This window comes from Secundilactobacillus malefermentans DSM 5705 = KCTC 3548 (assembly GCF_001436395.1).
Lineage (GTDB): Bacteria > Bacillota > Bacilli > Lactobacillales > Lactobacillaceae > Secundilactobacillus > Secundilactobacillus malefermentans.
On sequence record NZ_AZGJ01000007.1, the window covers coordinates 1 to 56,650 of the forward strand.

At 44.0% G+C, this 56,650-nt stretch carries 55 protein-coding genes; 29 read left to right on the plus strand and 26 right to left on the minus strand.

Annotated features, from left to right (window positions below):
* Positions 1 to 67 precede the first annotated feature (67 nt).
* The 3 genes from FD44_RS02245 (at position 68) to FD44_RS02255 (ending at position 2,450) form a co-directional block, all read left to right on the plus strand.
* A complete protein-coding gene (locus FD44_RS02245) occupies positions 68 to 1,537 on the plus strand; it encodes an MDR family MFS transporter (protein ID WP_010620365.1) in 1,470 nt (489 codons plus the stop codon).
* A 1-nt stretch (position 1,538) separates the two neighbouring features.
* On the plus strand, positions 1,539 to 2,036 hold the full coding sequence (locus FD44_RS02250) for a DUF4811 domain-containing protein (RefSeq protein WP_010620364.1): 498 nt from the start codon (positions 1,539 to 1,541) through the stop codon (positions 2,034 to 2,036).
* A gap of 138 nt (positions 2,037 to 2,174) precedes the next feature.
* The gene (locus FD44_RS02255; protein ID WP_162097567.1) at positions 2,175 to 2,450 is read left to right on the plus strand and encodes a helix-turn-helix domain-containing protein; all 276 of its coding nucleotides are present in this window, start codon (positions 2,175 to 2,177) and stop codon (positions 2,448 to 2,450) included.
* 66 nt (positions 2,451 to 2,516) lie between these two features.
* Here FD44_RS02255 and FD44_RS02260 read toward each other — a convergent pair whose 3' ends face one another.
* The 3 genes from FD44_RS02260 to FD44_RS02270 form a co-directional block, all read right to left on the minus strand.
* Positions 2,517 to 4,121 carry an APC family permease gene (locus FD44_RS02260; protein ID WP_033445263.1) on the minus strand — a complete coding sequence of 535 codons (1,605 nt, stop codon included), beginning with the start codon at positions 4,119 to 4,121 and terminating at the stop codon, positions 2,517 to 2,519.
* Positions 4,122 to 4,523: 402 nt separating this feature from the next.
* Positions 4,524 to 5,003, minus strand: coding sequence for a universal stress protein (locus FD44_RS02265; protein WP_010620361.1), 480 nt, complete (start codon positions 5,001 to 5,003; stop codon positions 4,524 to 4,526).
* 24 nt (positions 5,004 to 5,027) lie between these two features.
* Complete coding sequence (locus FD44_RS02270) at positions 5,028 to 5,537, minus strand: YbhB/YbcL family Raf kinase inhibitor-like protein (protein WP_010620360.1); 510 nt, start codon at positions 5,535 to 5,537, stop codon at positions 5,028 to 5,030.
* Between the two features lie 160 nt (positions 5,538 to 5,697).
* On the opposite strand from FD44_RS02270, the gene FD44_RS02275 reads away from it, so the two are divergent.
* From FD44_RS02275 to FD44_RS02285, 3 genes are all read left to right on the plus strand, one after another.
* Positions 5,698 to 6,852, plus strand: a complete 1,155-nt coding sequence (locus FD44_RS02275; RefSeq protein ID WP_010620359.1) for an ArgE/DapE family deacylase — start codon at positions 5,698 to 5,700, stop codon at positions 6,850 to 6,852.
* The gene (locus FD44_RS02280; RefSeq protein ID WP_010620358.1) at positions 6,852 to 7,997 is read left to right on the plus strand and encodes an ArgE/DapE family deacylase; all 1,146 of its coding nucleotides are present in this window, start codon (positions 6,852 to 6,854) and stop codon (positions 7,995 to 7,997) included. The genes FD44_RS02275 and FD44_RS02280 overlap by 1 nt, the downstream gene beginning before the upstream one ends.
* Before the next feature lie 63 nt (positions 7,998 to 8,060).
* On the plus strand, positions 8,061 to 9,557 hold the full coding sequence (locus FD44_RS02285) for a C39 family peptidase (protein WP_010620357.1): 1,497 nt from the start codon (positions 8,061 to 8,063) through the stop codon (positions 9,555 to 9,557).
* Positions 9,558 to 9,598: 41 nt separating this feature from the next.
* Here FD44_RS02285 and FD44_RS02290 read toward each other — a convergent pair whose 3' ends face one another.
* Together FD44_RS02290 and FD44_RS02295 are read right to left on the minus strand one after the other, a co-directional pair.
* On the minus strand, positions 9,599 to 10,003 hold the full coding sequence (locus FD44_RS02290) for an organic hydroperoxide resistance protein (RefSeq protein ID WP_010620356.1): 405 nt from the start codon (positions 10,001 to 10,003) through the stop codon (positions 9,599 to 9,601).
* A 161-nt stretch (positions 10,004 to 10,164) separates the two neighbouring features.
* A complete protein-coding gene (locus FD44_RS02295; protein WP_010620355.1) occupies positions 10,165 to 10,806 on the minus strand; it encodes a hypothetical protein in 642 nt (213 codons plus the stop codon).
* A gap of 234 nt (positions 10,807 to 11,040) precedes the next feature.
* Here FD44_RS02295 and FD44_RS02300 point away from each other — a divergent pair, with 234 nt between their 5' ends.
* A complete protein-coding gene (locus tag FD44_RS02300) occupies positions 11,041 to 11,907 on the plus strand; it encodes an aldo/keto reductase (RefSeq protein ID WP_010620354.1) in 867 nt (288 codons plus the stop codon).
* Between the two features lie 445 nt (positions 11,908 to 12,352).
* Positions 12,353 to 14,029: a peptide ABC transporter substrate-binding protein gene (locus tag FD44_RS02305; protein ID WP_010620353.1), complete on the plus strand. Its 1,677-nt coding sequence runs from the start codon at positions 12,353 to 12,355 to the stop codon at positions 14,027 to 14,029.
* A gap of 269 nt (positions 14,030 to 14,298) precedes the next feature.
* Here FD44_RS02305 and FD44_RS02310 read toward each other — a convergent pair whose 3' ends face one another.
* From FD44_RS02310 to FD44_RS02340, 7 genes are all read right to left on the minus strand, one after another.
* On the minus strand, positions 14,299 to 15,654 hold the full coding sequence (locus tag FD44_RS02310; RefSeq protein WP_029327595.1) for a dihydrolipoyl dehydrogenase family protein: 1,356 nt from the start codon (positions 15,652 to 15,654) through the stop codon (positions 14,299 to 14,301).
* 57 nt (positions 15,655 to 15,711) lie between these two features.
* The gene (locus tag FD44_RS02315) at positions 15,712 to 16,158 is read right to left on the minus strand and encodes a MarR family winged helix-turn-helix transcriptional regulator (RefSeq protein ID WP_010620351.1); all 447 of its coding nucleotides are present in this window, start codon (positions 16,156 to 16,158) and stop codon (positions 15,712 to 15,714) included.
* Positions 16,159 to 16,295: 137 nt separating this feature from the next.
* Positions 16,296 to 16,577, minus strand: a complete 282-nt coding sequence (locus FD44_RS02320; protein WP_010620350.1) for a type II toxin-antitoxin system YafQ family toxin — start codon at positions 16,575 to 16,577, stop codon at positions 16,296 to 16,298.
* Entirely contained in the window at positions 16,570 to 16,812 is a 243-nt protein-coding gene (locus tag FD44_RS02325) for a type II toxin-antitoxin system RelB/DinJ family antitoxin (RefSeq protein ID WP_010620349.1), read from the minus strand. Before FD44_RS02325 ends, FD44_RS02320 begins: the two co-directional genes overlap by 8 nt.
* A 139-nt stretch (positions 16,813 to 16,951) precedes the next feature.
* Positions 16,952 to 18,322 carry an FAD-dependent oxidoreductase gene (locus tag FD44_RS02330; protein WP_010620348.1) on the minus strand — a complete coding sequence of 457 codons (1,371 nt, stop codon included), beginning with the start codon at positions 18,320 to 18,322 and terminating at the stop codon, positions 16,952 to 16,954.
* Between the two features lie 86 nt (positions 18,323 to 18,408).
* The gene (locus tag FD44_RS02335; RefSeq protein WP_010620347.1) at positions 18,409 to 19,023 is read right to left on the minus strand and encodes a CadD family cadmium resistance transporter; all 615 of its coding nucleotides are present in this window, start codon (positions 19,021 to 19,023) and stop codon (positions 18,409 to 18,411) included.
* 2 nt (positions 19,024 to 19,025) lie between these two features.
* On the minus strand, positions 19,026 to 19,415 hold the full coding sequence (locus tag FD44_RS02340; RefSeq protein WP_010620346.1) for a hypothetical protein: 390 nt from the start codon (positions 19,413 to 19,415) through the stop codon (positions 19,026 to 19,028).
* A gap of 130 nt (positions 19,416 to 19,545) precedes the next feature.
* Between FD44_RS02340 and FD44_RS02345 the strand changes: the two genes are divergently transcribed.
* From FD44_RS02345 to FD44_RS02365, 5 genes are all read left to right on the plus strand, one after another.
* Positions 19,546 to 20,079 carry a GNAT family N-acetyltransferase gene (locus FD44_RS02345; protein WP_010620345.1) on the plus strand — a complete coding sequence of 178 codons (534 nt, stop codon included), beginning with the start codon at positions 19,546 to 19,548 and terminating at the stop codon, positions 20,077 to 20,079.
* 501 nt (positions 20,080 to 20,580) lie between these two features.
* On the plus strand, positions 20,581 to 22,005 hold the full coding sequence (nhaC, locus tag FD44_RS02350) for a Na+/H+ antiporter NhaC (RefSeq protein ID WP_010620344.1): 1,425 nt from the start codon (positions 20,581 to 20,583) through the stop codon (positions 22,003 to 22,005).
* Positions 22,006 to 22,133: 128 nt separating this feature from the next.
* Entirely contained in the window at positions 22,134 to 22,874 is a 741-nt protein-coding gene (locus FD44_RS02355) for an ABC transporter ATP-binding protein (protein ID WP_133278293.1), read from the plus strand.
* Positions 22,852 to 24,021: an ABC transporter permease gene (locus tag FD44_RS02360; RefSeq protein WP_010620342.1), complete on the plus strand. Its 1,170-nt coding sequence runs from the start codon at positions 22,852 to 22,854 to the stop codon at positions 24,019 to 24,021. Before FD44_RS02355 ends, FD44_RS02360 begins: the two co-directional genes overlap by 23 nt.
* A gap of 11 nt (positions 24,022 to 24,032) precedes the next feature.
* A complete protein-coding gene (locus tag FD44_RS02365) occupies positions 24,033 to 24,677 on the plus strand; it encodes a TetR/AcrR family transcriptional regulator (protein WP_010620341.1) in 645 nt (214 codons plus the stop codon).
* A 53-nt stretch (positions 24,678 to 24,730) separates the two neighbouring features.
* Here FD44_RS02365 and FD44_RS02370 read toward each other — a convergent pair whose 3' ends face one another.
* Both FD44_RS02370 and FD44_RS02375 read right to left on the minus strand, forming a co-directional pair.
* Complete coding sequence (locus FD44_RS02370) at positions 24,731 to 25,699, minus strand: GMP reductase (protein ID WP_010620340.1); 969 nt, start codon at positions 25,697 to 25,699, stop codon at positions 24,731 to 24,733.
* A 33-nt stretch (positions 25,700 to 25,732) separates the two neighbouring features.
* Positions 25,733 to 27,028, minus strand: a complete 1,296-nt coding sequence (locus FD44_RS02375; protein WP_010620339.1) for an adenylosuccinate synthase — start codon at positions 27,026 to 27,028, stop codon at positions 25,733 to 25,735.
* Positions 27,029 to 27,238: 210 nt separating this feature from the next.
* Between FD44_RS02375 and purB the strand changes: the two genes are divergently transcribed.
* Positions 27,239 to 28,537: an adenylosuccinate lyase gene (gene purB / locus FD44_RS02380; RefSeq protein ID WP_010620338.1), complete on the plus strand. Its 1,299-nt coding sequence runs from the start codon at positions 27,239 to 27,241 to the stop codon at positions 28,535 to 28,537.
* A 448-nt stretch (positions 28,538 to 28,985) separates the two neighbouring features.
* Here the strand turns inward: purB and FD44_RS02385 are convergent, their stop codons facing one another.
* Positions 28,986 to 29,918, minus strand: a complete 933-nt coding sequence (locus tag FD44_RS02385; RefSeq protein WP_010620337.1) for an alpha/beta hydrolase — start codon at positions 29,916 to 29,918, stop codon at positions 28,986 to 28,988.
* A 9-nt stretch (positions 29,919 to 29,927) separates the two neighbouring features.
* Positions 29,928 to 30,719: a tyrosine-protein phosphatase gene (locus tag FD44_RS02390; protein WP_010620336.1), complete on the minus strand. Its 792-nt coding sequence runs from the start codon at positions 30,717 to 30,719 to the stop codon at positions 29,928 to 29,930.
* Positions 30,720 to 30,969: 250 nt separating this feature from the next.
* Between FD44_RS02390 and FD44_RS02395 the strand changes: the two genes are divergently transcribed.
* The gene (locus FD44_RS02395) at positions 30,970 to 31,845 is read left to right on the plus strand and encodes an alpha/beta hydrolase fold domain-containing protein (protein WP_010620335.1); all 876 of its coding nucleotides are present in this window, start codon (positions 30,970 to 30,972) and stop codon (positions 31,843 to 31,845) included.
* On the opposite strand, the gene FD44_RS02400 is transcribed toward FD44_RS02395, so the two are convergent.
* The gene (locus FD44_RS02400) at positions 31,842 to 32,501 is read right to left on the minus strand and encodes a DUF6198 family protein (RefSeq protein WP_010620334.1); all 660 of its coding nucleotides are present in this window, start codon (positions 32,499 to 32,501) and stop codon (positions 31,842 to 31,844) included. The genes FD44_RS02395 and FD44_RS02400 overlap by 4 nt on opposite strands.
* Positions 32,502 to 32,607: 106 nt before the next feature.
* Between FD44_RS02400 and arsC the strand changes: the two genes are divergently transcribed.
* A complete protein-coding gene (arsC, locus tag FD44_RS02405) occupies positions 32,608 to 33,021 on the plus strand; it encodes an arsenate reductase (thioredoxin) (protein WP_010620333.1) in 414 nt (137 codons plus the stop codon).
* A gap of 26 nt (positions 33,022 to 33,047) precedes the next feature.
* Here the strand turns inward: arsC and FD44_RS02410 are convergent, their stop codons facing one another.
* Complete coding sequence (locus tag FD44_RS02410) at positions 33,048 to 33,539, minus strand: GNAT family N-acetyltransferase (RefSeq protein ID WP_010620332.1); 492 nt, start codon at positions 33,537 to 33,539, stop codon at positions 33,048 to 33,050.
* Positions 33,540 to 33,663: 124 nt separating this feature from the next.
* Positions 33,664 to 35,601 carry an alpha/beta hydrolase family protein gene (locus tag FD44_RS02415; RefSeq protein ID WP_010620331.1) on the minus strand — a complete coding sequence of 646 codons (1,938 nt, stop codon included), beginning with the start codon at positions 35,599 to 35,601 and terminating at the stop codon, positions 33,664 to 33,666.
* Between the two features lie 308 nt (positions 35,602 to 35,909).
* On the opposite strand from FD44_RS02415, the gene FD44_RS02420 reads away from it, so the two are divergent.
* Positions 35,910 to 36,515 (plus strand): hypothetical protein, encoded by a 606-nt coding sequence (locus tag FD44_RS02420; RefSeq protein ID WP_010620330.1) that lies wholly within the window; start codon positions 35,910 to 35,912, stop codon positions 36,513 to 36,515.
* A gap of 57 nt (positions 36,516 to 36,572) precedes the next feature.
* Here FD44_RS02420 and FD44_RS02425 read toward each other — a convergent pair whose 3' ends face one another.
* Positions 36,573 to 37,295: a gamma-glutamyl-gamma-aminobutyrate hydrolase family protein gene (locus tag FD44_RS02425; RefSeq protein ID WP_010620329.1), complete on the minus strand. Its 723-nt coding sequence runs from the start codon at positions 37,293 to 37,295 to the stop codon at positions 36,573 to 36,575.
* Between the two features lie 123 nt (positions 37,296 to 37,418).
* Between FD44_RS02425 and FD44_RS02430 the strand changes: the two genes are divergently transcribed.
* From FD44_RS02430 to FD44_RS02455, 6 genes are all read left to right on the plus strand, one after another.
* The gene (locus tag FD44_RS02430; RefSeq protein WP_010620328.1) at positions 37,419 to 37,673 is read left to right on the plus strand and encodes a hypothetical protein; all 255 of its coding nucleotides are present in this window, start codon (positions 37,419 to 37,421) and stop codon (positions 37,671 to 37,673) included.
* Positions 37,674 to 37,856: 183 nt separating this feature from the next.
* Positions 37,857 to 38,798, plus strand: a complete 942-nt coding sequence (locus FD44_RS02435; RefSeq protein WP_010620327.1) for a nucleoside hydrolase — start codon at positions 37,857 to 37,859, stop codon at positions 38,796 to 38,798.
* 2 nt (positions 38,799 to 38,800) lie between these two features.
* Positions 38,801 to 39,454 carry an endonuclease III domain-containing protein gene (locus tag FD44_RS02440; RefSeq protein WP_033445258.1) on the plus strand — a complete coding sequence of 218 codons (654 nt, stop codon included), beginning with the start codon at positions 38,801 to 38,803 and terminating at the stop codon, positions 39,452 to 39,454.
* 140 nt (positions 39,455 to 39,594) lie between these two features.
* Entirely contained in the window at positions 39,595 to 41,103 is a 1,509-nt protein-coding gene (gene glpK, locus FD44_RS02445; RefSeq protein WP_010620325.1) for a glycerol kinase GlpK, read from the plus strand.
* Positions 41,104 to 41,279: 176 nt separating this feature from the next.
* Entirely contained in the window at positions 41,280 to 41,936 is a 657-nt protein-coding gene (locus FD44_RS02450; RefSeq protein ID WP_010620324.1) for a Fic family protein, read from the plus strand.
* A 150-nt stretch (positions 41,937 to 42,086) separates the two neighbouring features.
* Complete coding sequence (locus FD44_RS02455; protein WP_010620323.1) at positions 42,087 to 42,575, plus strand: DUF2798 domain-containing protein; 489 nt, start codon at positions 42,087 to 42,089, stop codon at positions 42,573 to 42,575.
* Between the two features lie 44 nt (positions 42,576 to 42,619).
* On the opposite strand, the gene FD44_RS02460 is transcribed toward FD44_RS02455, so the two are convergent.
* The 3 genes from FD44_RS02460 to rlmD form a co-directional block, all read right to left on the minus strand.
* Complete coding sequence (locus FD44_RS02460) at positions 42,620 to 43,042, minus strand: hypothetical protein (protein WP_010620322.1); 423 nt, start codon at positions 43,040 to 43,042, stop codon at positions 42,620 to 42,622.
* 206 nt (positions 43,043 to 43,248) lie between these two features.
* Positions 43,249 to 43,677, minus strand: coding sequence for a hypothetical protein (locus FD44_RS02465; protein ID WP_010620321.1), 429 nt, complete (start codon positions 43,675 to 43,677; stop codon positions 43,249 to 43,251).
* A gap of 68 nt (positions 43,678 to 43,745) precedes the next feature.
* A complete protein-coding gene (gene rlmD, locus FD44_RS02470; protein ID WP_010620320.1) occupies positions 43,746 to 45,167 on the minus strand; it encodes a 23S rRNA (uracil(1939)-C(5))-methyltransferase RlmD in 1,422 nt (473 codons plus the stop codon).
* Positions 45,168 to 45,489: 322 nt separating this feature from the next.
* Here rlmD and FD44_RS02475 point away from each other — a divergent pair, with 322 nt between their 5' ends.
* The 3 genes from FD44_RS02475 (at position 45,490) to FD44_RS02485 (ending at position 47,656) form a co-directional block, all read left to right on the plus strand.
* Positions 45,490 to 45,798: a hypothetical protein gene (locus FD44_RS02475; RefSeq protein WP_010620319.1), complete on the plus strand. Its 309-nt coding sequence runs from the start codon at positions 45,490 to 45,492 to the stop codon at positions 45,796 to 45,798.
* Between the two features lie 127 nt (positions 45,799 to 45,925).
* On the plus strand, positions 45,926 to 46,774 hold the full coding sequence (locus FD44_RS02480; RefSeq protein ID WP_010620318.1) for an aldo/keto reductase: 849 nt from the start codon (positions 45,926 to 45,928) through the stop codon (positions 46,772 to 46,774).
* A 129-nt stretch (positions 46,775 to 46,903) separates the two neighbouring features.
* Positions 46,904 to 47,656 carry an NADP-dependent (R)-specific alcohol dehydrogenase gene (locus FD44_RS02485; RefSeq protein ID WP_010620317.1) on the plus strand — a complete coding sequence of 251 codons (753 nt, stop codon included), beginning with the start codon at positions 46,904 to 46,906 and terminating at the stop codon, positions 47,654 to 47,656.
* A gap of 116 nt (positions 47,657 to 47,772) precedes the next feature.
* On the opposite strand, the gene FD44_RS02490 is transcribed toward FD44_RS02485, so the two are convergent.
* The 3 genes from FD44_RS02490 to FD44_RS02500 all read right to left on the minus strand — a co-directional run bounded on the left by FD44_RS02490 (position 47,773) and on the right by FD44_RS02500 (position 50,702).
* A complete protein-coding gene (locus FD44_RS02490) occupies positions 47,773 to 48,642 on the minus strand; it encodes a DegV family protein (RefSeq protein WP_010620316.1) in 870 nt (289 codons plus the stop codon).
* 87 nt (positions 48,643 to 48,729) lie between these two features.
* Positions 48,730 to 49,650 (minus strand): L-lactate dehydrogenase, encoded by a 921-nt coding sequence (locus FD44_RS02495; RefSeq protein ID WP_010620315.1) that lies wholly within the window; start codon positions 49,648 to 49,650, stop codon positions 48,730 to 48,732.
* A 125-nt stretch (positions 49,651 to 49,775) separates the two neighbouring features.
* Positions 49,776 to 50,702, minus strand: coding sequence for an L-lactate dehydrogenase (locus FD44_RS02500; RefSeq protein ID WP_010620314.1), 927 nt, complete (start codon positions 50,700 to 50,702; stop codon positions 49,776 to 49,778).
* A gap of 208 nt (positions 50,703 to 50,910) precedes the next feature.
* On the opposite strand from FD44_RS02500, the gene FD44_RS02505 reads away from it, so the two are divergent.
* The 3 genes from FD44_RS02505 (at position 50,911) to FD44_RS02515 (ending at position 56,327) form a co-directional block, all read left to right on the plus strand.
* Entirely contained in the window at positions 50,911 to 52,842 is a 1,932-nt protein-coding gene (locus FD44_RS02505) for an ABC transporter ATP-binding protein/permease (RefSeq protein WP_010620313.1), read from the plus strand.
* Positions 52,843 to 53,131: 289 nt separating this feature from the next.
* Positions 53,132 to 53,614, plus strand: coding sequence for an Rrf2 family transcriptional regulator (locus FD44_RS02510; RefSeq protein WP_010620312.1), 483 nt, complete (start codon positions 53,132 to 53,134; stop codon positions 53,612 to 53,614).
* Positions 53,601 to 56,327 carry a YhgE/Pip domain-containing protein gene (locus FD44_RS02515; protein ID WP_010620311.1) on the plus strand — a complete coding sequence of 909 codons (2,727 nt, stop codon included), beginning with the start codon at positions 53,601 to 53,603 and terminating at the stop codon, positions 56,325 to 56,327. Before FD44_RS02510 ends, FD44_RS02515 begins: the two co-directional genes overlap by 14 nt.
* The last annotated feature ends 323 nt before the right edge of the window (positions 56,328 to 56,650 follow it).

Below are 56,650 nucleotides of genomic sequence, written 5' to 3' on the forward strand. Positions count from 1 at the left end.
TCTAACTTTTTTAGAGCCCATCAGTATGCAGGTTATTACATAAATATAGAATTATGAGGTGGAAATTTTGACGAACAGACCCACAACGGCTGATCAACCCGTCGACCAAAATGGCCGCCCGTATAACCGTCTTGCTTTAGTTTTTACATTATTAGTTGGAACATTCAGCACGTTTATTACGTCAACGATGCTGACAACCGCGTTTCCAACGCTGATGAAATCGTTCAACATATCTGCAACAACCGTTCAATGGTTGACGACTGGATTTATGCTGATGATGGGAATTGTGATTCCAATTACCGGATTTTTCCTGCAGCGATTTGATACCAAAAGGCTTTATCTTTCGGCCATTGTTATCTTTTTCATCGGGAGTATTCTCTGTTACTTTGCGACAAGTTTTTGGGGAATCTTAGTCGGTCGACTGGTTCAGGCCGCCGGAGTGGGGATTACCGCTCCTGTTTACCAGACAATTATGACATCAATTTTTCCACCTTCCAAACGAGGCGCTGCAATGGGAACGGCTGGTTTAGTTGTTGGATTAGCGCCAGCCATTGGCCCAACTTTTGCTGGTTGGATTTTAATGCACTATTCATGGCGAATGCTTTTCTTAGCCATCATGCCCGTTTCATTACTAGTTTTGGTGATGGGTTTCTTCACGCTACGAAAAGTGTTACCAACCAAGAAGGCCCCTGTGGACTGGATGTCCGTAGTCATGTCAGTAATCGGATTCGGTTCAATGCTTTTCGGCTTTTCATCGGTTGGTGACCATTCATGGACGAGTCCAATCGTGTACGTCACGCTGATTGTCGGTGTGATTGTGGTTGCTCTCTTCATTTTACGTTCACTTAAAATTAAAAATCCGCTGCTTCAATTTAAAGTTTTTGAAAGTTCAGACTACACGTTATCTGCCATTTTGGTTTCGGTTTCATTTATGGCGATGAACGAATTTACACTCGTTTTGCCACTGTACCTCCAAACAATTCACGGTGAATCGGCTTTTGCATCTGGACTAACGCTGTTGCCTGGCGCTATCACCATTGGAATTATGAACCCGATTACGGGACGAATTTTTGACCAATTAGGTGCGCGAAACATGGCGATTGCGGGGATGTTCCTTTTGACGCTGACAACTGGATCCTTTATTCCGGTTACGCCGACAACCCCAGTATTCTACTTGGTTTGCCTGTACACGGTTCGGATGTTCAGTATTTCGATGGTCATGATGCCGGTGACGACGACGGGGATGAATGCTTTGCCATTGAACCTAATTGGTGATGGAACCGTTGTAAACAACACTGCGCGTCAAATGTTTGCCTCGATGGGAACTGCTATTTTGGTTTCTATCATGGCCAGTGAAACCACGAAACATCTTCCAAGTCAGGGAGTGGCTCATGCAACGCCAATCTTATTTGGTAAATTATCACTGCATGCAAATGTGGTCGGATTCCGTTGGGCATTTTTCATTGCAACCCTATTTTCTTTGGTTGGATTTGTGCTGACGTTCTTCTTGAAGCGCGACTCAAGGAGGTTAGGTTAAGATGATTGTTATTTTCTTATTTGCTGGTGCGTTGATTTTTGCCTGGAGCGTCATCTTTCTACAACACAGCATTAAAAAGGCGGTTTGGGTGACAGTTGGCTTCATATTGGTGGTTGGTAGCGTTGTGTTGATGACGTTGAATTATAACGGTTACTTTGGGATGAAACAGATCCAAACCACTGAAACTCGGCCGTTGGCTACTATGGGTAAGAACCGCCAAGTTCTAGCATACAAACGGCTAGGTACTCAAACAGAACGAATCTACTTCTACCGGGATAATCCGCTAGATACCAAGGTTAAGAAGACAAGGCCAACTATCAGTACGGTTGTGTTGAAGCGTGGAGCCAAACAAAACGCCGTTAAGATTACGCGGACCTATCGCGTTTACCGCAACGAAGAACTTCGATTACTCTTTGCAAATGGTGTGCCGAACCATCAACTGACGCACAGCCGTTACACGTTTAGTGTAAAAAGTAACTCAAAAGTGATTGAAAAATAGCCAAAATAAATGCGCATTCCTGAAAAATGAGGAATGCGCATTTTTATTGATATAATTGAGATTAATTTGCGTATTTATATTGTTGACGATATAATTTGGGCGAATGAGTTAATTTATTTTAAGACTGGAGGAACCTCAATGAAAAAAACTTATAATGAGCTCCTAGCTGATCTTCAGGCAAAGGATCCTCAACTAACTGATTTGACGATGGTTAATCGAACTAGGGTGGAGATTGCTAAACAAGTTTATCAACTACGAATTGATAAGCAGCTCACGCAAAAGGAATTAGCAAAAATAAGTGGTGTGTCTCAGGCAGCAATTGTGCATATTGAACGGGCTGAGGTTTCTGCAAGTTTTGAAACGATTGGCAAATTAACCAGGGCCATGAGCGGGCACATCACGGTGAAAATTTAAAATGAAAAGAGGTGTGGCCAAACTAATTAGTCTGGTTCACACCTCTTTTATTTGATTTTTTACCAACTAATCATCCAAATCAACTTCGGTTTCATTCAACTTCTGTGCTTCATCGAAGTATTTACTACGATAGTGCGTGACCGTTCCCCAATAGTAGAAAATCAGTGAGAACACAATTACGACCCCGAAATCAAATGGGTAGTGAATCCAATTTTGACCGTTAAATTCAGAACTACCAATATACGACATGACGGAGATGAAAATGAGGTAGCCAATTAACCAGGCGCTTCCGCGAAGCTGATGTTTGAAATCCTTCCAGCCCATTTTCCATTCATAATAGAAGTAGAAGGGAAAGCCCAGCAGGATAACCAAAATCACTTCGATAGTCGTCGGCCACATTGCCCAGTAGGTTGCTAACGATGCCAAAACAAAGGCGAGTGGGGCAAAGAAGTGGATAGCTTTCAGTGTAACGGGACGCTTAAATTTGGGCGCCATTTTTCGCAGTGACACAACGGTAACTGGTCCGGTCAAGTAGGCGATTAAGGTCGATGTCGAAATGACACTCGCCAAGGTGCCCCAAGATCTGAAAACTGAAACCATGACCATGCTGAGAATGGCATTGACTAGAATCGCGACTCGGGGAATTCCGTATTTCAAATTAACGTTACCGATAAATTTGGGAATGTGGTTGTTACTTGCCATGGCGTAAAGTGCTCGGCCGGTTGACGCAACGAAGGAAACCCCTGTCCCAAATGGTGAAACGAAGGCATCCATGTACAGAAGAACCGACAGCCAGTAAATGCCGAGCATGATGGCTAGGTCAGCGAACGGCGAATTAAAGTTAACGCCGTGCCAACCAACTTTGGCAATCAAAGCGGGGCTAATCGAGGTGATGTAGGTGCTTTGAAGAATGATGTAAATAATGCCACTAATTGTGAGGGATAACGTGATTCCGAGCCCAATATTGTGCTTGGGATCGCGGATTTCCCCGCCCATGTTAATCACAGTTTGGAAGGCATCAAATGAGAAAATGATTCCGGAAACGGTTGTTGCGGCAAAAATAGGCGCCGTTCCATATGGCATGAACGTTTGCAGTGAGTGACCATAATTTTCAGGATGAAATCCAGACAGGGTCATCATGATGATGGTCAACAGGGGCACCCCAATTTTGAAAATTGAAATGAAGCTGGTGAAGTGGGTCAGCAGTGAAACCGACCAGTAATTTAATAGCGTAAAAATAATAATGAAAACGAAAACGAGGAATAGGCCCTCGGTCGTGATGGTTCCGTTTGTGATAAACGCGCGCGTCCAGTGGGCCCATTTCCATGGCCAACTGCTCATGTATTGAACGGCGGCAACGGCTTCAATGGGAATCAGTGTGACGAGCGAAACCCAATTTGCCCACGCAGCAATGAATCCCAAGAGCGGTCCGTGCGAGTACTGCGCGTATTTGCTCATGGCTCCTGATTGCGGGAACATGGCCCCTAACTCAACGTAATTGTACGCGATGATGCCGATAACGGCGCCACCAAGAATCCAGGAAATGATGGCAGCGGGACCGGCAATTTTGGAGGCCTCCCAGGAACCGAAAAGCCAGCCGGATCCGATGAGGGAGCCAAGCGCCAGCATGACGGTTTGAAATAAGCTAATTTTTTTTGTGTTCGATTTAATCTGAGGAAGCCTCCTTCGTTGGTTTGCTGACTTATTGTATCACGTTTGCTGGGAAATCAAAAAAGGGTGTGAAAAAGGCGATTTGCTTCCGAGCGTAACCTAGATTAACGGATAATCCCGTACCTGGATTGTTCGTTGATCGTAGTTAGGCTTAGGGAGCAGCCTTTTGGAACCCGACTAGGCAATAATATTTATAAAAATGAAAAATAAAGAGGGTGAGACAAAAGGCGGTTTGCTTTTGAGCATAGCCTAGATTAACGAATAATCCTGCACTTGGGATTGTTTGTTGATCGTAGCTAGGCGGAAAAGCAGCCTTTTGGAACCCGACTAAGCAAGAATATTCGGAAATAGTAAAGGGGTTGGGACAAAACAAATGTTTTGTCCCAACCTCTTTGCTTTTACCTAATTTTTAGTCGACTTCAACAGCTTATTATTGCTGTCCGTCCGCACGATTAGTACGTCCATTTTGGCGTTTCGGTTCACAAACGAGGTCACTGATCCAACCACAATTCGATTGACCGCATTCATCCCGGTTGCCCCCATGACGATGAGGTCGACGGGATGGTCCTTCTCGAAATCAAAACTGATGACGGATTTAGGATTCCCAAATCGGACGTGAATATTGGTATCTGTAAAGTCATATTTGTCCTTTAATTGGTCAGCAAGAGTCTGGAGATACCCCTTGTTATCGTTCACGAGTTTTTCGAGGAGACTGCCCTCGGTGACGTTTCCAAATGACCCATATTGGTTAACGTCGATGACACTTAAGAGCTCGATTGACGCATTGTTACGTTTGGCGATTGCCATTGCTTTGAGCAAGGCGTGTTCTGCTTGATTGGACCCATCAACTGGGACCAAAAGATGTTCGTAGTGTTGTAGCATAAGTTGTTGGAGTCCTTCCTTTTTCTAAGCGCGCCCGATGAGGGTTTGACTCGTTTGAGCTAAAACGTGCCCATCCATGGCGTCCCATAAGTCGTTAAGCCAAAAGCCGTCCTTTAATGGAAGCTTTTCGTCGATTGCATACACGGTGACGGTGTAGCGGTGATCCTTATCTGGTGGGAAAGGTCCCGTATAGTGCTGAAAAATGGCGGGATTTGTTTGCCCGACTAATTTGCCGGCGGTGGAATTTTTTCCAAACGTCATTTGGACTTCGCCACTCTGACTGGCATTTTCGGGAATCTGCGTTAAATTTCCGGGAAGGTTAGCGGCCACCCAATGAATCCAGGTAAAACCACCAACTGGAATGGCGTCGTGATCAATCATGGTGACGGCAAACGTTTTGACGCCGGTAGGAACTTCGGTGATGTCGATTGGAAATGACGTAACCGGTTGCCCATTTAGTAAATCTTCCTCGGTTGCATATTTTGAATATTTATTAGCTAACACACCGTTATCGGTTGGAATACTAATTTTCATGGTGGGAACCTCCTTCAAACTTATTAATAGATTAGTCTAATTATACCGCAAACCCGTAATTCTAGTTTGGTATGTGACGAATCTCATAATTTTCACATTGATTTTTCATGCAGTGAACATGTATGCTATAGGGTAAGTAACGGAAAGCTGAGGTGTCAAAATGGACCAGCAAGAAAAAATTAAATTATTGCAACGAATTGTCCAAATGGAGACGGTTAACGATCATGAAAGTCTCGTGGCGGACTATTTGGCAACCCTATTTCAACCTTATCCAAACGTCGAGATGACGCGTGTCCGCTATAAGTCAGGCAGAGATAACCTAGTCGTGACAATTGGAACGGATCATCATCGACAATTAGGATTTGCTGGTCATATGGATGTGGTCGCGACGGGGGATCCACAAAAGTGGGATCATGCACCGTTTAGCGGCGACATCACTGATGACTTTAAAATGGTTGGTCGGGGCGCCTCAGATATGAAAGCCGGGTTAGCCGCAATGGTTATCGCAGCGTTGGAGCTGTTGGATCAAGGCGAACCACAACACGGCCAAATTAAGCTCATTTGCACGATAGCCGAGGAATCGACAATGGTCGGCAGTGAGCAGCTGACAAAAGAGGGCTACTTAGATGATCTCGATGCGCTCGTAATTTGTGAAGGCAGCGGGCTGGACATTAGCTATACCCACAATGGCGACATTGATTATCGCGTAACGAGTCATGGCAAAGCGGCTCATTCCGCTTCACCAGAAATGGGCGTCAACGCCATTGAAAATCTGATGACGTTCTGGCACACTGCCAAAGCTGAGCTTGCTAAATTTGACGAAACGGATGCCGTCCTAGGAAACTTGCTGCACAACGTGACCGTCATAAAGGGTGGCGAGCAAATTAACAGCATTCCTGCCGAAGCAGACTTGGAAGCGAATATTCGGCTGATTCCGCAAACGCCGGCTAAGGTCGTGAAACAACGGCTGGAGGCGGTTATTGCAACCTTAAATCAGCAACCAGGATTCGAGCTGGACTTGGAATACTTGCTGGTTGGGGATGCGCTGCCTGGTGATCAGAATGGCGATTTCGTCCAATTTGTCAAACGAGAGACGGAAGCGGAAGTTGGCCATGAAGTGACCCTGTCTGGGGACAAGGGAACGACTGATGGCTCTAAATTTATTGACAGCAAGGGTGATTTTCCCATGGTCATTGTGGGTCCCGGTAGTAATACCGCTCACCAAGTTAATGAGTACGTGGACTTAAATCAGTATTTAAAGGCGATTGAACTCTATAAAAATATTTCACTTAAATTTTTGGAGGGTGACAACTAATGGAGAAACAAGAAAAAATTGACATTTTAAAGCATATTATTCAAATCAAGTCAGTTAACGATAATGAAACCGAAGTAGCAGACTACATTGCCTCGCTTTTTGAAAAATATCCGAATGCCAAAGTGGAAAAGGTAAATTATGCGCCCAACCGGGATAATTTGGCGGTCACAATTGGCAATCCTAAGGGTCAGCGTCTCGGTTTTTCGGGCCACATGGACGTTGTCGATCCAGGTGATTTGTCCAAATGGACGCACGACCCGTTTGGCGGCGAAGTGGCGGATGGCAAGATTTTTGGTCGTGGCGCCTCCGACATGAAGACGGGCTTGACCGCCCAAGTCATCGCGATGCTCGAATTCCTGGAAGATGGCGTTGAGCTGCCGGGTGAAATCCGACTACTAGCAACGGTTGGTGAGGAAACGGGCGAGTACGGGGCCGCCACGCTAACTGATGAAGGTTATGCCGATAATTTGGCGGGGTTGGTCATTTCGGAACCCAGCGGCTTAGACCAAATTACGTATACGGCGCGTGGCGTCATTGATTATCGAATTGAGTCCACCGGAAAGGCGGCGCACAGTGCCCGTCCACAAAATGGCATCAATGCGATTGATAATTTAATGGTGTACTACAATGAAATTCAAAAAGTGATGGCACCTTTTGACAAAGTGAATCCAATTTTGGGCGGCGTTTTACACAACGTCGATTTAATTGAAGGCGGCGAGCAAATTAACAGCATTCCCGCCAAAGCATGGTTGATGGCAAACATGCGAACGATTCCAGAATACCCGAACCAAGTCTTTTATGACGCCATTGAAAAGCTGGTCGCCGAGCTAAATGAGAGTCCTGGATTCGATTTGAAACTATCATACAGTTTTCCTGAAGAAGCAATTCCTGGTCAACCGGACGCACCATTGGTAAAATTAGCACAGAAGGTCTCTAAGGAAACATTTGGTAAGGAGGCTCAACCAGTTGGCTCTGGTGGTGCAAATGATGGTGCGGAGTTCTTACGTGCAAAGGGGGACTTTACGAGCATCGTGTACGGTCCTGGATCGGAAACATCCCACATGCCAGATGAGTACGTTGAGCTTGCAGACTTTTTGAAGAGCATTGATTTCTATAAGAAGCTTGCGCTCGAATTTTTAGCGTAACAGAACGCGGTGCGGCGGAGGGTCAATTGTGACTTCCAAAGTCCGAGACGAAGGGATGATTTGATGAAACGCTGGGGTTATATACTTGGCGGTCTCGTTGGTGCTGGAATATTGGCAGGGATTGTCGTTAAGCGTCACACAGAAGTGGATTCGGCCAGCAACTATACAATTGTGCTGGATGATTTTAGTATGGCGAGTTTGCAAGATTCAACGAACGTGAAGGCGACTGATCGGTCGCTTGAACTATCGGATGCGTCGAAGGCTGGGGCAGTTGGCCAGCTGACTTTGCCACAACTTAAATTACCACCGTTTAAACAATTGGTTGCGTCCTGGAACGCGTATACGCCAGGTGAATCAACGGTTGAAGTTGAAGCCCGTATTTTAGTCGATAAGAAATGGTCACTTTGGCACACTTTCGGCAAATGGGGCATCAACGTCATGAAGTCGAGTGCCAAGGCGGATATTGCGGATCCAATTGCCAAATTAGACACGGATACGCTACTGGTTCGTGGAAATCACGTTGCTACCGCTGTTCAGACGCGGGTTCATTTGCGTTCGGCGAATAAGAACGAATCACCGATTTTAAAACTCATCTCAGTGAGTGGCTCACCAAAGGACGGTGCTTTCACCCGGGCAACGGATTCCGAACGGGTTTCTCGAGTCATTGATGCGCCAGCCTATTCGCAAGAAATTAGGGATGGCAAGTTGGCACCAGTTATTTGCAGCCCCACAACGATTTCGATGGCGATGAACGCTCAGGGCAAAGAGGTGCTACCTGAAGAGGCGGCTTACCGGAATTACGATTTAGCTTATCGTGGTTTTGGCAACTGGGCGTTTAGCACGGCGATGGCGGGAGCGTACGGCTTCAAATCCTACGCTTGCTTTACCGACATCAGTAAATTAAAGCGCGAGGTCGACCGCGGTTATCCAGTGGGGGTCAGTGTTCAATACACAAATAATCCCCAGAATCACAAGTTACCCTACGTTGAAAATGCACCCGGAGATACGGCCGGTCATTTGCTGTTGGTCACTGGATTTGTGACGCAGGAGGATGAGGAATTTGTCGTGGTAAACGATTCATACGCCCCTTCAAACGAATCCGCCAATCGCGTTTACAAAATGGACCAGTTTAAGCGGGCCTGGCACTCTAATTTGGCGTACATCGTGGGCTCCCCCTATGATGAACAGCCAGAGATTAAACCGGACACGCGCCGCCTTGCCAAATTGGTCAAGGTTGACGGGACAAGAACCAGTTATGAATTAATGGTTGGCCAAGATAAGGTTGACCTCCCAGTTCTTATGACTGCCCAAACGGATCCACTGACCCTACGAACGGGAACGGTGGCTTATACACTTAACGATGAAATAGACGAAAAATTAACGTTGGCGGAACGTCGATTCTACTATACGGACGTCGATGATCAGGGCAATATTCAATTAGACCTTGATCAAATTCGTCAGGCCAATGATCATGCAACGGGCATCACGGTTTATGTCATGCAAATGGCGCAACAAACTTACGTTGCAAACCTCTCGATTTCAAGGGATGAAGAAGCGTAATCAAAAAAGCACGTCCAAATTTTTTGGACGCGCTTTTTTGATTAGTCAGTCTTTAAGTCAACTTCAATGTTCCCACGGGTTGCTTTCGAGTATGGACAAACTTGATGGGCTGATTCAGCCAATTTTTGCGTTTCTTCGGCTGAAACACCGTCAATATGAACCGTTAACTCAACCCCGATATGAAAATCAGAATCGCCTTCCTTGAAGAGGGAAACCTTGGCAGTAACGGTACTTTCGTTATCGATGCCGGCTTCCTGTTTGACGAGTTCAAGGGCACTGTTGAAGCAGGATGAGTAGCCAGCCGCAAATAGTTGTTCAGGGTTGGTTCCTTCTTTTTTCCCTGGTGCCGGAGCGGTAATTGTTAATGGCATTGAACCATCTGGTGCTTCGACGTGACCTTCACGTCCGCCGGTGTTGATCATTGTGGTCGAGTAGAGTTTTGTCATAAAAGTTGCCACCTTTCGAAAAGTAATTTGTACAGGTTCATTGTATCGAAAGCGGTTACAATTTGATAGAAAAAGGATTGTGAAAGATTTCAGAAAATAATCGGTTAAAAGGCCAACAAAAAAGACGCCCCTTCCAGGACGTCTCTGGTCTATCTGCGGATTTACTTCGTAAACTTCAAGATGTAGTTTCCTTGTGCATCTGTCGTTATCGTGTAATTAGTGTATCCTTCCTTGAGCCACTGCTGTTTGGCAGCTTTGGCCCAGCTCTGGGCACTACTTACGGATGAAAAGGTTCTGGACGATGAAAAATCGATATTATCGTCTTGCGATTCGGTACTCTCAGAGGATTCGGTTTTAGAATTGGCACTCGATGATCCAGAATGTTTTGCTGCACTCGAGCTTTGTTTCTTAGCTGGTGTCTTGTTCAAACTGGATTGTGCCTTACTTTGGGAGTTGGCGCTAGGTTCGGCATCGATGGAACTTTGGATCGATTGACGTTCAGAGTTAGTGATGCCGTTACTAGTCTCTGAATTGCTCGTGCTACTATCGCTTTCGGAAGTACTTGAATGTTCCTCCGAAGAAGTAGAAGCAGATGCACTAGAAGTCTGCTCCGACTGGTTATTTTGAACCTTGTCACCACGGCTTAAAGTCCAAATGCCAAGTCCAATAACAATGATAACTAAAATCGCTAAAATGGTAAAAAACGGTCCACGTTTTCTTCGCTTTTTCCTGGGGCGATTTTGATTAGAGTCGGTATTAAAGTTATAACGTTGCATCCGCGATTTGGGTTCTTGACTATTCAATTAAAAACCTCCATGTCATAAGAACGCTGCGAAACGGTAACCATTAAAATTTGTGCCGCACCACAAGTTACCTAGCCTTAAGAATACATCAATTTGGTAAAGAAATTAAGTTTTTTAGCTCTCTAATAAGAAGTAAGCGGGCTAGAATTCATGGGACACAAGGCTTACCACAAGTTATTAAATTATGGTAAGAATGCTATAATATTAATAGTTTAACACGAAAGGATGAGTTGTATGCACAATGATATTCCCCAAGTTCCATTAGCAAACGGCACGACAATTCCCCAACTTGGATTAGGCGTTTTTCAAGTAACCGATCCTAACGAGGTAAAAGATGCCATCAAATGGGCACTAGCTGCCGGGTACCGCCACATCGATACGGCAACGTACTACCAAAATGAAGAAGCTGTTGGTGAGGCCATCAAGGAAAGTGGCATTTCACGACACGATCTCTTTGTAACTTCTAAGTTATGGAATAATGTTCGGGGCTACGAAGAAACGAAGCAAGCCTTTCAAACATCGCTAGATAAACTAGGGTTGGATTATTTAAATCTTTACCTCATTCATTGGCCAGCTGACGGTTACGTTGAGAGCTGGAAAGCCCTGGAAGACTTGTATAAAGATGGCAAAATTAAAGCCATTGGTGTGTCGAATTTTGAGCAGAATCACCTTGAAAATTTGATGAGCCAAACAGAAATTAAACCAATGGTGGATCAAATTGAAACCCACCCATTCTTCCAGCAAAAGGAGCTTCACGCCTATTTGGAAAAGAATGGCATTCAGCATGAGTCGTGGAGTCCACTTGGTGGTGGACGTAATAACGCGCTTAGTCATCCACTGATTAAACGGTTGGCTGAAAATCATGACGTCACACCGGCTCAGATTATTTTGCGCTGGCACGTTCAACGGGATGAAGTGATTATTCCTAAGTCAGTTCACCAAGAACGAATTGAGCAGAATCGCGATATTTTTGCGTTTGGATTAGACGAAGATGAGATGCAATCCATCGCAGATATTGATGCTGGCAAACGAGTTGGCGCTGATCCGCAAGATAAAGAATGGCTTGCTAAATCAACGACTTACGGTGGTCCGAAAAAATAATTTTTAAAAAGACTTGACGAAGTAGGGCCAAAAGAACTATATTTATCTCAACTTAAAAATGAGAAATGCATTAACGAAGAAGAGTAATTTGCTCAGTAGATTTTAAAGAGAAGCCGGTTGGTGGAAAAGGCTAATTCGAACCGTTTATGAAGATGAGCTTCGAGCATTAAGGATAGTGAAAGCTATCATTACGGTAGGACCCGATAACGTCCGGCTTATGAGTGTGTAAGCGACAGAGACTGACGCCTGTGAAGGGTCAGTGAACTAAGGTGGTAACGCGGAGAAATCTTCGTCCTTTATTTAATATAAGGGGCGGAGATTTTTTTGTTTCCATAATTTCTTCGTTTTTCATTCAAAGGGGGTGGTTGTGATGTTACTTCGCAGCCAGATGTGGTCAGCAGCAAATCAAAATTAGTCAATATCACTATAAAACGGGGGAATCACTTTGAGTACAAAATTAGGAAATAAAAAAGGATTAATTTTTACCGGCGTCGTCATTAGTTTAATTTTAGCAGGCTGTGGAAAAGCATCGAGTAACGCCAGCAGCGAAAGCTCATCCGCAGTATCACATAAGAATCAAGCGACCAGCCAAGTCTTGAACTGGACCGCATCTACGGAACTACCAACCGTCGATTCAGTTAAGGAATACGATGTTGTGAGTCAGGAACAAATTGACTACCTTGGCGAAGGTCTTTACAAAATTGATAGCAACAATAACGCCGTTCCAGCAGTAGCAAGCGGCAATCCAGTTGCTCAAAATAAAGCCAAAACGAAGTACGTGATTAACATTAAAAAGGGACTCAAGTGGTCAAACGGTTCAAAGTTAACCGCTCAAGATTTCGTTTATGCTTGGCAACGACTCTTCAATCCTAAGACGGCTGCCCAAAACGCCAGCGTCTATTACAACATTAAAAATGCTGAACAAATCAATTTAGGTAAGAAGAAAGTTAGTTCACTTGGGGTCAAGGCTTTGTCAGACACCAAATTGGAAATCACATTAGAACGTCGAGATCCCTATTTGAAGGCAACTCTTTCATCAGAGAACTTATTCCCTGAAAATGAGGCTTTCGTCAAGAAAGCTGGCAGCAAGTACGGAACTTCGAGCAAATACGTCCTCAGTAACGGACCATTCGTTATGAAAGACTGGGACGGCTCAGGAACAACCTGGCACTACGTTAAAAACACCAAGTATCACGAAAAGAACCAAATTACTTTGAAACGAATCAATATTCAAGTGACGAAGAATACCGCTACTGGTGTTAACCAATTCCAGGCGGGTAAAGTCGATAACGCCTTACTTTCAGGCTACTACGTCAAACAATTTAAGAATGACAAACGCCTCAAGAAGGTTCTCCAACTTCGTTCAGATAACTTGGAGTTAGGAATTCACTCAAACAAGAAACTGCAAAACTTGAATTTCAGAAAAGCACTTAGCTTATCAATCAACAGAAATCAACTCGTTAACGATGTGTTAACGGACGGTTCTCGTGCAGCAACCAGCATCGTACCAAAGGGTCTGGTTAAGAGTCCTGATGGTAAAACTGATTTATCAGATGCTACCGGTAATTTAGTGAAGTACAATCCGACTGAAGCCAAGAAACTGTGGGCAAAGGCTCAGAAGGAATTAGGTACTAAGAAGATTAGTTTGGATCTTTACGTTGATGATTCATCAGACGGTAAGAACGTCGGTGAGTACGTCCAAGGCAAGGTTCAAAACACATTGAAGGGTGTTACCCTTAACATCAAACAAGTACCAGCTAAGAGCCGATTCCAGAAGCTCATGAGCTACAAGTTTGATACAGCATTGGGTGGCTGGTCAGGGAACTTTGATCCATACACCTTCTTGCAACAATTCCAAACTGGATTTGAACATAATCATGGTAAGTTCAGCAACAAACAGTATGACAACTTATTGGATAAGATTAATGGATCAGATTTGGACAACTTAAATACCCGTTGGCAAGATTTGATCAAGTCTCAAAAGGTCTTGATTGATCAACAAGCCACCATTCCTTTGTATCAACCAGCAAGCACCTACTTGATTAGTTCTAAGTTAAAGGGTGTTGTGACACATAACTTGGGCACACCATTGGATGTAACGAGAGCTTATCTCGTTAAATAACTAGTTTCTTGGTCTTGCTCAGATTTCATAAAGGCTTTAATAGGCCTTGTTCAGCCTTCCTAACGGAACGCCCTGCAGAATCTTTGAGCCAAAAAGCGGTCTCAAAGTATTCTGGTTACAAGGACCAATAAATTGGTCTTGAAACTTTCAGGGCTGGTTAGGAGCTGAACAGCGGCTCGCTTGGCACATCAATCGTCAATATACGAAAAAGCTCGTCATGATTTTACTCATGGCGAGCTTTTTTGATTTACAGAAATAAAATGGTCAACTTAATTGCGGTGTAAGCTCATACTCAATAGATCAATCACACCAACTGATGAGCTTGGGAAGGCGAAAATTTGCTTGCCTAAGTCATTTGCGGACATGTGTTGGTTGATGATCATCACAAGAATATTAATTAAGTCAGGCGCATAATTCCCACTAATTTCGGCACCGACAAGGTAGTTTTCCTTGTCAAAAATTAGTTCCAAATCAGCATCAAGTTCGTTCTTATATTGGAAGGCCAATCGTTTGCCATAAGGAACGGCTTGTACGTGATATTTTTCAGGATTTTCATTAGCTTCAGCAACGGTAACCCCTGCCTGGGCGAGGCGTGGCATCGTGAAGACAACAGAAGGGATGACGGGATAGTCAATTGCTGCGCCATTAATTCCCAAAATTTGACCAGCAATATAGTTTGATTCAAAAGTAGCGGTAGGAGTTAAACGCGCAATGTTTTTATCAATCACGTCACCACTGGCGTAAATTGAGTCAATGGTTGTTTGGAGGTGGTCATTGACGACGATACCACGTTTGTTAAAGTCGATACCAACTGTTTCTAAGCCGAGATTTTCGACGTTAGGAATTCTGCCGGTTGCGCCAAGCACGTAATCCGTCTTGATTTCAGTACCAGCTGTCGTCTTTGCAGTAAAGGTGTCATCGTCATTTTTTGAAACGGAAGCAAGTCCTTCATTGAATAAGAAGTTAACACCAGCTGATTCAAGCTTTTTGACCAACTGCTGAACGTGTTCTTGGTTGAAGGCACCGAGGGCTCGATCGCCAAATTCAACAACGGTAACGGCTGAGCCTAACATGGCTGCCATTGAGGCAAATTCAAGAGAAATAATACCAGCACCGACAAAAGTAAGGTGGTTTGGCATTTCTTCAAGGTCAAGGAATTCACGGCTGTCGTGAATGAAGTCACTGCCGTCAACGGGAAGGCTTGCTGGACGCTGACCAGTACCAAGCACGATGTTAGTGGCCGTATAACGTTGATCGGCGACCTGTACCGTATGACCGTCTAGAAGTGATCCGTGGCCCATTAGGATATCAATGCCCATTTGTTTGAAGAGCATGCCCATTTGGACGGAAAGGGGGTCGATAACTTGGTGCTTGTACGCCATCATCTGCGACCAGTTGATTTTTGTGTTGACCTCGACGCCGAGTTTGTCGTATTGATGAAGCTGATCGACCAATTCAAATGGCCCATCAAGTAAAATTTTGGCGTCACAACCATAATTTGTGCAAGTTCCAGCTAAGGTATCTTCCTCAACGATAGCAACCGATTTTCCAGCTTGTTTCAAGGTGACAGCGGCGTGCCAGTTTGCGTGACCACTACCGATAAAAATAACGTCATAATCCATAATCAAAAACCTCCAGTTTATTTAGTCGTGCACGATTAATTCGTTAAAATGAATGGGACGCTATTCGGCACGTCCCAAATTTTGCTCAAACGCGTCAATAATTTCTTTATTGAGTGAAAGAGCGGTTTTGTATTGTTCCTCCGTCAAATGATAAGCCGCAATGCACTTGGCCAGGGCAGTTTCGACTGGCTTTTCATTGTTTTTTCCCTGTTCAGTGAGGGAGACAATCAATTGGCGACGGTCTGAATCAGGTCGAGTTCGAACTAACCAGCCGTTATTTTCGAGTCGCTTCAAGAGGGGCGTGAGGGTATTGCTGTTGAGCTTAAGCTCCTCACCCAGCGCGTGTAGCGTGAGCTGATCATGTTCCCAGAGTGCTAGTAGAACTAAATACTGGGAATAGGTCAGCCCAAATGGCTCTAAGGCTTGTTGATAGAATTTGTTAAAAAGTCGGTTCATGTTGTAAACCGAAAAACAAAGTAAATTTGTTAATTGAATGCTTTGCTCCATAGTTGGTGCTCCTTTTAATCAGTCGTGTACGATTGAATACATCATAAGCCATTTCGGTTTATTTTACAAGTTAAAGTGACCTTACGTTGAGCATTCAATTCGTTTGCTCAGCGACTTTAAACGCTAATTCAAAAAGATTAATCAAATAAACTTGAATGTGACCCAGTATCAATAAATTTGACGAAATCGGCATCAAACTTATAAATGAGAAGCCAGTCTGGTTTAATATGGCATTCTCGTTCAGGCTTTCTATTTATTAAAGGATGATCGTTATAACGAGCTGGTAAAGGGATGTCTCTGATTAGCAGCTCATAAACAAGATCAAAATCAGCAATGTTGTATTGACCACTTTTGATTATTTTTTTTAGATGTTTTTTGAATTCATGCTGGAAAGCGACTTTAAACTTAATTTCATTCATGCAACCACTTCAGGCCTTCCGCGGCAGAAGTAAATTCTTTGTAGTCGTGGCTATTAATGGCGGCCGTTAATTGATTGCTCGGTTGTGAGACTTCAAACGGAATACCTCCTGCCTCAATGGTCTTTTTTGCAAAGATTTTGAACGCCTGGGCCGGGGTTAAACCTAATTGGTTCAAGATAGTTTCAAACTTATTTTTCTCAGTTTCATCCATACGAAAATGTATTTGTGTACTCATTAGTCATCACCTCGTCCAAATGGTACCATTTGGTACCGGATGAATCAACGATTGAGCACGACTCCTTTCTACCTGATTATTAGTAAATACGAAAAAAAGTTCCGCCGCCAACTTCGCGACAGAACTTTTATTTTGAGAATTAGAACTTTGCATCACCTAATGCGTGTTGCGCAGCTAAATTTAACAAACTCCACTGGCGGTCAAAGCCAGGCTGGAAGAAGAAATCAGCTTCGGCTAGATCTTCAAGTTTCATTTGATTTTGAATTGCTAAGGCGAGAACGTTACCTTGAGCGGAAATGTCGTAGGTTGAGAGAACGGCACCCCCTAAGATAATGTGGGTTTGTGGGTCAAAGACCAACGATACGTAAACGGCAGGGTTGTTCTTATCCTGAGGAACGTAGCTAGGACGCAACGTATCCTGATAGAATGAGGTGGCAACTTTGACATTCGCCTTCGCAGCGGTCGTTGAGTTTAAACCACTTGAAGCAAAATGGTAGTCGAAGACGCTCAGTGCTGATGAGCCGACTAATCCATTAAATGGAACGGCTGGTTTCTTTTCAAATAGGTGCTTTGTGACATAACGGGCTTCACGACGCGCAACCGTCGCAAGGGCGATTGGCATTTTCTGTTGAGCGGGGATGGAGTAGGCGAGGGTTGCATCGCCTACCGCATAGACGTCGGGAAAATTGGTTCGCAGATACTCATCCGTGTTGATGAAGCCACGGCTATCTAGTTCAACAATGCCGTCGAGCCATTTAGTGTTGGGTTTAACGCCAGCCGCTTGAATGACGACATCGCTATCAAAGAATCCTTTATCGGTTTTAACGGCTGACACTGTACCGTTTCCTTCATAAGCGTCAATTTTGGCGCCGAGAACTAATTTTACACCCTTATCTTCCAGGTGTTTTTGCAAGATATCAGTCATATCCGCATCCAAATAAGTGCCAAGTGGGCGATCAATCATATCGATTAAGGTGACATTTTTGCCGGCTTTGACACTTGCTTCAGCTGCCTCAATCCCGATGTAGCCAGCGCCAATCACCGTGATGTTTTTAACGGCAGAATCTTCTAACTTGGCTTTTATTTTGGTTGCCCAATCAAGGCCTCTCATCAAATAGACGTTTTCGAGATTGTTGCCAGGAACCGGAAGATTATTTGGCACAACACCGGAACTTAAAATCAATTTGTCATAGTCATAATCGGACTTGTCACCGGACTTAACGTCCTGAACGGTGACGGTTTTTTTATCTGCATTAATTTTGGTAACTTCGTGATTGTTTAAAACATGAACGCCTTGATCCGTAAATAGCTTGGGTTCAAAGTTGCGCACGTCAGATACGTTCGTGACGCTATTTTCTAAATAGAGTTCCATTCCACAAGACATGAACGAAACAAAGTCGCCGGCCTCGAACATGGTGATATCAAGATTATCGTATCGATTCAATAGTTCCAAAATGGCCTGATGACCACCGTGAGAAGCACCTACTACAACTACTTTTGTCTTTGTCATGAATAAAAACCTCCAATAATAGATTTGAGTCATCAATCAAGTTCTATTTTAGAATTATTCTAAACAACTGTCAAAGAAAAGTGTTATTAATTTAAGAATGACAGCAAATGGCCAATCGTGTCGCTCTCCACAAGGATCATGAGCCCCAGTCCAATGTAGATAATGGCCATCAGCCAGTTGCCAAACCGGTCCAAAAATCGGCAAACGAGTTGATTTTGGGCAAATTTTTCGCCGAGGAAAACCAAGAAGTAGATACAAATGATAAAGACGATGATTGTCGTGACGAGTTGCCAGCCGGTTAGGGAGACAAAATAGGGCACAAATAGACCGATATTATCCGAGCCACAGGATGCCACCGTAATTAAAGCGACGGTCCCAATTAAATTTTTGTTTTGACGGTTCTCAATTTTTTCATTTGCCTCAGCCGTTTCATCATCATCACCAAAGATGGCTTTCAATCCAAAAGCAATGGGAATGAAGCCAAGTAGTCCCAAGAGCCATTTCGCTGGGACGTAGTGAAGGACAAATGCAAAAACGAGACTAATCGAGATCAGCGTTAACGATCCAATGAATTGGCCAATGTAAATTTGGCGTTGGCTGGCTTTTGACTTATATTTTGAAAAGAGCAGCATTAAAATAACCAGGAGATCGATTGCGGTTGAGGCATAGAGCACGATGTCGGTTACAATCAGTTTAAACATGATTAGTCAAACCTCGGAATTTGATGTTCCTTAGCCTGCTTTTCTAACTGTGGTAACAGAGCGTTTAAGACTTTGAACGAGACCTGCACGATGGGACTAAATAAATTGGGCTTGTCGGGATTGGGAACATCATCCGACTTCTTGATGTCCGGAACCATTTCTCGTAAATCTTCTTCGGTTAAATGGAGTTGTTTTGCGTAGTAAACGACCGCGTCATAATTAGTATTTTTATAGTAGAAATAAACCATAAATAAGGCAACTGCTAGGTACCAGAATAGCGTCCAAGCGAGGCCAATATTGCTGGGGGCGACTAAGCCAGAAGCAGTAACAGCAATCGCAAAGATGATGTAAATGATAATTGAGATGGTGAGCCATTTCGTTTTATTTTTCAAAAAAATCATTCCTTAGGTTTTAATATGCTAATTATGCCACAGTTTGAAAGGGAGAAGTGTGCAAAAAAATAAAACTTCTGTATAATAGAGACATTGAAAATTGATGGCCCTAATGAATGAGAGGTTTATTTTGAAGATTAGTGTGGAAACGATTCAACCGGAACATTACGAACCAGCCAAGCAAGTTGTGAAGGATGCTTTCAGCGGGATTAAGTTTACGGATGGTGACGAGCATAACTTAATCGGCAGACTAAGGCAGCTCGATGATTACCAATCTAATTTTGAAGTCGTTGCGTTAAATGAAAACAGTGAAGTAGTTGGCCACGGCATGCTGACGCAAGTTGAAGTGAGAATGAATGGCCACAAGGAAACTATCTTGGCGTTAGCACCATTGGCTGTTCATCCCGACTATCAAGGCCAGCTAATCGGTTCGCAAATTATTGAGGAGCTTGAAGCGAGAGCAACCATTCAACGTTTTCCAGCCATCAGTATCTTAGGCGATCCAACCTTTTACAGTCGGTTCGGTTACGTTGCTGCTGATAATTTCAATATTTTATCAACGTTACCAGTGGAGTTGGTCAATAACATGATTAAACCACTTTGGGACGGTTCATTAGCCAAGGTTTCAGGGAAAATTTATTACCCAAATGCATTTTTTCATTAGAATTCTTATTGACTTCTCATTTTTGAAATGCTAAGCTAGGAAACAATTAAATAAGTGAACGAATAAAACCATTTCAAGTAGCGCATTATCTGGGAGTCAGAAAGTCGGTGGTTGCTGCGAACCGATCAGGATAATGTCGACGAAATACCGTGGTGAGTTTCTTAATTGAACGGATAATAACTAGAGCCGTTACCATCTAGTGAGTGAAGGGCGCAGTGTACACTGTTCTCTTAAGCTGGGTGGTACCACGGTTTCTAATCGTCCCTGTTGCATTAATTTGCGGCGGGGGCGATTTTTTGTATCACAATGCGCGAGTAATTGGCTTAGGCACAGGATATAGAGTTGAGTAGCTCGACAACGAACAGCACAATGCACTACCATACGACACAGGGGAGGCAATATCATGATTCAAACTAGCGGAGGCAAGCCCCGATATTAGGGCTTTATAAATGAAAAATAAGCGTACATAAAAAATGAATTTAAAAAATAGGAGAGATTACAATGGATATTGAAAAATCAAACAAACAGCCACACGTTAGCTTTGGCGAAGCGTTAACAATTTTACTGATTATGTTAGTCATTATGGGAGTTGGGGTCATCAAATTTGGTCTCATGCCACAAACCCCCGTTATGGTCGTTATTGCACTCATTATTTTATGGTCACGGATTCGCGGATTTTCTTGGACTCAAATGCACGAAGGCATCACGGAAGGAATCACCAACGGAATTATTCCAATCTTCATTTTCATTTTAATTGGGGCCTTAATCAGTAGCTGGATTGCAGCCGGCATTATTCCATCAATGATGGTTCTTGGATTCCACATGATCAGTGCCCGCTGGTTTGTCCCATCCGTCTTTCTCGTTTGTGCCATTATCGGAACGTCAATCGGAAGTGCCTTCACCATTATTTCAACAATTGGAATCGCACTATTCGGTATGGGAACAACCATGGGAATCAACCCTGCGCTAGTTGCTGGGGCAATTATCTCTGGTGCAATATTTGGTGATAAAACATCGCCACTTTCAGATTCAACTAACTTGGCTTCAGCCATTGCCGGTTCAGATTTATTTGAACATATTAAAAACTTGATGTGGTCAACAATTCCTTCATTCTTGATTTCATTGATCTTGTACGCCGTTATTGGCACCCCTAAGAATTCGGGCGCTAGTTTAGGCAAAATTGATCAAACGCTTTCCGTTTTAGCCGCTCATTTCACGATTTCATGGTGGGCAGCCCTACCAATCGTCTTGATGTTTGTTTGCGCATTTCTCAAAATTCCAGCTATTGCGACTTTGTTCTTAAACATCGTCGTAGCGGTTGCCATGATTTTCATTGAGAATCCAAACACGCAACTTAAAGCCTTAGCAAGTATTCTAGAAAACGGGTTTGTTTCTAAAACGGGGAACGCTTCAGTTGACGCCTTGCTGAGTCGTGGCGGAATTAGTTCCATGATGGGCACCGTCTCACTTATCATTTTGACCTTGTCACTTGGTGGCCTACTCATGAAGTTTGGTTTAATTCAAACCGCAATGCAGCCACTCGTTGACCGATTACACAGCAACGGGGCACTTGTGACCGCTGGAATCCTTGGTGGAATTGGGGTTAACATCTTCGTTGGTGAGCAGTACCTATCAGCCATCCTACCTGGTAAAGCTTTCAAGAAGGCGTTTAATGATCACGGTTTGGACAATTTAGCCTTAAGTCGGGTTCTTGAAGATGGGGGAACGGTTATTAACTACTTAATCCCTTGGGGTGTTGCTGGGGCCTTTGCCGCAAACGCTTTGGGTGTCCCTGTTCTGGACTTCCTCCCATTTTGTTTCTTCAGTCTCCTATCACCAATTTTCTCAATCATCAGTGGATTCACTGGAATTGGGTTAAAGAAAATTGATAAAAATGCGCCAGCAGTTGCAGAAACTGCCAATTAAATAGCTTCCTTCAAACGCCGTCAACGTTAATGTTGGCGGTTTTTTGTTTGCCAAACGAAAAATGGTTGTCATTTAAAAGAAAGTGGTTATAATATAAGTGAGTGCTCACTCACTTGTTGGAGGCGACAATTTTGAATACAATATTAGTTAAAGACTTACAACAGGGATATGGCAAAACAATTGTATTAAAGGACATCAATTTAACTGTTAGTGCCGGTGAAATTTTAGCATTGATTGGACCAAGTGGTTCAGGTAAGACGACCTTGGTGAACACGATTATGGGGATGTTAAAGCCCCATCAAGGGGAAGTCACTGTGTTGAATCAATCCATGCCGAATCGAAAGCTATTGGCAAAAATTGGGTTCATGGCTCAGACGGATGCGCTTTATGATACGCTGACTGCTAGAGAAAACTTGACATTCTTCGGACAGATGATGGGCGTTAAGCGCGATGATTTGAAGAAACAGATTAAGTACGCAACCGATATCGTTAACTTGGGTCCTCATTTGAACAAGTACGTTGGTAGTTATTCTGGTGGGATGAAGCGGCGACTATCGTTAGCTATTTCACTCATTTCGGATCCTGAACTTTTAATTTTGGATGAACCAACTGTCGGAATTGACCCAGAGCTACGCCAACAAATTTGGACTGAACTTCATAAAACGGCCAAGGCGGGCAAGACAATCTTACTGACGACCCACGTAATGGAGGATGCAGAACAGGCGGATCAGATTATGATGATTCGGCGGGGCGAAGCGATTGCGCAGGGAACCCCGGATTCGCTCATTTCAGAATTTGGCGTTTCATCGGTAGAAGAAGCATTTTTAAAGGCGGGGAGGCAGCAAGATGAGAATCTCAGCAATGATTAGACGGGTGTTAAAGGAAATGATCCGGGATAAGCGAACGCTGGCGCTCATGATGATTGCACCGCTGTTTATCCTCACTCTGGTTTACTTTTTGTTTCAGTCAAATAATAATCAAACCGCGACACTTGGCGTTCGCAACGTTGACTCATCACTGGTCAAAGCGGTGAAAAACGATAATCTCAAAGTTCGTCAGATTACCTCTGATAAATCTGCCAAATCCATTATTCGGGATAAGGATTACGCTGGTGTTTTAACGCAAAAGGATCAGAAGCTAACATTGACCCTACAAAATAGCGATCAAACCAAAAGTGGACTATTAAAGAAAAGCCTACAACAAGCTCAGGTTAAACTGAAAATGCAGGCTGCGGCAAGTGGTCTAAAGGCGCAGAAGGAAGTAATCGCGGCACAAGCGAAAGCACTGAAGGCCATTCAGGAAACGATGGGTGCCGGAGCGCAAAATAGTGGTGTTAAGGCGCCAGCTAGTTTGAAGGCTGCTAAAGCATCCGCGTATAGCGTCAACACCCATTATCTATACGGCAGCAGTGATTCAACCTTTTTTGACACAATTTTGCCGATTATGATTGGTTTTGTGGTGTTCTTCTTCGTTTTCTTAATTTCGGGAATTGCGCTATTAAAAGAACGAACGACAGGAACTTTGAACCGGTTACTGGCAACGCCTATCAAACGGGGCGAAATCATCGCTGGCTACCTATCAGGCTATGGCATCTTTGCGTTTATTCAAACGGTGGTCATCGTCCTTTACACGATGTATGTCTTCAAAATTCAGATTTTGGGCAGCGTTTGGTACGTCATTTTGATTAACATTCTATTGGCGTTCGTGGCGCTTGCGTTGGGGCTGCTCATTTCAACGTTTGCGGCTTCAGAATTTCAAATGGTCCAATTTATTCCAATTGTGGTGATTCCACAGATTTTCTTCTCCGGAATTGTCCCGTTGGATCAAATGGCAAGTTGGTTGCGGCCGATTGCCCACATCATGCCGCTATACTATGGCGCGCAATCGATGAGCGACGTCATTACCAAGGGCGCAGGATTTTTCGATATTTGGGGAGATTTGTTGGTCTTGGTAGGCTTTGCAGCACTATTTTTAATTTTAAATTTATTGACGATGCGCAAGTACCGTCAAGTTTAGAGGGATGACTAATGGCAATTAATAACGTAGAGGCACTCTTTGCCGAAACCTTGAACGAAACGGATTTAACTGGGAAACAAAAGGATGTTTTACGCGCAAGTTTATCCTTATTTTCTGAAAAAGGGTTTTCCCAAACGAGCACACCAGACATCGCGCGATTGGCTGGTGTATCAGAAGGAACGGTTTATAAGCAGTTTAAAACGAAGGAGGGTATTTTGCGGGCCATTTTAGCGCCAGTCGTTCAAAATGTCTTTCCAAAAGCAGCGGATGAATTTGCGACGGACGTTTTGGAAGTGTCTTACCCAAGTTTGGAAACATTTTTAACGTCATTAGTTGAAAACCGGCTTAACTTTATCGTTGATAACCAGAAACAATTACGGGTTCTCCTTCAGGAAGTTTTGTTTAATGAAGGACTTGTTCAGCAGATTCGAACTGCTTTTATGGAACGGGTATACGGCCCAATAGATTCGGCGTTAAGCCACTATCGTGATAACGGCGAAATTGTTAACTGGCAAACGGGACGAATGATTCGCTACGTTGTGAGTACGGTAGTGAGTTACGGCATTCAAATTATTATGATGCCTGAGTTTACGGTTGATACAAAGGCGTCAACGAAGGAAATCGTTGAGTTCTTGATGAGGGGACTGAAGGTATAAAAATAGTCACCACTCTTTTTTGAGTGGTGACTATTTTTTGATTAAATGGAAGACTAATCTTCCATCATCGAATTCTTCAAAATGACATAATCCACCGTTCGGATATCAGAGAGCTTACGGCCACCTGCATACGAAATGGAAGACTGTAAATCTTCTTGCATTTCATTCAAAGTATCGCTAATTTCACCACGATAGGGAACCAGCATTTGCTTACCTTCAACGTTACGGTAGGCACCTTTTTGCGTTTCAGAAGCGGAACCCCAATACTGCTTGTAGGCTTTGCCATCAATTTTGATCAATTGACCAGGTGATTCCTGGTGACCGGCTAACATTGAGCCAATCATGACCATTGAAGCGCCAAATCGGATGGATTTGGCAATGTCGCCGTTGTAACGAAGACCACCGTCAGCAATGATTGGCTTGGTGGCAGCTTTGCTACATAGACGTAGCGCAGCTAGTTGCCAACCGCCAGTTCCAAAGCCAGTTTTCAGCTTCGTGATGCAGGCTTTACCAGGGCCAATCCCGACTTTAGTGGCGTCGGCACCGGCGTTTTCCAAGTCGCGGACGGCTTCAGGAGTTCCAACGTTTCCAGCAATGACGAAACTGTCAGGAAGTTCCTGTTTGATGAGCTGAATCATGTTGATAACGGAAACCGCATGACCATGAGCAATATCAATCGTGATGTATTCCGGCACATCGTTAGCAGCTGCGAGTTCCTTAATGAACTCAACTTCACCAGCCTTAACACCGACACTGATTGAAGCAAATAGGTCTTGTTCGTGCATCTTTTTGACAAACTCGTGACGTAATTCTGGATTGAAGCGGTGCATGACGTAGAAATAGTCGTTTTGAGCTAACCAAACGGCAAGTGGTTCGTTAATCACCGTTTCCATGTTTGCGGGAACGACAGGAATTTTAAAGGTTCTGGGACCAAATTTGATCTCAGTATTGGCGTCGCGCCGGCTTTCCAGCAGTCCCTTGTTAGGGATTAATTGAATATCATCATAATCAAATACGTTCATTGGATTCATTGGCATATTGCCTCCGTTACTTCTTTATAGTTCGCTCTTAGTCCAAACGTCCTTTACGACGTTGGTCTGGTTACGATCGGGTCCGACTGAGAATGTGGCAATCTTAGCGCCAACCAATTCTGACAAACGCATCAGGTAAAGGCGGGCATTGATTGGTAAATCGGCCAACGATTTGGCGCCGGTAATGTCTTCGTCCCAGCCAGGAAGGGTTTCGTAAACAGGTGTTGCATTATTTAAATCAGTTAAGCTTGCGGGATAATTTTCAATAGTTTTGCCATTAAGTTCGTAGCTGGTCGCAACTTTTAGCTCTTTGATGCCGGTTAAAACGTCTAAACAGTTGACTGACAGGTAAGTGAGACCAGAGGCACGAACGGCATGGCGCATCACAACACTGTCAAACCAGCCAATTCGGCGGGGACGATGAGTGACCGTTCCATATTCATGGGCAGTTTCCCGAATAAAGTCCCCAGTTTCATCAAATAGTTCCGTTGGGAAAGGACCGTCACCCACTCGTGATGTGTAGGCCTTGCAGACGCCAACGACTTCGTTAATCTTTGTTGGACCAACGCCGGTTCCAGTAGTCGCACCACCGGCAACGGGATTGGAAGAGGTAACGAATGGATAAGTTCCGTGATCCAAATCAAGCATGATTCCTTGTGCACCTTCGAATAGAACGTGTTGTCCCTTGTCGAGCGCATCATTGATGATGACTGATGTATCAGCAACGTATTGCTTAATTTGCTGGCCATAGGCGTAGGTTTCTTCAAACATTTTGTCGAAATCCATTGGCTCATGGTCGTAAAGCTTCGTAATCATTTTATTTTTAAGTTCGAGATTTTGACGAAGCTTGGTTTCAAAGACGTCCTTTTCAAGAAGGTCCGCCACGCGAATCCCAATTCGTTCGGCCTTATCCATGTAGGCAGGACCGATCCCGTTTTTAGTTGTGCCAATTTTATTTGCTTTTGTTTTTTCCTGTAACTCATCAATTAAAACATGGTAGGGCAATAAAACTTGTGCCCGATCCGAAATTCGGAGGTTATCGGTAGAAACGCCTTTGTCGTGAAGCCCCTTTAGTTCAGTGACTAAAGCTTCCGGATTTAAGACGACTCCGTTACCGATGACGCTGAGTTTATCGGAGAAGAAAATTCCAGATGGAATCAACTGAAGCTTAAAAGTTTCACCATTAAAGACGATGGTGTGACCGGCATTGTTGCCACCCGCATAACGAGCAACCACATCCGCTTTCTGACTGAGAAAATCGGTAATTTTACCTTTTCCCTCGTCACCCCATTGACTACCAACAACTACAACTGAAGACATATAAACACCTCATCGGATAGATTAGTTGATAAACACGAACAATCAACAAGGTATATGTTACCAAGTTCGGAAAAATAAGTCAAGCGCTCGACCGATTCTCTTTAAATAAGAGACAATTTACGTACTACCTCTATGTATAACTGGCTAGATATGATAAACTATTGAAAGTGTGCTTAAACCAATAAAACACGAACGAAGTGGGGGATTTGTATGTTAGAACGTTATACACGACCGGAAATGGGTCATATTTGGTCCAAACAAAACCAATACCAAACCTGGCTCCAAGTTGAAATTGCAATTGACGAAGCTTGGGCAAAATTGGGAGAAATTCCCGAAGCTGATGTTGCTAAGATTCGCGAAAACGCGAAAGTTGATGCCAAACGAGTGGATGAAATTGAAGCCGTGACGCATCATGATGTCGTCGCCTTCACGCGCGCCGTTTCTGAATCATTAGGTGATGAACGAAAGTGGGTCCATTACGGTGTCACAAGTACCGACGTGGTAGATACCGCGCAGGGAGTTCGTTTGAAACAGGCAAACGAAATTCTCCGTGCAGACCTGAATCATTTTATAGAAGTTATTGCCAAACAGGCCCGTCAATATAAAGACACGGTCATGATTGGTCGAACGCATGGTGTCCAGGCCGAACCAACAACCTTTGGCCTCAAACTGGCGCGTTGGTATTCCGAAATGAAGCGTAATATAACGCGCTTCAATTTGGTGGCTGACGAAGTGGAATCTGGTAAAATTAGCGGCGCCGTTGGAACCTTTGCCAACGTGCCACCGTACGTTGAAGAATATACGTGTGAACGATTGGGAATTCGGGCCCAGGAGATTACGAGTCAAGTTCTGCCACGGGATTTAATTGCCAATTACATTGCAACCTTGGCGTTGATCGCCACGAGCATTGAATCATTTGCGACTGAAATAAGAAGTTTACAGCGTTCTGAAATTCACGAAGTTGAGGAACATTTTAGCAAGGGTCAAAAGGGATCATCAGCCATGCCGCATAAACGGAATCCAATTGGTTCCGAAAATATGACGGGTTTGGCACGGGTGATTCGGGGCCACGTTCAAACCGCCTACGAAGACGTGACGCTTTGGCACGAACGAGATATTTCTCATTCATCAGCGGAACGAATTATTTTGCCGGATACGACAATTTTGCTGGATTACATGTTGCACCGATTTAGCAATATTCTAGAAAACCTGACCGTCTTTCCAAAACGAATGCTGAAAAATATGGACCTAACGTATGGCCTGATTTACAGTCAGCGTGTGCTGTTGAAGTTAATTGATACTGGCTTATCACGCGAAACGGCGTACGACTTGGTTCAGCCCTTGACCGCAAAGTCGTGGGATGAGGAGCTACAATTCAAACCGCTAGTCGAGGCAGATCCGGTCATTCAGCAGCATTTGAATCAGGCTGAAATCGATGATGCCTTTGATTACCACTACCATTTGAAACGTATCGATGAAATATTTGAACGAGTAGGTTTAACGAAATAGGACAAAAGAAAAACCGTCAACATCCAGGGGAGTAGATGTTGGCGGTTTTTTCGAGGAGTGCATTATGTTTTGGGGGAAACATAATTATGAAACATAATATCCGCTATAGGGGGATAACGAATATATTTAAGGGGAGGGTAAACATGATTGAAAACAATCGTGCTTACGAAGCATCAATCTAGCAGGGGAACTAAATTGATGTTGTATAAGGGAAGCAAAGGATTATTTCTTTGCTATGATATAAATATAACTGATAAATGTGGCGCAATTGTGATGAAAAATAGTTACTTTTGTGAAGTTGAAGTAAAGCGAAAGTAAAAGCTGGTAATGAAGATGCCAAATTTAAGGTTGGTTTAATCAAACAGTTGTCAAAAAAGGAGCTCAGACAAAAATTTTGCCTGGGCTCTTCCTATTTGTCTATTAATTTTTCTAATCGGGCTCCGAAAACCTACCGCAGATACGTCTTCAAAAATTCAGTCACCCGATGTTGATAGCGTTCTGGCGACTTCCAGAAGCTCTCCGCATGCGACGCACCCTTCACAATCCAAAGTTGCTTGGGAGCCTTCGTTGCCTCATAGTTCTCATACGCCATTTCAACTGGGACATAAATATCTTGGGCACCATGAATGAACAGAATGGGTAGCTTATTCTTTTCAAGCTGCTCTTTTGACGAAACATCGCCCAAATAGTAGCCGAGTCGAGTCCGGTTAATCGTGCTTACCAACGGCTCAAACGGATACTTAGGCAGGTGAAACTGCTCCTTTAACAGGTAAACAAGTTCCTCCTCAATGCTGGAATAGCCACAATCGGCAATAATCGCCTTGACCTGCTTGGGTAAGTTTTCGCCCGATAGCATTTCCATCGTGGCCCCGCCCATGCTGACACCAAATAGGAGCACCTTGGCAGATTCGCCATCCCGTTTGATCACCGAGTTAATCCAGTTGATGTAATCCAACCGATCGAGCCAGCCAAAGCTGATGTATTTACCGGCGCTATCGCCATGGGCCCGGTCATCCGGCAACAGGACGTTGAATCCCATGTCGTAGTACATTTTGGCAAAGTTGGCCATGGTTTCCCGATTCCCTTTGTATCCATGGGAAATGATGACCGTCTTCAAGGACTTTTTGGCAGCGGGGATGTAGGTTGCGACCATCCGGTTACTGGAATCCATTTCGTGCAGGTACCAAGTTTCTGATGGAATCTGATTGTACCATTTGACGTAAGCGTAGTATTGGTCTGCGTATTTTTGCTTGTCGGCAGAAGTTTCGGGAACGTAGTCGACCCGTTTGAATGCGTAGTTAAAGAGTCGGTGGCTAAAAGCGAGCGCACCGATTGATGCTAAAGCAAGTGGTGCAGTTAATTTTAAGAAACGGTGAGTCATTTAATCATCTCAATCTAAGTATAGTTTTTTCAATTCGTTGATTTCGTTGTCGTGTAACTTCAAGACGCTGTGCAAATAGTTCGTCATTCCGCCATAATCCTTGTCGATAATGCCGGTTGCCTTGTTATAGTAGTCATCTGAAACGGTAAAGAGGGCGTGCATGGATTCCATAAAGTTATCGTTCATGCCCATGTTGCGAGATTTTGTCAAAATGGATTCCACCAAATCGGCAGCTGCTTCGTTCGTATAAAGGTAGTCATTTCTAATTTGCGCCTGTTCGACACCAAGGGCATTGAGGAGGAAAACGGCGCCCATCCCAGTTCGATCCTTGCCGGCCGTACAATGGAAAAGCAATGATTTATTCTCATCGCCGTTGTCCAAGAGCATATCAAAAAACTCACGGTATGATTGCTGCGCTTCGTTACTGATGACCATCATTTTGTAGGCCTCAAGCATTTGATTTTTACCGGTATTGGCATCTCCAGAGAGCATTGCTTTCCGTTCTTCAGGTGACTGCGTACTGTCCGTCATATCTTCCGCAAACACTGGTAAACTTGTATAGGTCGCTCCGGTGGGAAGCCGATCCGGTTCGGATTTGATTTCTGCTTTTGATCGAAAATCCACGTCGTAGCGCACGTTGTAGGCATCCAACTGTGATAAATCAGAGGAATCTAATTCTGCGAGCTTACCAGTTCGTAAAATCCGGTGCCACTTGACTGTCTTACCATCGGTCGTCTTGTAACCCCCGAGATCACGGAAGTTATAGCCACCATTCATGTTGAGTAACCGCTGATTCGTCATTAAATTTACCTCACTTTTTTAGATGCTTAGTTATTAGAATTTTAACACAAACCTTTGAATAGGTGGCTGGTCGTTCTCGGGTTATAATGAAGAGTGTGAGCTTCAGCGGTTACTTTTGAGTATTAACGAAACCTATCTGGAGCGGAACTTGTTTCGCGTGATAGGGACGTTAGACGGAAAAAGTAGGTGAAGCAAGCACGTTTAGAAGCGTGTGAAAACAAACGGTTATTTTAAATTTGGAGGTGTCCGCATGAGCATTCGCGGCAATTGGCTACTTTACAAAACGAAACGAGAACCTATGAAACGCGGTGTCGCCAAAAGTTTCCAGAGTCCTAATCGACGGGAAGATGAATTGGCGCCCGCTAAATTTGATGGCGACTTAATCGTTAAGGAAGAACCAGTTGAAACGGGGCGTCTAGTGACCGTTTCAACTAAAACACCGACAACGGCGCACCTCATTTTTCTCCACGGCGGCGCCTTTACCGTTCGGGGAACTGAAAGTCATCGCCAACTGATTGAATTAATTGTCAAACAAACCAATGCTAAGGTGACCTACTTTGATTTTCCACTGGCACCGGAACATACGGCCCAAGAAACGGTCGCGTTCACGTTTGATGCTTATTTGAAATTAATTGTGGAGAATCCGGCCGACCGGTTCGTGTTGTGGGGTGATTCTGCTGGCGCCGGATTGGCACTCGTTTTACTGGCAAAATTACGCGATCAACAGGAGGTATTACCATCTACCACCTTACTCATTTCGCCGTGGGTCGATCTGCAAATGGCTAATCCAGAATTAGATGGATTAGCCCCACACGACCCTGAATTACCGATTGACGCGTTACGAAAGAGTGCCCAGCAATATGCGGGTCATTTAGCATTGACTGATCCAACTGTCAGCCCACTCTATGCGGATTTAACGAACTTAGGACCCATTGATATTTACTATGGCGACACGGAGTTACTAGTTCCGGACACAAAAAAACTGATTGATAAGATGCATCAATCAGCCGGAACAACGGTGCGAAGCTATGAACTTAAGAACATGATGCACGATTACGTTTTATGGACAAAATTGCCCGAAACCAAACGAACCTTGGCCAAATTAAGAAGCTTACTTGTCGATTAACCGAAATTAATGTGGTGTTTCAGCTTTGGAAAGACGTGAACGTCCGACCACTGCATCACCACACCCTGAGTCACCAGCGCCCAAATGGTACCAAAACCAATGGCGTGAAGGTGTCCGGTTGCCAGGTAAGACAATAAAATAATTAACAACGGTGGCGCGTAGCTGATCCATTGGCCCCAAATGGCGGATCCCTTTAAAAATTTAAAGCGCAAAATGTAGGATAAATCATCGTTGGGATGCATTAAAATGTTGCAACGTTGGTAAATTGAAACGGCTGCGGCAACGGATAAAAGCCCAATGATATCAACAATCACCCGCATCGGCAGGCTCAAATCTGGTACGCCGATTAAGTTCCATAAGTAGGTGAAAAATTCGACTAGGTAACTAAACGGAATGATGTACAGCAGGTTTGAGAAGAATCGCCACCGAGCAAAATGACCGATTAAGAATTGGTTCATGACCGTGATTGCGAGTCCGTAAATGAACAGGGTGGTCCCCAGTGGCACGTGTATCCAACTGGAAAGGTTAACCCCCGATCCAGTCCACACGGCACTTCCTAAGTGGGTTGAGATGGTCAGCGCGTTGGCCGCCGAGTTTAGAAAGATTGAAAAAATTAAAAAGTTTCTGCGTTGCTTGAAGTTTTTCATTTTTGCCATTAAATAATTCCCTCTTATTTCAAATTCAAGCAAATGCTAATAAATTAATCATACGATAATAATGGACTGAAAACCAGTCAGACACGCAAATCAAGGAGGAAATAGGATGCAACTTTACTTTCTTTGTACTGGCAATTCCTGCCGTAGTCAAATGGCGGAAGGGTTCGCCAAGCAAATAATGCCGGCGGACTGGAAAATTGCGAGTGCGGGTATCGAAACCCACGGGCTGAATGCTCGAACAGTTGCCGTCATGGCCGAAAAGCAAATTGATATTTCGCGAAATGAATCCAAGTTAATTGATCACAATTATTTGATGAGCAGCGATTATGTAATCACGCTGTGTGGGGATGCACGCGACCGTTGTCCGGTCACACCACCAAGCATTAAACGATTACACTGGCCACTACTAGACCCCGCACAGGCCACCGGAACGGACGAAGAAATCATGCTCGTTTTCCGAGATGTGCGCGATGAAATTGAGAATCGGGTGCGTCAACTGAAGGTTGAATTGACGCAGTAAAAGGATCGTGCGAATGCACGGTCCTTTTATAGTACCTTCACCAAATTATACCAAGTTTCGTCAGCGTGCGTTGAGTCGGATACGCCCTCGTTTACGTAACCGTTTCGCTCGTAAAAGGGAATCAAATTTTCCAAACAAGTGAGGGAAATGCCAGTTCGCTGTTGCTGTTTTGCAACGGCATCGAGTTCACTCAGAAGTTGACTAGCCACGTGCTGTCCCTGAAAATCAGGCAGAACAACCAGACTCAAAACGGCAATATACGAGTCTTTAGGGTCATTTGGAACCGTTTGATCAAATAAATCGTCCGCCAGATAACGATTATGGTAGGCGGGGCCAACCACGTAGCCCATTATTTGACCTTGTTCGTTTTTAGCAATGATGAAGGTATCGTTGATCAATTTGATTCGTTCCGCCATGCTATCGCGAGTGGCCGCCTCGTCAGGGGTGAAGCCAGATTGTTCAATCCGCATGATTTCGGTTAAATCGGATGCGTCAGGGTGAGAAAAAGTAATGGACATGAATTTGCCTCCTAAGAATATTAAAACCTATTATACCAAAAATAGAAGCAACTAATTTTACCGGATTGGCTGCTTCTACTTTACTTTTGGAGTGATTCTTTGAGGGAGGCGAAACCGGAAGGCGTCAATTCCGATCCCACCACGCTCTGGTTTCACGGATTCGTTCAATTCTTAAATTCGGTAATCCGAGTCGGGACATTGCGTGCCACGATTGCGGATGCCGAGACATTTCAGTTTTTGTGCCATTTTCAAGGAGGGCAGTGAAGAATTCCTCGCCTTGGCCAATCGGCGTTCGGACGTCCCATTCACCCTGAATGATGAGGGTGGGCGTTTTCACGTTTTGCGCGTAAGCAACGGGAGAGCAATCCCACAATTTTTGGACGTCGTAGCGACTAAGTTTCAGTTCTTGAGGGATAAACGAGTAACCAATATCACTCGTGCCAGCCAAACTAATCCAGTCGGTGACGGGCTTTTGCGCCACCGCCCCCGCAAAGCGGTCGGTATGGCCAACCGCCCAAGTCGCCATGAACCCTCCGTATGAAGCGCCAATACAGTATTGACGCTGACGGTCAAATTCCGGATGAAGATCTAAAACGAAATCGAGTCCCGTCATTAAGTCGGTGTAATCCTGTTTTCCATACGCACCAACAACTTCCTGACAAAAGGCCTGACCATAAGTCTTACTACCTCTGGGATTTAGCAGTAGCACTCCGTATCCGTTATTCGCGTAGAGCTGAATATCAAAATAAAAGTTTTCCGTCCAGGCTTGGTGCGGTCCACCATGCACGTCCAGCACAATCGGCTCTTTGGCAGAGCTTTCAAGCGGGTTGTACAGCCAGCCCTCAACGGTTAAGCCATCGCTCGCCTTAAAGGATACGGCTTCGGGATTGACGTATGAATGGGCTTTGTCAAAGGAGTCATTTGGATTGAACAAATCGTTTAATTGGCCCGCAAATGAAAGCGTCGCAAGCGCAACCGGCAACGTGGGCGTTGAGTAGGTGACCACGAGTTGGTCACCATCAACTGACCAATTTGTTATGCGAAGGGGCTGCTCAAAGAAACAGTTTGACTCGCCATTTTCATATAGGTAAAGCTTAGAGTGGCCGTGCCAGCTTGTTCTGAAGGCGAATTGCGTGTTCGAAACCCATGCAATATCAGTGGCGTCTAAATTTTGCGTAAAATCGGAGAAGACGGCTTCAAAGGATTCCTCATCGAGGTGGCTGGTATAATCGGTAAATTCTTTGGTGGCAAACGAGTAGCCGTAGACGTAGTTCTGGGTGTTGCCCTCAAATTCCTGTGAGTGGCCGACGAGGAGCAAGCGGCTGCCATCCGGTGAAAATTTGGCGTTGATAAACGTCCAGTCTGGATGTGATTTAGTTACGTTGATTTCAGTGCCGGTTTGCGTATTTACCAATAGAACCTTTTGACCGAAATCGAGGTCATCATCTGGCAGATTCTTTTGGGTCAGGGTGACTTGGGGTCCGTCAGAACTTGCATCGGTTAAATTGAAATCGGTTTGACTCGTAAAAACTTGGTTAGGCGCATCATCACCGACAGCGTATGTATAGAGTAGATAGGTTCCGTCAGTTGGGAAGAAGCCGAAGTTATCCGCTTTATGGTAGAGCCGATACACGTGACGCACACTTGGTATTTTTTCGTAAGGTTTCTTAGGGACTTCCTTAGTTTCCCGCGTTTTGAAGTAAACCGTGTCCGTTCCAGGAGCGACTTTCAGTGACTCAACGGCGTGATCAAAATGAGATACCTGAGTAGCCGTGCCTCCAGCGAAGGGAACTTTGAATACCTGATAGGTGCTGTCTGCGGTTTTCTTGGAGAGGAAAAAGAGAAAATTGGCGCCCACAACTGGGCTCTTTGATGAGTAATTGTCATTATCAAAGTTGCCGACGAACTCGCCGGCCTTCGTGAAGCCTAAAATATTGGCGCGATAATCGTTAGATTCTTGATCCACCCGAGTTTGTGTGACGAAATAGCGGTCAGTTGATGCAACGGGCTGACTTAAGGTTTTCATTTTAAATAAATCGGTTTCGGTTAATTTTTCTGTCATGGTGGTTACTCCTTTTGAGGATAAATAAAAACGCCTAAGTGTGAGGACTTAGCCGTTTGGTGGAACTGGTTTTTGGGTAAGACTAAAAAGTCTCGAGATTGGCCCCAAACGACTGCTTGGTATTCAACATTGAGATAATCGACATTAAAATGGGCATTAATTTTTTCATCGAGACCAATCCTCCTTCTTTTTCTAATGTAATTTTAATCTTATTCTAACCGATAATGAAAGTCAACTCCTATTTTGACGGTTTTCTACGAGCTACATAAATGGTAAAATTAATTTAATAAGAAACCGGAGGAACCCTCATGGCAGCGCAATATTCTACGACAGTGGCAGTTGAAAATTTATTAAAAAATCGAGAATGGTTTAGTGCGTTCGAACTTAGCGACAACTTCGATGAGTTAAGCGAAACTGAACAATTTCACGCGTTTGCAATCGCCCACGCAGTTACGGAGTTAATCTATTTTATCCAGTTAAAAACAGTTAATGAGTGGGAACCGAACGACCTCGAAGAAGTCCTAACTTATAACATTCCGGTTCAAATTGCGGCCCAGGATGATTTCTTTGCGGCGGTGGCACCAGTCATGAAGAGTTACCTAACGTACTTGGGGCAGTCGTCACGAATTGAAAATCCACAGGGAATGATTGATCGATTGGAAGAGGTGGCTCCCACCATGATGACCTACTCCCATAACGATAATTTATGGAGTGCAAATAAAATTCTGGGGATGCAGATGATTTACGGAGACATTCCGCTGAAAGCTGCTTCCGACTTGGCAGAATTTGAGCAAACCATTAATTGTGGCGTTCCCATTATTAAGGCGACGACGCCGAGACCTGCGCACCATTTTACGGGAAACGTTGTGGAACTGAACGACGAGTTAAGGGAAAAGTATCAAAAAAAAGAGTGATAAGTTGTCCACAAAAAAATGCGTAACCCGACCTGGGTTGCGCATTTTTGCTGGTCACTAAACTTTTTGACTTCTGCTGACCAAATTTTCAAAGATTTCACGAGACGCTTGATCATGCTTATACATGTTTTCGGGATGCCATTGCACTGCGATAATCTGGTCGCTATCTTTAGATTCAAGGCCTTCAATAACGTCATCATCAGCCCGTGCGGTGACCTTCAAACTAGGCGCTACCGCTTTAGTGATTTGGTGGTGACGAGAATTGACGTAGGCGCGTTCGCCCACTAATTTGGCAAGTTCACTATTCTCTGACACGTTGATGTGGTGAGACGGTAGGTTGCCGGGTGCGCCCTGCGAATGCTTCAGGAGTGGCTTGTCACTTTCGGATAAATCCTGATAAAGAGTACCGCCGAGACCAACATTAATGAGTTGAAGACCGCGGCAAATTCCAAGAATAGCCTTTCCTGCAGCAACTGATTGCCGCAGGAGTTCCAACTCGAACAAGTCGCGCTTGCGGTAAGTGGCACCAAGCATTTGGTGGGGTTCCTCGCCGAAAAAGGTTGGATCAACATCGAAACCACCGAGAAAAGCGACGCCATCAAATAAATCCAGATAGTCGGCCACGTCACTTGGATCAACACTGGGGAGAATGACGGGAATGCCACCTGATTTTACGATGGCTTCAATCGCTGGACGGGGCGCAAATGCAGCGTTTCGCTCATTGATAACGTTAGTTGCCTCAGCAAACGTATCTGCAGGTAATGCAATTTTTGGCTTCATTTGGGAACCTCCTATTAGTTATTTATAATATGTAGTATAGCGTTTTTTTCGTTAATTGGTTCACTTTTTGCAAAAAGAAGACTAGAGTTAAGAGTGTAAAAAAATAGATCGAGGTAAAGGAAAATGACAGAGAGACAATTAATCCAGGAAATTTTGAACAGTGTTTCAGTTTTGTATGATTTTGAGGACGCCAATGAAGATAGTAGTGAGTACACGTTGCTACTTAAGCAACAAGGTAACGATACCCGTTCATTGGAAACGGTTAATAATGAAGTTAAGCACTACTTTGAGGAAGCTGACTTCACGTATAAGGAAGAGTTACACCCAACAAATACAGATAAGCCGGAAGATATCCGGGTTGAGATAAAAAAGGTGTAGGTGCGAAACCTCACGAAAATCAGTGATGAGCCTGATAATAAAAGGTGTGAAACCTCACAGATACTTTTGCGTACCAACGACTGAACAGAAAATGTTCGGTCGTTTTTATTTTTCCATTGTTGCACTCCGCTTTTAGAACCGATAAACTTAACTTAGATCCAAAATAATAGGAGGTCCTGTATTGTGGTTCAAAACGTATATTTTAGTCATGATGGTGCCGTCGATGATTTAGTTTCCCTATTCTTACTGCTTCAAATGGATAACGTTAAATTGATCGGTGTTGGTGCAATTGGTGCAGATTCTTACACTGAACCAGCCGTTTCAGCCAGTCGAAAAATCATTGATCGCTTCGGTCATGGTGAAAAATTGGAAGTTGCAAGTTCAAATGCTCGTGGCGTTCATACTTTCCCAACTGAATGGCGAATGGACTCATTTAGAGTTGACGCTTTCCCAGTTCTGAACGAATTTGGTGCACCTAAAACACCAATCGCAAAAGAACCAGCTTGGAAAGATATGGTTGATAAAATTATGGCAAGCGACAGTAAAGTCACCGTTTTAATGACCGGACCACTGACAGACCTTGCTTCTGCATTAAAGGCAGAACCAAAATTACAAGACAAAATTGAAAAACTCGTTTGGATGGGTGGAACATTTGATAACCGTGGAAATGTTGCCGAGCCTGAACAAGATGGCACCATGGAATGGAACGCATTCTGGGATCCAGAAGCCGTTAAAACAGTGTGGGATAGCTCACTTGAAATCCACATGGTTGGTTTAGAGAGTACCCGTAAAGTACCTTTAACTAACGATGTTCGTGACCGTTGGGCAAAGCAACGCAAGTACGCCGGTCTAGATTTAATCGGTAATGGCTACGCACTTGTTCCCCCATTGGCCCATTTTGAAACGAACTCAACCTACTACTTGTGGGACGTTTTGACCACAGTTTCAAGTCAATATCCTGAAATTGTGAAGACTAAAATCGTCAATAGTGACGTCATTTCTGACGGACCTGCTCAAGGACGGACTTTTGAAAAAGCAGATGGTCGTCCCGTTGAAATGGTTTACGATGTTGATCACGATGCCTTCTTTGACAAAATTGACGAGTTGGCACGAAAGGCTGACTAATTTTGAATCTGACTCAACTGTACAACACGATGGAAGAAAATATGGGTCAACAACCCTGGTTGCGGCCGGGGACACCTTGGGCTGAAAATGCTTGGGAGATTATCTGGGGATCCATTTTAGTCCAGAATACCAACTGGAAAAACGTGGAGCCTTCGCTCAATAATTTGAAGGATGCCACGGATGGAACGTTTCACCCAGAAAAATTGCTTGAGCTCAGTCAAGAGAGCGTGATTGACCTGATTCGACCGAGTGGGTTCTACCAACGAAAATCACAAACTTTATTGGCCATGGCTCGGTGGCTCAGTACCCACCATAACGACCTAGACCAATTAAGAAGTCTGGATAAAGGAACACTTCGAAAAGAGCTATTAGCCATCAAAGGAATCGGGTTTGAAACGGCGGATTACATTATGATGTACGTTTTAGATCAACCGGCCTTCATGGTTGATAAGTACGCGAGACGACTTTTTGAAATGCTGGGCGCACAGATGCCAGTGAAGTATTCGGACTTTCAACGCTTGGTGGAACAGCATGTTGATCTAGATTTAGACGGATTTCGAGAGTTTCATGCTTTAATCGTTGAGTTTGGTAAAGTTGTCAAAAACCCAGTTGATTTTGCAGATAGCTTTCTCGCAAACCAAAAATTATTAATATAACTATACCAATTTAGGTAAGAGAGCTTATTTTTCTTTTAAAAAGCTCTCTTTTTTTGTGAATACATGCTATGATTAGGCTAATTACTTTGTGAAACCGGTTTCCAAAGCGTAAACCGGTAGTGGAGGATACCATTATGGCAATGAAGGAACCAGAAAATTATATCTTATCAATTGACCAAGGCACGACTAGCACTCGGGCCATCATTTTTGACCATAATGGTCGTAAGGTGATTGAATCGGACAAGCCCGTTCCACAATACTATCCTGAAACAGGTTGGGTAGAGCAAGATGCAAATGAAATATGGAATTCCGTTCTTTCTGTGATTGCACTGGCAATGATTGATGGCGGCGTTCATCCTGAAAATATTAAGGGAATCGGCATTTCAAATCAGCGAGAAACAACGGTGATTTGGGATCGCAAAACGGGGTTACCCATTTATCACGCAATTGGCTGGCAATCGAAGCAGACCAATTCAATCGCCCGCAAGTTGATCGATGAAGGCTATGAAGATTTAGTCCACAGTCATACCGGACTTGTGATTGACTCGTATTTCTCAGCGACGAAGATTCGCTGGATTTTGGACCATGTTGAAGGCGCTCAAGAACGTGCTGAAAAGGGTGAACTCTGTTTTGGCACCATTGACAGCTGGCTCATTTGGCGGTTGTCGGGTGGTAAATTGCACGTGACGGATTATACCAATGCCAGTCGAACGATGTTATTTAATATAACGGACTTGTGTTGGGATCCAGAAATGCTGAAAATGCTCAACATTCCTGAATCGATGCTGCCAGAAGTTCATTCAAGTTCTGAAGTCTACGGGACCACCGAAAACTACGAATTTTACGGTGAGCAGGTTCCTATTGCTGGGGTTGCCGGTGACCAACAGGCTGCCTTAGTCGGGCAAATGGCGTTTGAGCCGGGGATGATTAAGAATACGTATGGCGATGGTGCTTTTATCGTGATGAACACGGGGGATAAGCCCCAGTTCTCCAAAAATAATTTGCTTACGACGATTGCTTACGACATTAATGGTAAACTAAAGTATGCGTTAGAAGGATCCATTTTTGTGGCAGGGTCAGCTATTTCATGGCTGGCGGATGAGTTAAAAATTATCGATAACGTGCCCCAATCGCGTCAGGCCGCAATGAAGTCGACCAACAACGACGAAGTATACGTTGTGCCTGCATTTAACGGACTTGGTGCGCCTTATTGGGATCAAGATGCACAAGGGGCCGTGTTTGGCCTCACCCGTGGGAGCAATCGCGAGGATTTTGTAAAGGCAACTTTGCAATCCGTTGCTTACCAAACCCGTGATATCATAGAGACAATGGAAAAAGATACGGGAATGAAAATTCCTGAAATTTTAGCTGATGGCGGTGCGTCACGAAATCGCTATTTAATGCAATTCCAAGCTGATATTTTATCAATTAATATCAAACGGGCCGCTGATGAAGATACGTCTGCGATGGGTGCTGCATTTTTGGCTGGACTCGCAATTGGGTTCTGGAATGATTTGAGTGAAATTACAAAGATTCATGAGAATGGCCGCTTGTTCGAACCAAATATGGAAGAGAAGCGCCGAACCCGTTTGTACAAGGGTTGGCAAAATGCGGTGGCGGCGACGAGGCTGTTTAAGGTCAAAGAGTGAGTCCTAACGGGAGCTTCTGAGGATTAACGAATGACTATCGGAAGCGGGACTTGTCCCGCGTGATAGTCGGAGTTAAACGCAATAAGGTGTTAGGATGAGCTTGATTAAGGTCAAAGAGTGAAGCCTAACGGGAGCTTCTGAGGATTAACACACAGGTAGAGGACCGGTGAATTTGTTTGAAAGACAAGTATAAGTTAACGCAAGAGGAAAACCGCTTTGTTGCAGCTAAAAATTTAGTCAACATGGTTTATTCAAATTCCAAGTTTGAAGGCGTTGCGGCGACCCTAGCACAAACGCAAACCATTATTAATGGCATGAGCGTTTCAGGCATTTCAATTGATGATGTGGAAGTAATCGTTGATTTAAAAAACGCATTTAGCTACATCATTGAGCACGATGAGCCGTATACTTTGAAGACCAGTCAGGCATTAAATCGGATTGTTTCCAAAAATGATGGCATGTATCCTGGCGAGATTCGAACGGGGAACGTGGAAATTGGGGGAATGGATTTTGTCCCCGGTATTCCAAACGTTTACGAAATGCAAAAACAGATTACCGAACTCATGATGTCGGACCTGACACTAACTGAAAAATCGTTACGCTTAATGTATGAAATGATGCGCGCCCAATTATTTTGGGACGGCAATAAACGAACCGCAATCATAGCAGCCAACTATCTGCTCATTAATGGTGGCGGGGGCATTATCAATATCTCAATAAATCAGTTGGAAAAGTTTAATACCTTGCTGCGAAATTTCTATACGACCGGGCAATTAGATGAGTTATTGCAATGGACGTACGACAATTGTATCTACGGAATCGACTACGATTAATTTTAAAAACACTTGGAATTAAAATTTTAGATGTGGTATGCTACAAAACGTCAACAAAATAACGCGCGTATAATTGATCAGCGTAAAGTCAGTCAAAGACTTTGCGCTATTTTTTTGTGAAAAAAACGTGAACGAAATGGAGAAATTGAGTTGAAATTTTTTATGTATTTACCCCGGAACAAGAAAGAATTTGCCTTATTTTTACTACTCGTTTCAGTGATTTCCGATAATATCATTGCCCCAATTATTACGAGTTTTGAAGTGGGTTTTAGTTTTCAAACCTGGAAATCGACGCTCAAAGTTTTACCCTTTATTTGGCTAGTGGTGGTTGTGCTAGTTATCCTAACTAACGCACCAGCGACTTGGATGAAGGACAAAATTGTCGCCAAAGGGGATAGTTTCAATGCCCACATAATCGTGAACGTCTTATGCAACGTGTTGATGATGTCGATTATTTTAACGGTTGTTGGCGCTTGGATTGGGCAAGGGCAACTGAGCCTCGATCCAATCACCCATTTTGCTTACCGTTGGCCACGTAATTTTGCGGTTTCATTTGCGGTCGAATTACTAATTGCGCAACCAATCGCACGACAGGTACTGTATCTCATCCATTCATCGCAAGAAACTGCGTCAAATTAGACAAAAAAGGCGTCACACAAAATTGTGTGACGCCCTTTTTTAAATTATGCTCGCTTACCATGCCAGCGACGGCTGTTGGTTCTAGCCACAAAATCGCGACGTAAAACCCAGCCCCACAATAATTGAATAGTTCCAATTATTGCTAATAGCTGTAACCATGGATAAAACTCGGCAAAAACCCAACTTTCGAATAGGGTCGCAATAAGTAATAGGATGCCCATTATTAAACTCATGGACGCGGTGTAGACGTGGTTTCGATGACCAGCCCACCAGCCCAGTAGATTCCCTAGGCCAAAAATAATTACTACTATGATTCCCAATATACGATAGTTTTCGAAGGGACCATTGACAAGTAATGTCGTTGATAGTCCTAAAAACGTACCGCTTGAATCGATCATTAGGCCGATGCCGCTCACAAGTGCACTGATTCCAATGACAAAGTGCAAAATTGATGAGAGCTTATGCATATGCATCAACCTCCTATATATAAAGTCTGAACAGTGATAACGACAAAATAGTTATCAAATTTCGTTCATCCTCATTAAAATTTAATCTGTAAGCAAACTTGCTCACTATTAATCAATAGCTCATTATATGGCATCCCAAGGTAAAAAGCCAGAAAAAAGCAATAAAAAAACCAATCAGCATAAGAAAAGGCTAATTGATTTCTAATTTATTTGAGATATCGACTTTGCGTTAGTAGGTCCTTCGAATGCTCATCAGCTGGTTTAAAGCCACGAGCTGACAAGTGTCGAAAGTACATCATGTTGTAAAAGAAGCCCCAAACGATTCCCATAATCGTGTTGGTCATTTCAAAGGTTTGGGCAATATTAACATGATAGAAGGAGGCGATTCCCATAGAAACGCCCGCACTAATCCCGAGCATACACAACAGATTGTACCAATCGGACCGGAACACCGGCACCCACCAGCCAAAAATCAGCGCGGTGAACGAAAAGCCAACTTTGGCAATTCGCATGTCACCGGACTCGGTGTGGACCATCGTTGCGTAATTTGGTGGTAGCGGAAGGCCCCCAGGACCCATGCCGTTGCCGTTATCATCATTATTGTTGTTTCCATTATTTCCAAATGGATTCTGCATCGTTAACCAGCTTTCTAAATTATCCTAATAAGACATCTTAGCGCAAAAAACGAAAACATGCTAGTAATCTATCGCAAATGCATCCGCACAACGGCTTCACAGCGAGCAGTTTGGGGCATCATGTCAACAGATTGGATGTAGTCAACGTTATAGACCTCAGTCAATTTGACTAAATCCTGTGCCATGGTTGATGGGTTACATGAAATATAGACGAATTTTTCTGGTCTGGTAGTCAAGATAGTTTCAAGCAGCGTATCGTCTAAACCGGTACGAGGAGGATCGACAATTAAAGCGGTCGGTTCCCAGCCAAGTGCGAGCCATTGAGGGATCACATCTTCAGCCTTGCCGGCGACGTAGTGGGCATTTTGAATCCCGTTTTGTTTGGCATTTTGGTTGGCATCGTCAACGGATTCTGCAATGGTATCCATTCCGCGAACTTCTTTGGCGGAGCTGGCAATTGAAAGACCAATCGTTCCAACACCGGAGTAGGCATCAATCACGTTGTCGTCCGCCGTCAAATTGAGTCCCTTGAGACCTTCGGCATACAGCTGTTCAGTCATGAATGGGTTCAATTGCAGGAAGGCCCGAGCCGACAAATTAAAGCGCAATTTATTTAAGTATTCTTCTATATAAGTCTTGCCTGCCAATGGCTTTGTTTCCTCGCCCCAAATGAGGGAAGTTTTGCCTGGGTTAACATTTTGCATGACGGAAACGACATCAGGGAGCTCTGCTTCAATTCGTTCGAGCAACTCGCGCTTCTTGGGTAACTTCTGAGAGTTAGTCACGAAAACGAGTTGTGCTTGTTGCGTTGAAACGGCTACCCGAATGACAACCGTTTTAACGATCCCAGATTCAGCTTCTTCATCGTAAATGGGAACGTCTAAATCCTGAAGCATTTTGACGACAGCGCGCATGATGGTCATCGTCAATGGATATTGGACGGAACAAGTTTCCAAATCGACGACTTCATGGGTGCCTTCTTTATATAATCCGGCGACCACTTTGTCATCAATTTTACGGATTTGAAATTGGGCCTTATTACGGTAGGCGTATGGATCCTCCATGCCGATGGTTGGGCGCAACTCGTAATCCATGTAGCCACGGGGATGATACTTTTCTAGCGATTGAACAACCACGTCCCGTTTAAATTGGAGCTGAGCGGGATAAGCTAAATGTTCTAGCTCAAAGCCGCCGACGTTACCTGAATAGGCATCACGTGGTTCAACCCGGTTAGGGCTTTTCGTTCTAATTTTGTGAATCTTAGCGTCAAGGTAGCGAGCGTGAATCCGCGTTACCTCTGCGACAACGACCTCATCTGGTAGAGCGCCGGGGATGAAAACGGTCTTGTGCTTATAGTAGCCAATTCCTTCCCCATTAATGCCGAGGCGTTTGATTGTCAGTGGAAAACGCTGACCTTCTTCAACCTCAACGTCTGGCTGTGGTTGGCGGTTGCGTGAATTTCGATTTTGATTTGAATGATTATAGTTCATTTGGTCTCCTTAGTGTGCGTTCTTTCTACAATATATGCGTTTAACTACGTGGTTGATTATAACAGAGAAAGGCAATGTTTGTTTTTTGAATCCTATCAGGCACTCGAAATTTTTCTATTTAAACTTGATTTAAATCAGTTAACTAAAATGTGAAGTTTGATAAACTTGTGTCAGATAAGGGATTAGCCAACATTATTACAAAATGATGACGAAAATCTCAGCGTTTTCAAAGGGAATGTTAGGGCTTTCTTTACCAATTAAACCCAATTTCGTAAAACTTTGACGATATGATGGTTATATTCAGAAAGAAGGATTGATGATTATGTTACTTGAAGACAACTACTCAGAACAGCCACTTATTCCTGTTCAACTCATAACGGTAACCCCACACAAGCTGTTGGCCATTACCGAAAATCATCAAGTTGTGTTTGTAAACGTGCCTAAAGAAGCCACTAAAAAACGAGATAAAACTTACTGGGAATCATTAAAAGACATTGCGCGAAGTGAAATTTGGATCCCCATCACAGAAGTTGGACACTACTTGATTGACACAGATTGGTTAGCCGAAGATGAAGGGCAACTGACCTACATTGAAGCAATTGATGAACGTCACGACAAGCAAACAAAGTAATAAGCAGTTTCCTACCTAATGATTAGAATAATTAAAAAATTCTGAGACTTTATGTTTCCCCCCTGAACTAATTACTAGTAAAATTACCAGTGTAAACTAGTCAGTGTGTTCAAGGAGGAGAAAGCAAATGAGTCTAACGGATACTTATCAATTAAGTAATGGCGTTAAGATACCAATTGTGGGATTTGGTACTTGGCAGACAGCATCTGGGGATGTTGCTTACGAAGCAGTGAGCGAAGCGTTGCGTGCAGGATACCGCCACATCGATACGGCTGCTGCCTATGGAAATGAAGAAAGCGTTGGTGAAGCAATTAAGGATTCTGGTGTCAAACGACAGGATCTATTTGTAACCACTAAATTGTGGAATGCCAAACATGGTTATGAGGCGACTAAACAAGGATTTGCGAATTCGTTATGTGGCTTGGGTTTAGATTATATTGATTTGTACCTGATTCATTGGCCTAATCCTGCTGAATTTCGAGACAACTGGCAACAAATGAACGCTGAAAGCTGGAAAGCAATGGAAGAACTTTATCGTGATGGTAAAGTGAAGGCAATCGGCGTTTCAAACTTCCGTGAACACCACTTGGACGCACTACTAGAAACGGCTGAAATTAAGCCAATGGTTAACCAAATATTTCTTAATCCGTCAGATTTACAGCCCTCAGTCGTTGACTATAACAAGAATCACGGCATTTTGTCGGAGGCATACAGCCCGCTCGGAACGGGCAAGGTTTTTGCTATTGCCGAATTGGGCGAACTTGCCAAAAAGTATCACAAATCAGTGCCGCAACTCATTTTGCGATGGCACTTACAGCACGGATTCCTACCACTCCCTAAGTCGATTCATAAAGACTATATTAAGGAGAATGCCCAGATCTTCGATTTTGAAATTGATGAAACTGATATGAAAAAAATCGATGACCACCATGGTGAGGCAGGGCTGGCGACGAATCCGGATACGACTGCATTTTAAAATTAAAATATCTTTTAAGGAGGCACCCAATGATAATTGAGGTGCTTTTTTTGGTTCTTGGAGAACATGTGATGTATATCACATTATGCTACAATAATCGTGTAAGTTAATTTGAAAGGAGTGTTATTTATGGGAAGGTTAGACAATAAAGTAGCAATTATTACTGGTGGCGTTAAAGGAATTGGCTTAGCAATTGCTGAGGAGTTCGCAGATGAAGGTGCTAAGGTTGTCGTTACTGACATCGATGATAAATCAGCGGAAAGTATTGAAAAGTTAAATAAACCAGACAAAATTAAATTTTATAAGCAAGATGTTACTGATTCTAGCCAGTGGCCAAAGGTTTTTGATTTTGCAAGAAAAGCTTTTGGAGAAGTTACAACGTTAGTAAATAATGCAGGTATTTCAGTCGAAAAGAGTATTGAGAATACTACTGATGATGAATGGAAGAGTGTCATTGGAGTAAACTTGAATGGGACTTTTTTTGGCACGCGTGAAGGAATCCGACAAATGAAAAACTTAGATGGCGGAGCTTCAATCATTAACATGGCTTCTATTGAAGCATTTGTGGGAGATCCAAACTTAGGTGCTTATAATGCTTCTAAGGGTGGTAGTACTTTGCTAACTAAATCTGCTGCCCTTGATAGTGCATTGCGTGACTATGGGGTTCGGGTAAACAGCGTTCATCCTGGATACATTGCAACACCACTAGTTAAGGCACAAAAAGGGATGGAAGAAAGAATGTCTGTAAGGACCAAGACCCCAGTTGGGCATATTGGAACCCCTAAAGACATTGCTTACATCTGTGTTTACCTCGCTTCAGATGAATCAACCTATGCAACTGGAGCCCAATTTACGGTTGATGGTGGATATTCAGCACAATAAAATAGTGATGTAATGAAAAGACGACCAATAAAATGGTCGTCTTTTTTACCTATGTTATACAATTCAGAAAACAAAAGAGGTGTCTGAACTGTAAAAGCGTTCAATTATAATAATAATTAAACCCGTTTTTCACTACCAAATGAGAACACCGCCACACATCCCAAACCGGTATGGCTTGCAATGGTGGGGCCAATCTTGGTGATGGTGAATCTAGCATTTGGAACTGTCTTTTTAATTTCATTTTCGATAACGTGGGCCGCATCAACGGCTCGGGACGTGCAAATTAGGATTCTTGGAGATTCCCGATCAACCAGCGTTGCCACGGTGTTTGCTGCCAACGCTTCGAGGGATCGTCGCCGAGAGCGCGCTTTTTTGACAACGCGCAAATGGCCCTTGGCATCCATATCCATAATCGGTTTAATGTGCAGCAACGTTCCGAAAGCTGCGGAAGTTCGCGAGACGCGACCACCATGATACAGATAGTTCAGATCATCAACCGTGAACCAATGCTGATAGTGAAGTCGATTGCGAACCAGCCAATCGGATAACTCAGCTATTCCCATTCCAGCATCCCGTTTATCCACCGCGTCAAGCAGCATGAGGCCCTGACCGGAACTGGCCGCTAGGGAATCAACCAGACAAATTTTGGCATCGGGGTACGTATTTAATAGTAAGTTTCGAGCCTGTTGGGCGCTATTAAATGTCCCACTCAATCCTGACGAAAATCCGAGGTAGAGGATGGGGGTGCCAGCTTTGACGTAAGGCTCAAAAAAGGCAACAAATTGACCGATATTAATTTGAGCCGTATTCGGCATCAATCCGGAGTCAATTTGGTCGTAAAAGTGTTCTAAATCAAAGTGGTGTTCAAGGTCGTCCTTGTATTCTTGGCCGTTGACGTTGACGTGTAGCGAGACAAATTCAACGTTGTTGTCGACTAGTAGTTGGAATGGTAAATCAACCGACGAGTCCGTTAATAGTTGATACATTGTGCACCTTCTTCGTTCGCTCATTATTACTTCATATTTTACGCCCCTGAAAGCCCACTGTCACGCGACGCGACGATTAAAAAAGGATTAGTGACGCAACGTTTCAACTTTTTCCAAAATGATGTCAGCTGAGGCCTTCATTTTCTGCTCCTCATCAGCGGTCAGAGCAATTTGAGTCAGCGATTCAATCCCGTTTTTACCAATGATGGCGGGTTGACCGATATAGACTTTGTAGGCATCACTGTAGGCGGAAACCGGGCAGGCTAATTTGGCATCGGAGAAGACCGCCATGGCTAATTTAACCGCACAGGTTGCAACGGCAAAATTGGTGTAGCCCTTGCCTTCGAACACCATGACGCCACCGAGGCGAATGGCTTCCTCAAATTTGTCCAAATCAACATTGTGGGAATGCTGCAACGTTCGAATTGGCACGCCATTAACCTGAACAGTTGACCAGGCGGTGAATTGAGAAGCACCGTGTTCGCCCAAAGCATAGCCAGAAACATTGTTGGCACTCACACCAAATGATTGGCCAACGACTTTTTGCATTCGGGCGGTATCGAGGAAAGTGCCCGTTCCAAAGATTTTATTTCGTGGGTAGTCGAGCTGCTCTTGTAAATATTGGGTCATGCAGTCACACGGATTCATGATGCTAATGATGATTCCGTTAAAGCCAGACGCCTTGATTTGCGGCGCCATGTCGGCTACGACCATTTTGTTAAATGAAAGCTCGCCCATGCGGCCATCCGCACCGCTGCCCATTGCGGCAACTTTGCCAGCCGTGATAATCAAAATATCTGCATCCTTTAATTCTGAGTAATCCTGAATTTTGATGGTAGTGTTTGAGTCCAAACGGCCCAAGGAGTCCTGCAAATCTAGTTGTTCAGCAACGACTTTCTTTTCATTTTTATCGATCATGACGAGTTCGTCAGCAAGTCCCTTAGTTACTAACGTATAGGCGATGGTTGCCCCAACGTTTCCCATTCCAATTAAGCCAATTTTGCGCATTGTAAATGCCTCGCTTTCGTATTATGTTTCCGTTTTCATTTTACAGCTAACGGAGCGAAAGAGGATTAAAGACGAATTAAAAACGGTCAAGACGGAAGGTCTTGGCCGTTTATTGTCGTATTAATTTACTTTACCTTTGGCAGTGTTTCAAATCGTTCCCGAATGAAGTTCGCTGATGCCTTGAACTTCTCCTCTTCCTCATCGGTCAGCGGCAAAGTGGTGACATACTCAACGCCATTTTTGCCAATCACGCCAGGTTGGCCGACGTAGGTTCCATACTTCTCGTTAAATGAGGAGCAGGGACAAGCTAATTTAGCATCCGACAAAACAGCCTGACTGAGTTTAATGGCACAAGTTGCGATTGCAAAGTTTGTGTAGCCTTTGCCGGAGTGAACGGTCCAGCCGCCAAAGCGGGCCTTTTCTTCCATATCGTCGAAATTAAGCTGCTTTTCTGCTTGGTAACTTTCGATGGCGAGGCCGTTTACCTGAACGGTTGACCAGGCGGTAAATTGGGATACGCCATGCTCGCCTAGCGTGTATCCGGTAACATTCTTGGGATCAACGTCAAACGTTTCCCCGACAACTTTTTGCATCCGAGCTGTATCGAGAAAGGTGCCGGTACCAAATACCTGGTTTTGAGGTAAGCCGGTTGCCTGCTGCAGGTAGTAAGTGATGCAATCGCACGGATTCATGACATCAATGAGGACGCCGTGGAATCCAGACGCCTTAATTTTTGGTGCAATATCTTGGACGATTTGCTTGGTATCCTTGAACTCTGCCCAACGGTCGCCGGAATTCTTGGTTAACGCATAAATGTTCCCAGAAGTGACAAATAGAATATCAGCGTCAGCAATCTCAGCGTAATCATGCGCCTTGATGGTGGTGTGCGAGTCTAGTCGTGCTTGGGCATCTTGAAGGTCGAGCATCTCAGCAGTTGCCTTCTCCTTGTTCTTATCAATCAGGACTAATTCATCCGCAATCCCTTTCGTAACTAAGGTGTACGCAATGGTCGCACCAACGTGACCGATTCCAACAATTGCAAATTTTCTCATATGTAAAAGCCTTCATTTCTTAAAAGTATGTGTCACTCTAATCAAATTCTCATTGTTTACTAATCTATCAATCATTTTAAAAACTGTCAAGTTGCGCCATTCTTATGATTTAATAAAAAGCGACACATTTGGCGAAAAAGACCAATAGGAAGGGTATACTTTGTGACTGCCAGGGTGTTTGGCGAACTAATTTTAAGGGAGGCAACAAATGAGCTTTCTAGAGCTAAAAGATATTCATAAATCTTACTATGTTAATAAAGAGGAATTTAAAGTTTTAAAGGGGATCAACCTGTCGTTTGAACGAGGGGAATTCGTTTCAATCTTGGGTGAATCTGGTGGCGGTAAAACGACACTGATGAACATCATCGGTGGCCTAGATGCCCGCTATACCGGGGAAGTCTTGCTAAATGGCAAGTCCCTTCGCGATAATAATGAGAAGAAGTGGGATGCCTATCGGCGCGAAACAATCGGTTTTATTTTCCAAAACTTCCACTTAATTAGTCACCTCAGCATTTTGGATAACGTCATGGTGTCCCTTGAAATGACCAAGCTCTCTCGGAAGGAACAGCTGGCGCGGGCCAAGGAACTTCTTGAGAAGGTTGGCTTGAAGGAACACATTCACAAGTATCCAAACCAGATTTCGGGTGGGCAAAAGCAGCGGGTCGCCATCGCGCGGGCGTTAGCGTCAGATCCCGAAATCATCATCGCCGATGAGCCAACCGGTGCGCTGGATTCTCAGAATACCAAGGAAATCATGGCCTTGCTCGATGATATTGCCAAGGATGACAAACTCGTCATCACCGTGACCCACTCACAAGAGGTTGCTAACCACGGAACTCGAATTGTCCATATGGAAGATGGTCAGATTGATCAAGATGACCACATCAAGGAAACCTTCCCAGTTTCCGACAATCCGGAAGTGCTGCCAACAAAGCGCTTAGGATTTGGTGCGACCGTCAAAATGGCGTTGAAGCACATGCGCTACAATTTGACGCGAAATATTTTGATTATTTTTGGTGCGTCAATCGGGATTTTCTCCGTGCTACTGATGTTGGGACTGGGAACTGGGGTCAAAGGGTACATCAACCACGAAATTTATTCGCAGGTGAACCCAACTTCAGTTCAAGTTGCGCAGAAGACGAATAGTCAAAAGCCGGCAAAGACGGAAATGACGCAGTCTGATGCTGATAAATTTGCCAAAATTAAGAACGTTAAAAATGCCAAATTGGGCTATTACGCTTCTGGTGCCACGGTCAATTATAATAAGACCAACGCGCAGCTCCAATTTGTGCAAACTAAGAATAGTACCATGATGGCCAAGAACCTGAAGAAGGGGAATCAACCTAAGTCTGGCGAAATTGCCATCACCAAGGCGGTTGCTAAGAAGTTCAATAAAAAGAATCCGAACCAGATGATTGGTAAAAAGATTACGTTCTACTTGCCTGGACTTAAGGCCAACAACCAACCAGTGACGATGAAGAAGTCACTGAAGGTTTCGGGCATCGTTGCGGATAGTAACGGTCCCGTCATCACCTTTAACACGATTAAATCCTTATATAAGGAAAACAACGTCAAATTTTACCCGAACTTTGTGACGGTTAAGATTAACGAAGTTGGTAACGTTGATAAGGTTCAAGACAAGATTAAGGCTTACAAAAATAGCGACAACAAGGGTAAGGCCCAGTATCAAATTACGGGTGTCGGTTCAATCGTTGATACACTGAATACTTATATCCAGTTAGCCGTCTACGTGCTTGCCGGAATCGCCGGAATTTCACTGCTTGTTTCAGCCATCATGATTATTGTGGTGCTGTACATCAGTGTGACGGAGCGGACGAAGGAAATCGGGATTTTGCGGGCGCTTGGTGTTCGTAAGGGTGATATTCGAAACTTGTTTATTTCTGAAGCGTTCTTCCTGGGACTGTTCTCAAGTATTCTTGCGCTAATCTTCGGTTACTTGGCGCAATGGGGAATCAACGCAATCTCGGATAGTGCGATTAATTACTCGCTGGTTGGCATTACGGCGGGGTACGCAACGTTTGGAATTGTGATTTCAGTTGTGATTAGCTTGTTAGCGGCCCTCGCACCGTCGAGAAGAGCGGCAAAGATGGATCCAATTGAAGCATTGTCGTATGAGTAAAATTTAAATTAGAGAGAAGTAGCTACCAGATTCTGGTGGCTATTTTTTTGTTTGAAAATCACAGCAACGCGTTTTCATTTATTTTGTGAAGAAATGTTTTATTAAGCATTTCTAACAAAGCCGTTGACTTATCAAATTTTCTTAACAGGCTTCATAATAGTCTATAATTAATTTTAATGGACACTGCTCCACGAATTGACAGCATGAAAACCCTTGAAATTATTTTCAAAGTGGATAAACTTTATCCACGAATACTAAATGAAAATTAAAAGAAAGGGGCACCCACATCATGAAATTTAAATCCGGAATCGAACAAACACTTTGCATTTTAACAATGTTGGCACTCCAAAAGAATTCAAAGCCAGTGCGCAGTTCACTGATTAGTGGACGTTTGGCTGTTTCAGACTCCTACCTAAAAAAGATTATGCGTCAACTTGTTGTGTTCGGACTGGTTACTTCAGATTCTGGGCGCGAAGGCGGATTCCGCTTAGCCAGGCCTCTTTCGAAGATTACCTTGTTAGATGTTTTTGATGTGATTGAGGGAAAGGCACAGTTTGCGCAGTCAAGCGGGCTTTCATGCCAAGTCTTTTCTGATCATGTGCAGGACCTGAATCGCAAAGATGCGCTAATGAACGCATTTGGAGAAGCAGAACAACTCTATCGCAAACGATTAAAGCAATTTAACCTAGGTCAATTACTGACAATTGACCATCAGGTAGACTGGGAATCAATTATAAAAGTTGGGAGGGAACACCTTAATGTCACTACTTAAAGCCGAATGGAAAAGCATGATTTCAAAACGTTGGACGCGGATTGTCATGGTTGCACTGATTTTCATTCCTTCATTATATGCCGTCATTTTCCTAGCATCATTGTGGGATGCATACGGTAAACTCTCTGATTTGCCGGTTGCCATTGTTAACCAGGATAAAACAGTTAGTTTAAATGGAACTAAAACAAACGTCGGAAATCGACTTGTTAAAAATTTGCACAATAATAACGGACTCAAATGGGAGTACTTGAACAGTGAATCCAAGGCTGACAAGGGTTTGAAGGATGGTAAGTACTATATGGTCTTGACCATTCCAAAGGACTTTTCGAAGAATTCGACAACTGTTCTAAATAAGACCCCTAAGCAAATGGATCTTAGTTACAAGACGGCGGCTGGTCATAGTTTCATCGGTGAAAAGATGACGACGAGTGCTGCCACCCAGCTGAAAAACAAGGTTTCCGCGCAGGTTACGAAAACTTACGCAAAGACAATGTTTGATGCCGTTAAATCTGCTGGTTCTGGCCTGACCAAAGCCAGCAATGGTGCCGGGAAGTTGGATAAGGGAACGGAAAAGCTCGAAGCTGGCGACAAGACGCTGAATGATGGGCTCCAAACCCTTTCAACAAGTACCTTGAAGTTCAAGAGTGGGGCGGACACATTTGATACCAGCCTTGGAACCTACATCAAGGGTGTGTCAAAAGTTAATAGTGGTGCTAAGCAAGTTAGTACGGGTCTAAACCAGTACGTTGCTGGGGTTGCCACTCTGAACGGTGGTGCCGGAACGCTCTCTGATGGCTTAACCAAGCTAGGCAAACAGGTTAGCCCACTTGCCAAAGGGGTTGACCAACTGAATACGGGGGCCAAGAAATTGGACACCGGTTTAACGACCTATACAAATGGTGTTAAACAAGTTTATACGGGGGCAAATAGCTTAAGTGACGGCTTAATTCAACTTCGAGATGGATCAACTCAGCTCGCAGGTGGAATGGATACGTTAGACGCCACACTGAAGGCCAACTCCGCTAAGATTGACGCCTTAAGCGGTGAACTTACCAAAGGTCAAACGGAGCTGAAAGAGGCTCAGACGGCTTTTGATCAAATTAACGTTAAGGTTGATGATATTCTCAATCAGACGGATCAAGGAAAAGATATCGACTCAGTCGTGACGCTTGCCACTAATCTGCAGACACAACTTAGTGGTCTTTCTGAAGAGTCCAATTTGACGCAATTACGTAAAATGGCCAATGATCCTAATTTGACGAGTGAACAACAATCACAACTTAATGGCGTCATTAGTGATATGAAAGATCGCCAAACGAAAATCAATGCGATTTCGTCTGATGTTAAGTCAATCAAAACGGCCGCTGACAGCTTAACTGGCAGTTCAAGCAACACGACTGCCGGAGAAGTTGCGGCTATTCAGTCGACGCTTCAAACGAAATTAAACGAATTAAACTCGGCATTAACCGCCGGATCAAACAGTATGACACAGTTCGCACAGCTTCAATCTGGGGTTAGTCAGTTAACCACGGCATCACACAAGCTGAACAGTGGCCTGATTACCGCAACCAACAGTCAGAACCTTGGCAAACTTGTGACCGGAATTGGGACGCTTAACAATAGCTCTAGCCAATTGACGAGTGGCGCTAACCAAATCTACGCCGGAACCAGTCAAATGGCCGGCAAGATGCCAACGTTGACGTCTGGTGTTAACCAGCTCGTTAGTGGTGGCCGACAGGTTGCCAGCGGGACAAGTCAGTTGAATTCCAAGAGTGGTCAACTGTCATCAGGTGCTGCTGCGGTTGCTTCTGGTACCCAACAACTAGCTTCAAATGGCACTAAACTTCAAAATGGTGCAGATACGATTGATTCAAGTGCTGGCCAATTAGCGACCGGTGCCGGCAAACTTGCCAGCGGTTCTAAGACTCTCAACAGTGGCCTTGGGACGTTAGGCGACGGAACGCACACACTTCACACGCAGTTAGCAGCTGGTGCCAAGCAAGTCGCTAAGTTAAAGGCAACACCTAAGACGTACAAAATGATGTCAACACCCGTTAAGGAAGATCATGATGAAACGGCTCCCGTTGAAAATAACGGAACTGGGATGACGCCATACATGATCTCAGTCGGACTATTCGTTGGTGGCTTAACGTTCACCATCATGTATGACCTATATTCACCACGTAAGTACCCTAACAAGGGGTCTGCTTGGTGGGCAAGTAAAGCGTCAGTTGTTGGCGCAATGGCTATTTTGCAGTCGATTGCGGTTGTCAGCTTGCTGATGATTGTCGACGGATTGCATCCATTGCATCCATGGGCAACGTTTGGCGTTACATTACTGACGGCGCTTGCGTTCCTCAGTCTGATATCGTTATTCGCGGTAGCGCTCGGTAAGGTCGGGTCGTTCATCATGTTAGTCTTCATGGTGCTACAACTATCAGGATCTGCCGGGACGTATCCAATCGAATTATCAAACGGGTTCTTCGAGGCCATCCACGGATGGTTGCCGATGACGTACTCGATTGATGCCTTGCGGAATACACTGTCGATTGGCGGACCAATTGGCAAAGACGTGCTGTACTTGTTCGTCATGCTGATTGTCAGCAACCTGCTATGGCTCGGATTCTACTTTGTTAAGCATCTTCATTTCCGTTTCCAAGATGATGGAACATGGACGGAAGACCATACCGGAATTCTAGATAAAATTAGATAAAATCATGAGTCAATATGTGCCGGAAAATACTGGGGATATGCTAGTATATGGGTGAGGAAACCGAGATGAGGTTTCCAGGTTAGATATTAGCTAAGAGGACGAACAAACCCTAATTAAGTAACTTTTTCTATGATCTTTGCATGTCATATATATGTTTAAGCACAACCCCTACCTCAAGTCACTCTTAGCCCTTAATATAGATGCGTCTCCCAGAAATGGGGGGCGTGTTTTTTTGTGGAACTCGTTTAAGCTATACAACAGTAAGGTGATGCTTTGCTTCACCAGTTTTCCTAACGGAACGCCATGCACCTTTTCCAAGCCAA

Coding starts and splice junctions, on each gene's coding strand:
- FD44_RS02250 (WP_010620364.1), top strand. CDS start 1,539: ATGATTGTTATTTTCTTATTTGCTGGTGCGTTGATTTTTGCCTGGAGC.
- FD44_RS02255 (WP_162097567.1), top strand. CDS start 2,175: ATGAAAAAAACTTATAATGAGCTCCTAGCTGATCTTCAGGCAAAGGAT.
- FD44_RS02265 (WP_010620361.1), bottom strand. CDS start 5,003: ATGCTACAACACTACGAACATCTTTTGGTCCCAGTTGATGGGTCCAAT.
- FD44_RS02270 (WP_010620360.1), bottom strand. CDS start 5,537: ATGAAAATTAGTATTCCAACCGATAACGGTGTGTTAGCTAATAAATAT.
- FD44_RS02275 (WP_010620359.1), top strand. CDS start 5,698: ATGGACCAGCAAGAAAAAATTAAATTATTGCAACGAATTGTCCAAATG.
- FD44_RS02280 (WP_010620358.1), top strand. CDS start 6,852: ATGGAGAAACAAGAAAAAATTGACATTTTAAAGCATATTATTCAAATC.
- FD44_RS02285 (WP_010620357.1), top strand. CDS start 8,061: ATGAAACGCTGGGGTTATATACTTGGCGGTCTCGTTGGTGCTGGAATA.
- FD44_RS02290 (WP_010620356.1), bottom strand. CDS start 10,003: ATGACAAAACTCTACTCGACCACAATGATCAACACCGGCGGACGTGAA.
- FD44_RS02300 (WP_010620354.1), top strand. CDS start 11,041: ATGCACAATGATATTCCCCAAGTTCCATTAGCAAACGGCACGACAATT.
- FD44_RS02315 (WP_010620351.1), bottom strand. CDS start 16,158: ATGGAGCAAAGCATTCAATTAACAAATTTACTTTGTTTTTCGGTTTAC.
- FD44_RS02320 (WP_010620350.1), bottom strand. CDS start 16,577: ATGAATGAAATTAAGTTTAAAGTCGCTTTCCAGCATGAATTCAAAAAA.
- FD44_RS02325 (WP_010620349.1), bottom strand. CDS start 16,812: ATGAGTACACAAATACATTTTCGTATGGATGAAACTGAGAAAAATAAG.
- FD44_RS02330 (WP_010620348.1), bottom strand. CDS start 18,322: ATGACAAAGACAAAAGTAGTTGTAGTAGGTGCTTCTCACGGTGGTCAT.
- FD44_RS02335 (WP_010620347.1), bottom strand. CDS start 19,023: ATGTTTAAACTGATTGTAACCGACATCGTGCTCTATGCCTCAACCGCA.
- nhaC (WP_010620344.1), top strand. CDS start 20,581: ATGGATATTGAAAAATCAAACAAACAGCCACACGTTAGCTTTGGCGAA.
- FD44_RS02360 (WP_010620342.1), top strand. CDS start 22,852: ATGAGAATCTCAGCAATGATTAGACGGGTGTTAAAGGAAATGATCCGG.
- FD44_RS02365 (WP_010620341.1), top strand. CDS start 24,033: ATGGCAATTAATAACGTAGAGGCACTCTTTGCCGAAACCTTGAACGAA.
- FD44_RS02370 (WP_010620340.1), bottom strand. CDS start 25,699: ATGAACGTATTTGATTATGATGATATTCAATTAATCCCTAACAAGGGA.
- FD44_RS02375 (WP_010620339.1), bottom strand. CDS start 27,028: ATGTCTTCAGTTGTAGTTGTTGGTAGTCAATGGGGTGACGAGGGAAAA.
- purB (WP_010620338.1), top strand. CDS start 27,239: ATGTTAGAACGTTATACACGACCGGAAATGGGTCATATTTGGTCCAAA.
- FD44_RS02385 (WP_010620337.1), bottom strand. CDS start 29,918: ATGACTCACCGTTTCTTAAAATTAACTGCACCACTTGCTTTAGCATCA.
- FD44_RS02390 (WP_010620336.1), bottom strand. CDS start 30,719: ATGACGAATCAGCGGTTACTCAACATGAATGGTGGCTATAACTTCCGT.
- FD44_RS02395 (WP_010620335.1), top strand. CDS start 30,970: ATGAGCATTCGCGGCAATTGGCTACTTTACAAAACGAAACGAGAACCT.
- FD44_RS02400 (WP_010620334.1), bottom strand. CDS start 32,501: ATGGCAAAAATGAAAAACTTCAAGCAACGCAGAAACTTTTTAATTTTT.
- arsC (WP_010620333.1), top strand. CDS start 32,608: ATGCAACTTTACTTTCTTTGTACTGGCAATTCCTGCCGTAGTCAAATG.
- FD44_RS02410 (WP_010620332.1), bottom strand. CDS start 33,539: ATGTCCATTACTTTTTCTCACCCTGACGCATCCGATTTAACCGAAATC.
- FD44_RS02415 (WP_010620331.1), bottom strand. CDS start 35,601: ATGACAGAAAAATTAACCGAAACCGATTTATTTAAAATGAAAACCTTA.
- FD44_RS02420 (WP_010620330.1), top strand. CDS start 35,910: ATGGCAGCGCAATATTCTACGACAGTGGCAGTTGAAAATTTATTAAAA.
- FD44_RS02425 (WP_010620329.1), bottom strand. CDS start 37,295: ATGAAGCCAAAAATTGCATTACCTGCAGATACGTTTGCTGAGGCAACT.
- FD44_RS02430 (WP_010620328.1), top strand. CDS start 37,419: ATGACAGAGAGACAATTAATCCAGGAAATTTTGAACAGTGTTTCAGTT.
- glpK (WP_010620325.1), top strand. CDS start 39,595: ATGAAGGAACCAGAAAATTATATCTTATCAATTGACCAAGGCACGACT.
- FD44_RS02460 (WP_010620322.1), bottom strand. CDS start 43,042: ATGCATAAGCTCTCATCAATTTTGCACTTTGTCATTGGAATCAGTGCA.
- FD44_RS02465 (WP_010620321.1), bottom strand. CDS start 43,677: ATGCAGAATCCATTTGGAAATAATGGAAACAACAATAATGATGATAAC.
- rlmD (WP_010620320.1), bottom strand. CDS start 45,167: ATGAACTATAATCATTCAAATCAAAATCGAAATTCACGCAACCGCCAA.
- FD44_RS02475 (WP_010620319.1), top strand. CDS start 45,490: ATGTTACTTGAAGACAACTACTCAGAACAGCCACTTATTCCTGTTCAA.
- FD44_RS02480 (WP_010620318.1), top strand. CDS start 45,926: ATGAGTCTAACGGATACTTATCAATTAAGTAATGGCGTTAAGATACCA.
- FD44_RS02485 (WP_010620317.1), top strand. CDS start 46,904: ATGGGAAGGTTAGACAATAAAGTAGCAATTATTACTGGTGGCGTTAAA.
- FD44_RS02490 (WP_010620316.1), bottom strand. CDS start 48,642: ATGTATCAACTATTAACGGACTCGTCGGTTGATTTACCATTCCAACTA.
- FD44_RS02495 (WP_010620315.1), bottom strand. CDS start 49,650: ATGCGCAAAATTGGCTTAATTGGAATGGGAAACGTTGGGGCAACCATC.
- FD44_RS02500 (WP_010620314.1), bottom strand. CDS start 50,702: ATGAGAAAATTTGCAATTGTTGGAATCGGTCACGTTGGTGCGACCATT.
- FD44_RS02505 (WP_010620313.1), top strand. CDS start 50,911: ATGAGCTTTCTAGAGCTAAAAGATATTCATAAATCTTACTATGTTAAT.
- FD44_RS02510 (WP_010620312.1), top strand. CDS start 53,132: ATGAAATTTAAATCCGGAATCGAACAAACACTTTGCATTTTAACAATG.
- FD44_RS02515 (WP_010620311.1), top strand. CDS start 53,601: ATGTCACTACTTAAAGCCGAATGGAAAAGCATGATTTCAAAACGTTGG.